The sequence below is a fragment of the Halomonas sp. SpR1 genome (assembly GCF_031010175.1).
Classification (GTDB): domain Bacteria; phylum Pseudomonadota; class Gammaproteobacteria; order Pseudomonadales; family Halomonadaceae; genus Vreelandella.
On record NZ_JAUAMB010000015.1, the window covers coordinates 57,672 to 115,110 of the forward strand.

Genomic DNA, 57,439 nt, shown 5'->3' on the forward strand with positions numbered 1-57,439 from the left:
CAAGGCAATCTGGCGGCAGGTGGTTTCCCGTGGCTGGTCATCGCGTACAAACGACCACTGCAGAATCGTCACCGGCCCGGTCAGCATGCCCTTCATGGGTTTGTCGGTCAGGCTCTGGGCGTACTCGCTCCAGCGTACCGTCATCGGCCTAGGCCGGGAGACATCACCAAAAATCACCGGCGGCTTAACGCAGCGTGAACCGTAGCTCTGCACCCAGCCAAAACGGGTAAAGGCAAACCCGTCTAGCTGCTCGCCAAAGTACTCCACCATATCGTTGCGCTCGGCTTCGCCGTGTACCGGCACATCGATAGCCAAGGCTTGCTGGCGCGCGACGGCGTAGGCAATTTCGGCCTGCATACGAGCCTCGTAGTCGGCTAGCGACAGCTCACCGGCCTTAAAGGCGCGTCGGGCGGCACGAATGTCGTCGGTTTGTGGGAAAGAGCCTATCGTCGTGGTGGGAAATAGCGGCAGCTTGAGCGCACGGCGCTGTGCCTCGGCACGCACGGTGTAGGGCGCCTGGCGCTGACTATCGGCGGGGTTAATCGCTGCCAAACGCTGGCTAACCACAGCCTGGTGAATGCGAGTTGACTCGCGCCGGGCATCCAGCGCCCGAGTGGCCTGATCCAGGCGCTCCTCATCGGCAGGGGTAACGCGGTTATCGATCAAGCGGGCCAGGGTCACCACCTCGTCTAGCTTCTGCCGCGCAAAGGCCAGCCAACTGATGAGCTCGTCATCAAGCTCGCTTTCCTGCGCCAAATCCACCGGTACGTGGAGTAGCGAGCAGCTCGGCGCCAGCCAAAGCCGCTTTCCCAAACGTACTTTTAACGGCAGCAGGCGTTCGCGCAAGGCAGCCAAATCGGCCCGCCAGATATTGCGGCCATCAACATAACCCACCGATAGCACCTGATGGGGGCCGAGACGATCAATCACACTATCGACTTGCTGTGGTGCCCGTACGGCATCAATGTGCAAACCCGCTACGGGTAGGCGGGTAGCCAGGGAAAGATTATCGCCCAAGCCGCCGAAGTAAGTGGCTAGCAATAGCTTTAGTGGCGCAGACTGAAGGCGATGATAGGCACGCTCATAGGCCTGCTGCCACGCCAGCGGCAGATCCTGCACCAAAGCAGGTTCATCCAGTTGAACCCACTCAATGCCTTGGGTGGCGAGCCGCGCTAATATTTCGCCATACACATTAAGTACGCTATCGAGTAGCGTCAGGCGGTCAAAATCACTGCCCTTGGTTTTGCCCAACCACAACCAGGTCAGCGGGCCCGTCAACGTTACCTTGGGGGTAAAACCCGCGCGTAACGCTTCATCCACTTCATCAAACAGACGATTAGAAGCCAGGGTAAAGGTTTGCCCTGCGTGCAGTTCGGGCACGAGGTAGTGGTAATTGGTATCGAAGTACTTGGTCATTTCACAGGCCGCGGCGGGCTCACCGCTGGGCGCCCGTCCGCGGGCCATGCGAAAGGTGGTATCAAGGTCGACCTCCCCGCCAGCCACCTCAGCTGTGGCGCTAAAGCGGCCTGGCACCGCCCCCAGTGCCACTGAGACGTTAAGCACCTGATCATAAAAGGCGAAATCACCCACGCTAACGAAATCCAAACCTGCGTCTTGCTGCGCCTGCCAGTGGCGCAAACGCAGCTCGCGACCGGTGCTTTCAAGCTCGTTACGCGTGCACTCACCTTTCCAGTACGCTTCCGTGGCTTTTTTGAGCTCGCGCTGGGCGCCAATGCGGGGATAGCCGAGAATATGAGAAACTGTCATGATAAAGCCTACCAACGTGAATGATTTCACATAGTCTGAGCACCACGCCTTAGTGAATCAAACTAAAGTTTCTAATAGTAAAAATGAAAAATACTCACGATGATTGAGCAATTACATGATTGAGCTACGACACCTACGCACCCTGCTGGCACTGCGCGAAACCGGCTCTCTGGTCGATGCTGCCGATCGCGTGCATTTAACCCAATCGGCGCTATCGCACCAGCTTAAAGATCTAGAGAGCCGCGTGGACAGCGCGCTGTTTGTGCGCAAAACCCGCCCAGTGGAGTTCACCCGCGCGGGGCTACGCCTGCTCGCCCTGGCCGACCAGGTACTGCCCGAAGTGCGCAAGGCGGAGCGTGATCTAGCGCGCCTGGCAGGCACCGAGCAGGGGCGTTTGCATATGGCCATTGAGTGCCACAGCTGCTTCCAGTGGTTGATGCCTACAGTGGATTACTTTCGTGATCACTGGCCGGAGGTGGAAATCGACATTCCCAGTGGCCATCACTTCGACCCGCTCCCAGCGCTTGCCCGGGAGCAGCTGGATCTGGTGATTACCGCCGACCCCCAGCCCCTTGAAGGTATTCACTACGCTCCGCTGTTTCGCTATGAAGGGCTATTGGCCGTGGCCCGACAACACCCTTTTGCAGGTCGGGGCTTCATTGAGCCCCAGGCGCTGGCCGAAGAGACGTTGATTACCTACCCCGTCGAGCAGTCGCGGCTGGATATTTTCACCCAGTTCTTGGAACCAGCGAATGTGCGCCCCAAGGAGATCCGCACTGCCGAATTAACCATAATGATGATGCAGCTGGTGGCCAGCGGGCGCGGCGTCTGCGCGCTGCCCAACTGGGCGCTAACCGAGTATTTAGAGCGCGATTACGTGAGCGCGGTAAAACTAGGTGAGCATGGGGTATGGAGCACGCTATATGCCGCGATTCGCGAAGAGACCCATGAAGCGCCGTGGATGCAGGATTTCTTACGCACTGCGCGGGAAACCTCCTTTGCAGTGCTAACGGGGGTTAAGCCGGCGGATCGCGACGGGGAACCAGCAGCGTAAAGCGCGCGCCGCCCAAGGTGGGGCTGGTATCGATGGTCACGCTACCGCCGTGCCCGGCCATGATTTTCTGCACAATCGAAAGCCCTAACCCGTAGCCGCCGGAGCTGCGGGCACGGCTGTCGTCCAATCGGGCAAAAGGCTTGAAGATATCCGCCCGCGCCTCAGGGGGAATGCCGGGGCCGTCGTCTTCAACATCGATACGCACCAGATTGGGCTCATCCCAGAGTTGAATCACCACCTGGGACTTGGCGTGACGGCAGGCATTACCGACTAAATTCTGCACCGCGCGCTGAAGATAGCGCGGCTCCGCCAGCAGTTCGATTTCAGGCCCTGGGGCAAGCGCCAGCGCCAGGCCTTTATGCAACGGTGACAGCGTATCAATCACCCTTTCTGCCATAGCCCGGCACTCTACCAGCGCCGTTTCAAGCTCGGCGCCGTTCACTGTTTCCCCGCCCAGGCGCGCATAGGTGAGGATTTCATCGACCAGTTCATCGAGCTCGGCAATATCCGCATCGATACCCTGAAGCTGGCGGCGGATGGCGGGCTGGTCGGTCATATCCTCGACCATCTGCACGGCAAAACGAATGCGCGCAACTGGCGTGCGCAACTCGTGGGAAACCGCCCGAATCATCTCTTGCTGGCCACGCAGCAGGCTCTGCACCTGATTGGCCATGCCGTTAAACGCCATGCCCAAACGACCTAAAAAGTCGCCGCTCTCTACCTTTACCCGGGTTTCCAGGCGCCCGCTGGCGATCCTTGTGGCGGCCAGTTCCAGCCGTGCCATGCGGGCTTCAATGCTACGCATAATCAAATAGATGATCAGGCTGAGAACAATCATCAACCCCACCAGGAGAGGTAGATGTAAATTTAGAGGAAGGGTGTCGCCGCGGGAAATAGGCCCTGCTTTCAGCCATTCTGACTCGCCGGGCAGTTGATAGAGCAGCGTAATTGACAGCTTATCGGAAACGAGTTGAGTGATAACGTTGCCGCTGGCCAGCTGAGCCTGTTGCGCCTCCGTTAGCCCTGCAGGCAACGAAGACAACCGCTGCAACGGCCAACTCCCTGAACGCAACTGGGCAATGCGGTCATCACGCTCTTCCGCTGGCACTGCCGCGAGCCACTCGCCAAGCAGCTCCATGCTGCCATGCCACTGATGCTCGCTCCAGTCATTAAGGCGTGCTTGCAGCAGCCAGGTATCTCCAGGCAAACGCTGCTGCAACAGCCAGGGTTTTTCGACGACCAGAATTCTGCCTTGCTCCAACCGTGAGCGCTCAAAATAGCCCAAATCCGCCTCGCTGATGGGCTGCAGAGTCAATTGCAAATCAAGCTGTTCTGAAAAGTGTTCAAGCAAAGCATTTCGCTGCTCTACCGACGCATCGGCTAGCCGATGCGTCATCAGTGACATGGGGAGCGCGGCGAGTTGCTCACGATAGTCTTCGCGGCGCACCTGTTCGATAAAGGAGCGCCCCACCAAGGCGATCACAAACACCACCAGTAGCGCGATGCCCAGCAACAAATAGAAGCGTAAAAACGAGCCGTGACTAAGCACCCGCCGCATGATGCTGTCCCTCTGAATGATCAACTGTCTTTAACGAAGAGATAACCTTTACTGCGCACGGTCTTGATCCGGTGAGGCTGGTTAGGATCATCACCAATTTTGGGTCGAATGCGCGATACGCGGACATCAATAGAGCGGTCTTGGCCGTCGTACTTAATGCCCCGTAGGTCGCTGAATATCTCTTCACGGGTGAGCACACGGCCTGCGTTACGACCCAATAGCCAAAGCAGGTCGAATTCGGCACTGGTTAAGTCGATACGCTCACCCGAGAGCCAGGCTTCGCGAGTCGCGTTATCGATCTCCAGATTTTCAAAACGCAGCCGCATTTCGCCGTCTGGAGCAGGCCCATCGGCGCGGCGCAGCAGCGCGCGCATGCGCGCCAGCAGCACCCGCGGCTGAACTGGCTTCGGCACATAGTCGTCGGCACCCATTTCCAGCCCCAAGACCTGATCAAGGTCGTCAGTGCGCGCGGTCAGCATCATAATCGGGCCGGCAAAATTAGGTCTAACGCGGCGGCAAATCGCTAGACCGTCCTCCCCAGGCAGCATTAAGTCTAAAATCACCAGATCGGGCTGCAGGGTTAAAATGCGGTCGACCCCTTTAGCGCCGTCTGCTTCCAGCGTTACTTGGAAACCGTTAGCTTCCAGGTAATCACGGGTAAGCTCGGCCAGACGCTGGTCATCCTCAATGATCAAAACATGATCTTGATCGGGATAGTCAGGCGTTACAGACTCTCGCGACTCAAGCGCCTGAAATTGCTGTTCCAAATGATCTACCATCCTCTTTATGCACTCCGCTTAGGCTGTTTATTTTCTCACCCGCTCATCCAATACCAACGCAGGCGCCCCATGATTGGCACTCAGGATAACTCAAATCCACCAAAACACCCGCTTCTGTCGCTACAATGGCGCGTATTGATGAGTGGGTGTAGCCAGACACTTGATTCTTCCTCAAGCGAGGACTAATGTGTAAACGCTAACTGTCGACAATTTGACAGGGGGAGCCTGCCATGGGAAGTAGCAAAACGAAAAGTGTTATAAAACGTGTTTACGTTCCAGCCCAAGTGCGCGACCTGCCCAATGGGGAGAAGTTAAAAATCCCAGGGCATTATAAGGCGCCGCCCGGGGAAGGAAACGACACCATTGAGTAATGTTTGATAAGTATATCTATTGCTAAAGCATATTAAAAAGGCAGACCATCAGTGGCCTGCCTTTTTTTTTCCGCTACTTTTTGCACCTACTTTTCTTACACTACACGTTTTGCGCAATTGCAAGAAGCGTGCTTTTCAGCGGCTACCCTTTGGGCCCAAACAGAAACCATGCAATTAAACCAACTAACGGGAAAAACAGCAGCACGAGTATCCATACCAGCTTAGCAAGACCGCCTGCCCCGCTTTTGGCCACTTTAACAATGGCCCAAATCACAATAATGAGCCAAATTAGTCCTAATAATCCACCTACTTCAATGCCCATAGCAACTCCTTAGCGTGTTGGCACTCGTGTTAACTTAGACAATCATATCAATGGCACATTCACAAGCTGAACTCACTGCTCGGGAAGGCTCAACACCATCTCACCCGCCTGTATTTCTATCGACAATAAATTCAGAAAGCTCATGCCGAGTAGAACGGTGTCGCGCTCCATGCCAGGGCTGATTGACCCCTGTACATTCTGCACTTTTAGTCCGCCCAGGGAAACCTCATCAAGCTCCGTTAAAGCACCTTCCACTCGGCCGTTGGCGGTATTGAACCAAGCGCTACGCCCGGGCTCAAGGCCTAACTCGCTTGCCAAATCGGCCGGTATGGCGACATAGGTGGCGCCAGTGTCTAGCAAAAAGGTCACCGGTGTGCCATTGATGCTCCCTGGGGCCTCGAAATGCCCGGCACGGTTACGCTTCAAGGTTACTGGCTCACCCGCAGGCAGAGTCTGCACAATATTGGCGTTGGGGCGCATCATCTTTTCCAGGCCACCGTGAATCCACCAAGTGCCCACTGCCATTAACAGTACCCAAAACAGCAGCATCATAACGATGCCGCCACGCTGAGCCGATTGACTAGCCTTATGCGTTCCCATAAGCCACCTCACTGAGGTAAGGATGCCTCATTAGTGTTATTATTGTTGATATGACGGTTGGTTGCCCAGGCGAGCGCCGCCTCACGACCACGACGCTCGTTGACCCTGGCGCAAATCAGCATCGCGATAACGAACAGGGCAACACATAATAGAATAGACGCTTGCAAGCCAACCAGCGTTTGCAACACCCCTAGCATAACGATGCCCAACACCCCCGCCAACTTATTCGCCAATCCCCAGAAACCGAAAAACTCTGCTGATTTAGCCAAGGGTGAAAACAGCCCCACCAACGCCCTGCTGGCGGATTGACTAGACCCCAGGCTAAGTCCCGCCAGGCAGCCGACCACCAGAAATAAGTGCTGGGCCTGCCACTGCAGCTCAAAATGGCTATTTATCCACTGGGTCACCTCCGGCGTTGCCCAAATGGCAATAATCGCCAGTACCCACAGCGCCAATGTCATTTGGTACGTTCGCTTAGCCCCCAGCTGATCCTGAATCCAGCCGAACCCCAAGGCGCCCGCCGCTGCAGTGATCTGGACAATAATAAACATGATATTGCGTACGCTCTCATCCCAACCGATCACTTGAGCGCCATAAATAAAGGCGAACGCGATAATGATGTAGACACCGGCCATCGAGAACAGCAGTGAAACCAAAAACACTGTCAGATCTTTAAAATAGCGTAACTCGTGAAAAGTACCTGTGACACGATTCAGAGCAATATGCCGATAAGAGACGCCGTGGGGCTGGGGCTTGCCGCGCTCTTTCAACCATAAAAAGGTAGGAATGGCAGTAATCAGGAAAAAGCCTGCCGCAAAGGGCCCCACCCAGCGGATACGCTCAAAGTTGTCCGCGCTGGCTTCGCCGAGCACGACCAAGGTGAAACCCGCCGCAAACAGCCCGCCGATGTAGCCTAACGCCCAGCCAAAACCGGAAATTTTGCCCAGCGACTGCGGCGGCCCAAGTTCGGGTAAAAAAGAGGCTATAAATGATTCGCCCATTGAGTAAGCGTAATTCGATAGCACTATCAGTAACAGTCCGATGATAACGTAGCCCGGTTCAACGAAGTAAAGCATCGCCGTGGTGACGACGGTGGCCAGGTAACTAATCAACAGAAAGCGCTTTTTCTCCGCCCGGTAATCCATCACGGCGCCGCATAGTGGTGCCGTGATCACCACCATCAGATAGCTAACCGCCAAGGCCAAGCTCCATAAGAAGTTGGCAAGCCTAAAGTTATCGCCGCGATCCCCCACAATGACGGTGGTAAACAGCTCACCAAATACCACAGTGATAATCAGTAGCGTGTAGGCTTGGTTGGCAAAATCAAACATTGCCCAGCCGAATATTTCGCGACGCGATGCGTAGCCATCCGTCGCCTTAGCAGAGTTAGCAGACAGCATTGATTTTCTCTCACAGGGGAAGCCGTAAGCCTAGCAGGTGGAACCCGTAAGACGCCACGGCTTGCGTTGGTAGATTAAAGGTGACAGCCGAGCAGCGTTGCTCTAAGTTTGATTGATTGGTAAGTAATATGGACAGACTGCGATGGAGTTAGCCCAGACATCTCCACGGCGATTATATCGACAACTGTTAAACAGGCTGTTGGCCGTGCTATGCCTCTGGCTGGCAAGCATTGCATACGTGCAGGCTGATGCGTCCAATACGTTGGCACCATTAACCTTTATTACTGAAGAGTACCCACCCTACAACTATCTCGACAATCAGCAATTAACCGGGGTATCAATTGATTTACTGGAGGCTATTTTTGCGGCCACCGACACCCCTCTTAGCCGCCATGACGTTCGTTACTACCCTTGGGTTCGCGGCTATGAGCTAGCGCTAAGCCAACCTAACACGGTGCTATTTTCCACTACCCGCACGCCTGCAAGGGAAAACAGTTTTCACTGGGTGGGGCCGATTGCTCAAGACAGGGTCGCGCTGCTTGCCCACCAGGACGCTCCTATTGTGATCGATGCTTTGTCACAGGCAATTGATCGCGACCTGACCGTAGCGGTCATTCGGGAAGATATTGGCGCCCAGGCGCTATTGGAAGCGGGCTACCCTGAACGACTACTGGTACCGGCCATTGATAACCGCAGCGCGCTCAACATGCTTACCCGCGGGCGAGTTGACTTGTGGGCTTACAGTGCAGATGTGGCTACCTGGATAGCTGAATCCGAAGGTTATCCTAGAGATAGCTTAATCCCGATACACACACTCAGCGAATCTTCGCTATACTTTGCCGTTAACCAAGCCACTGATCGACGCTTGGTAACACTGATGCAGCAGGCATTAGACAGGGTGCTAGCGGAACGGCCCCAGAGGTAGTTGACGATGGCTAATCAGGTAACCCACCGATGGCAGTACCGTATGGCCATTGTGCTACTCACCGCTATCGGCAGTTGTTCCCTGGCCCTGCACGCGATGCCACTAGCGGCCATGACAAATGAAGCCCGGCCGCTAACGATCAATACTGAAGAGTACCCGCCGTTCAACTATGCGGACGGGCAGGGGCAAATTATCGGTAGCGCAACGCTGTTGCTACGCAGTGCGCTACGCCAAGCAGACATTGAGGCACACTTTCGGTTACTGCCGTGGGCACGCGCTTACACCGAAGCCCGCTTACGCGAGCATCACTGCGTCTACTCCACGACGCGCACCCCAGAGCGTGAAGCGCTGTTTCACTGGGTAGGGCCGCTGGTGGTTAATGAGTGGGCTGCGTTTAGCTTAGTCGAGCGCGGGCTCAACATTGCTTCACTTTCAGGGCTACACGGTTGGCGAGTGGGTAGTTTTCGCGAAGATGCCGTAGGCGATTATGTTGCCTCTCGTGGCATTAATGTTCTACGTGCTCTCTCGGAGCGAGAAAATATCCTGCGCTTAGAGGCGGGGCTGCTAGATGTGATTGTGACAGGCAAAGCAACCGGTGAATTTATGGCACAGGAACAACACATCGCGCTAGCGCACTTGTTTACCTTTCACCGCGCACCGCTTTATCTCGCCTGCCATCCCAGTGTGCCAGAAGCACTACTGGCGCGGCTGCAAACGCAGCTGGATGCCCTGCACCGCGAAATGCAGGAGGAGAGCCAGTGATCAGCCCTCGCCCGCGTTCTTTGCTCTCGGCCCCAGCCCCTAAAAAAGGCAGCCTGACCACTAAGCAAGCGCTACTCACCCTGTTGGTCGCTATGCTGATTAGTGGTGTAGCGGGCAGCATTGAACTTTTCAGCCACGCCACCAACATCCGCCAGGAAACCGAGCAGCGCATTACCCATCAACTGGCCATTGTCAACGGTGCAGCAGCAGAAGCCGCTTTCCAGCTTAACCCTGACCTCGCCCACCAAATCGCCTATGGGTTATTTAATGATGATGAGGTCGCATGGGTATCGATTCGTGACGATTTTGGGCGCGCTCTGGCTGAATTTGAGAGACCCAAACAGGCTGATTCGACTTGGCTCAGCCGATATTTATTTGGCGATATATTGCACCACCAAACCTCGCTCGCCTACTACATGGGCCGCGATATGCCGGAAGCGGTCGTCGGCGAAATTGAACTGATGCTGTCAGAAAGCTACTTAACCCAGCAGTTCCTGGCACGTATTTATAGGGTGGTCGGGGTAAGTATTTTAGAAGCGTTTATTTTAAGCATCGTGGTGATCGCTTTTTTTCATCTATTTATTACACGTCCCCTGCTCAAGGTACATGCTGCAATTGCCCAAACCGATCCCAGCTGCCCCGGCCAGTGGCCCAAGCCAATGCTGCGGGGCCATCAGGATGATGAACTAGGGCATTTGGTGGATAGCTTGGATCATTTATTAAATGCTTTCCAGCAAGGTTTGGAGCAGCGCGATCAACTCCATCACCTCTCCAATATGGATGGCTTAACGGGTGTGGCAAACCGCCGTCAATTTGATGAGTTTTATCAGCGTCACTGGCACTTGGCACAGCAAACACAGCAGCCACTATCGGTGATTTTTATTGATATCGATAACTTCAAAGAGTTTAACGATCACTATGGTCATGCCATGGGTGACGATACTCTGCGCGCCGTTGCTAAAGCGCTCAACCAGTGTATTGACCCCGCCAGAGATTTACTCGCCCGCTACGGTGGTGAAGAGTTTGTTTGTGTACTGCCAGGTCAGGATCATGACGATGCTGTGGGCGTTGCCAACTGCTTGCGCAAAGCGGTGCTGTCGTTGGCCATTCCCCACGCTTTTTCCAGCACCCACTCAGATCTCACCGTTAGCATGGGCGTTGCCAGCATGTCGCCCGGCTATTTAATAAGCGCTGAAGCGCTGATTGAACGCGCCGACCAGCACCTGTACAACGCCAAACGGCTTGGCCGCAACCGCGTAGAGACACGCAAACGCCCGGCATGAAAGCCAGGCGTTAAGCACTTCTATTGCCCAGAGCAGGTACGTTAGAGCAACCAGTGAGCGGCCACAGCAGCGAGACCAATGATCATCGCCGTAAGCACAGCCACTGTCACCACCCGATCAAGCCAGCGATCAAAACCAATCCCTTTAGCCTGTCTTCGTGTCGCCCCATGGCGCCCTTGCCGCGCCATTAGCATCTTCGCTTCATTCGTCGCTGCTCCCGAATTACCTTGCCCGGCAATAGAAGGCCTGGTTACTTTTTATGAGTGCTGATGAGTGATGCTAACTATTAATGCGCCGATTGACCACACTCGGCGCACGGCGCAGACGCTCTTCCTCACCTAATAGCTCGGCTTCAAAAGCGTCCGCCCCCACCGGCGTTTCGCCATGGCGACGATAAAGCTGCGTTAGCATGGCTTTGCGATCTGCGCGTAGCTCCTGGAGTAATACAAACACCATCATATAGAGGATAAAGGTGAACGGCAGAGCCGACAGCACCGCGGCCGACTGAAGACCGGTTAAACCACCCGAGGCAATCAGCGTTAGGCAGATAGCAGCGATCAGCACCCCCCAAATGACGCGCTTGTAGAGCGGCGGGTTGATCGAACCATTATCGGTCATTTGCGCCACGATATACGAGGCAGAGTCAGCGGAGGTAACCAGGAAAATAAAGATCAGCATCATTGCCACGACTGACAGCACGCCGGTAAAGGGCATCAACTCAAACATCTCAAACAGCGCAACCGTTATATTATCCTGGGTCGCGGCCGCAAGGCCCACATCGGTACCATTCAACTCCATATGCAGCGCCGCGCCACCGAATACACCTATCCACAAACAGGCCAGCAGCGGTGGCACAAACAGCACCCCAAACACATACTCTTTGATGGTACGGCCACGGGAAACCCGGGCAATGAAGGTACCCACAAAGGGCGACCAGGCAATTACCCAGGCCCAGTAGAAAATCGTCCAACTGCTCGCCCACTCGTTATCGCTGTAAGGGGAAATTCGCAGGCTCATACCGATAAAGTTCTGCAGATAGTCGCCAATACCCACCGTGATCGTTTCTAATATCGCCACAGTTGGGCCAGTGAATAGCACATACAGCATCAGCCCGATACATAGAATCATATTGAGGTTAGAGAGCCGTTTAATGCCTTTATCCAGGCCCGACCAAGTGGATGCCATGTAAGCGCAGAACATCACGAAAAGAATCACAAACTGCCAAAAACCGCTCTCCGGCAGACCAAACACAGCGTTTAAACCGCCGTTCATCTGCAGCACGCCCAGCCCAAGCGAGGTAGCGACGCCCATGACAGTGGCGACCACGGCAAACACATCCAACCAGGAAGCATAGGGACGAATTTTAGGATTCTTAGCCGTTATCGATGACAGTACGGATGAGACCAACCCCGCCTGCCCCTTGCGAAACTGAAAGTAGGCGATGATCAAACCTACGATCGAAAAAGCCGCCCACTGGTGTATCCCCCAGTTAAAGTAGCTGTATTGAATCGCGTAGCGAGCCGCCGCTTCAGTTTCAGCGGTTCTGTCACCATAAGGCGGCTCGATGAAGTGAAACATGGGCTCCGCCATGCCGTAGAACACCAGCCCGACACCAAAGCCTGCAGCCAGCAGCATGCTGATCCACGAGAAAAAAGTGTAGTTGGGCCGGCTGTCCTGGGGGCCTAAGCGCACTTTTCCATACTTGCTCAGCGCTAGACCAAACAGAAAAATCACAAAACCGAAAACTGAAAATAGATAAAACCACCCAAATAGCCCGGTAATGGTGGATAGCGCTCCCTCTGCCGCGTCGGCAAATCCTTCTGGAAATGACGCTCCAACAATTACCAAGCCAAAGATAATCACCACCGATGCGATGAATACCGACTTGCCTCCATGATTAGCCATATAACCTTCCTGTTAGATGAGCTCTATTTAGGTAAGCGCAGCGTATTAAGCGCATGCTTGTACAACAAAACTTGCCTTGTACAGCTTAATGGTAACAGTTGAAAAACCTCATCGCACTGCACGTCGAGACGGTTCGTAGAAACTGGCACCTAAAGAGTGACTACTCTAGCCCGTTACTGCCAGGCAGTGAACTTGCTAGAGCAACTGTGTTCCAATGGGGGCGAATAACCGATGGAGGCTCTTATGCCACAGATGAATCGCGACCAACGCAATGCTGCATGGCAAGCGGCTAACCAATGGCGCGCCCGTGCTGCACAAACCCAACCCTCTGGCTTGGCGGGTAGCTTAAAGCTGCTATTCACATGGCTGGCGTTTGGCGCGTTAATGATAGTCGGTGTTGTACTCGGCCTGTTTTTCTTATTGATTGGCTGGGCAATGATGCCGTTTGTACGGCATAAAATGAAGAAACGTATGGAGCAGATGCGTGCTCAACAGGCGCAAGATATCGGTGGCGGCTACGCAAACGGGTCTACATCGGCACATAAGCGTCCAGGTCATCGGGACGTGCTGGAAGGTAGTTACGAAGTTAAAGATGAGCTTAATTGAGCAGTTAGTTACTTTTTTGCGCCGCCGATAAAAGTTAAAGGGGCGCATACACCCAGGTAAATGCCGCCGCCAAGGTGAGCGGCATAACGACCAGACTCCCCAGGTTACCAATCAGCACCAACGAAGCCACTTTCTGTGGCGCAAGCTTATACTGCTCAGCGACCAAGTAGTTCAACACCGCAGGCGGCAGTGCCGCAAACACCAGCAGCACCGCTGCCTGCAGCGCGTTTAGTGGCAGTAGCCACATCAACGGCAAGGCAATCACTAGCCCGGACAGCGGGCAGAGTAGCGCCCCCAGTAGCCCTGTACGCCAATCGCTAAAGTCGATCTCCAGCAGCCGCACCCCCAATGCAAACAGCATTAACGGAATACATACCCCGCCCAGCATATGCATCGCCTCCAGCAGCCAGCCAGGCAGTGGCATCCCACTGATATTCACCGCTAAACCCGCCAGGCTCGCTAGCACAATCGGCATGCGCAGCATTCGCCATAGCGAGGTGCGCGGGTTAAGCATGTAAAGCCCCACCGAAAAGTGCAGCAGCATTTCAACGATAAACACCACTACCGCTGCAGGCAGCGCTTCGGCACCAAATGCCAGCACCAGCAGCGGCACGCCCATATTGCCCGCGTTGTTGAACATCATCGGCGGAAGGAAAATTTTGCTATCCAGCTTTAGCCACTCGGCCAACGGCCACAGCACGATCCCCGACCCCAACACCACCGCTATCGCTGCCGTGGCCAGCCAAGCATATTCGGCCAACGGCGCTTGACGGTCGGCCAGCACGGCAAACACCAATAGGGGAACGAACAGCTCCATATTGAGCGTATTGAGGCTGCGAATATCCGGTGTACGGAAGCGTCCATAAGCAGCGCCACAGCCGGCAATTAAAAATACCGGCAATAGCGTGGCCAGAATGTGTCCAATCATACGGGCCGCCCAGCCCTACTCCTTGTTATCACTGTTTCTTCCTGGTTAGTCTGCAAAAACCGTCTATCTAGCTATTATCGGCGCTGGAAGGCTCAAGAAAGCGCTGCCATAACGCGGTGACGATATCGCGATGGGCACGGAACTCCTCCCCATCGCTGAGCGCTTTTTGACCGGTAAGCGCCGCACGGTGCGTAGCGCTACGATAAGCCAAATAAGCCTCGCGAAGGCGCTCTGCTTCTTCAGCGGGTAAGTGCCCACTCTCCGTCAGGCTCTCCAAAATACGGATATTATCGCTGTAGGTAAGTAACTCAGGCGTTTGGTGAGCAAGTGCTAACACCGCGTATTGGCAGAGAAACTCGATATCCACCATCCCGCCGGCATCATGTTTGACATTAAACGTGTTACTGGCGGCTTTACTGCCCAGATGGTCGCGCATTTTGTGGCGCATTTTGACCACCTCTTCCCGCAGCACAGTTTCATCTCGCTCAGCGCCTAAGATATCGCCTCGCAACTGGCTGAACTTCTCAGCCAGCGCGTCGCTACCCGCCACCACCCGCGCACGCACCAAGGCCTGATGCTCCCAGGTCCAGGCATTCTGACGCTGATATTCGGCAAAGGCTTTAAGCGATGTCACCAACAGCCCTGAATTCCCCGAAGGCCGCAGCCGCATATCTACTTCATAAAGTGAACCGGTGGGCGTTACCGCGGTAAGCAGGTGAATAATGCGTTGCCCCAGGCGGGTAAAAAACACAGGTGTATCAATGGGCCGTGGGCCATCGGTCGAACCTTGACCATCGCTATCGTGTAGGAAAACCAGGTCTAAATCAGAGCTATAACCCAGCTCAATCCCCCCCAGCTTGCCGTAACCCACGATTAGAAACGCCGCCTCCCCTGGGTTCAGCCCCTCAGGAACGCCGTGCTTGCGGGTGATATGTTTCCAGGCCATGGCCAACACGGCATCGAGAACTACTTCGGCTATAAAGGTTAAGTAATCGCTTACTTTCATGAGATGTCGCGTACCAGCGATATCAGACGCTGCTACGTGTAGCGTTTGCGCGTGTTTAAAAACGCGCAACGCCTCTAGCTGGGCCTCTTCATCGTCCTCGGGCAGGCGATTCAACGTTTGGCGCAACTCATCGGCCAAACGCGCTTTATCGGCAGGGGTATACAGCGTTTCCGGGGTCAGCAGCTCGTCGAGCAGAATGGGATAACGCGACAGCTGTTCGGCAATCCAGGGGCTGTCGGCGCATAGGCGCATCAAATGTTCAAGCGCCTGGGGGTTTTCGCGCAGCAGCGCGAGGTAAGCCGTACGCCGCAGCACGGCCTCAATCAGCGGCTGCACCCGTTCAAGGGCGGTATCCGGTGCCTCATTGTCCGCCACGGCATCCAGCAGCAATGGCATTAACGCATCCAGGCGTTCAAAGCCAATCCGCTGCATACTTTGCACTTGCCGGGAGTGATAAAGACTCTGCAGCCGTTTCAAGGCTTTTTCAGGCGCTTTAAAGCCCGCTTCAGCAAGGTGCGCGGTTGCCTCCTCTGTTTCTAACTCACCGCGCCAAATAAGCCGCCACTGGGCCAAGCCAAGCTGGCTATCATCATTGGCCTCGTCGATGTCCTCTTCAGGGTCGGCAATCACTGCGTCAAAGTGCTGGCGCACCCGCTCGCGTACTTCGTCAAGCTGGGCGACCAGTCCCGGCCAGTCTTCATGGTCCATGGCAAAGGCTACCCGTTCACGATCGCTATCATCACTGGGCAGGGTTTGTGTCTGGCGGTCTTCCAACGCTTGGAGGGCATGCTCGACATCGCGCAGAAAGGCGTAATCGGGCAGCAGCTCATCGACCACTTCCTGGGGCAACAGGCCTAGCTCGGGCAAGCGATTAAGCGCCGTTTTCAGCGATGTCACCTGCAGTTCCGTATCGCGGCCGCCGCGGATCAGTTGGAACGCCTGTACCACGAACTCAACCTCACGAATGCCGCCGGGGCCAAGCTTAATATTGTTCTGCATGCCTTTGCGCTTCACTTCGCGATTGATCATCGCTTTCAGCTCACGCAGTGACTCAATGGCGCCAAAATCGAGGTATTTGCGATATACAAAGGGGCGCAGCCCGGCCAGCAGTTCATCTCCCGCGTCTTTATCCCCTGCGACCGGCCGGGCTTTGAGCATGGCGTAACGCTCCCACTCGCGGCCTTGATCCTGGTAGTAGCTGGAGAGCATGGAAAAGCTGCCCACCAACGGGCCGCCGTCGCCCAAAGGGCGCAAACGCATATCAACGCGGAAGGCAAAGCCGTCAGCGGTCATGGCGTCCAGTGCGGCAATCAGCTTTTGGCCCAACTTGGTAAAGTACTCCTGATGCTCTAATGACTTACGACCGCCTTGGGTTTCGCCTTTTTCGGCAAAGGCAAAGATCAAATCGATATCAGAGGAGAGATTCAACTCCCCCGCGCCCAGCTTGCCCATGCCCAGGATCACCAGACGCTGGGGGGTGCCGTCTTTGCGGGGTGCAGGAGATCCCCAACGCGGTGCGTAAAACTGCTCGAGCCAAGTTAACGCAGCTTCCAGACATATTTCAGCTAGCTCAGAGACCGCCGTGGCGGTATCCCACATGCTATAGCCGGGGGCACGGTTAAGGTCTCGCCAAATAATTCCCAGCATGCGCTTGCGGCGAAAACGGCGAATCACCCGCTGCATCGCTTCTTCGTCTTCAGTACTCTCAAGCGACTCATTCAGCCAACTGGCCAGCTCGTCCCGCCCTGGGTTGGCGTCCAACTCGCCGACAATATCCAACTCGGCCAACCACTGGGGATAGCGGGCCAGGGTATCCAGTGCAAAGGTCGAAATGGCCAAGACTCTAGCAAGCGCCTCGCGACGCTGCTCAGAAAGCCCCTGCCAGTTACTGGAAGGTAGCTCCTGCTTGGTCATCTCGGCGACATTATCGGCTTGAGCAAGCGCCTCGGTTAGCCGCTTCCAGGCGGACTGGGTGGCGGTATGTAACGACGCTGGCAGCGTCGACAACGGTAAAAAATCGTCGTTCCTAAGTCCTTTAAATGCTTGCATAACGACCTCGCTGACAGCGTGTTAAAAAAGGTGCAGCTTTTAAATCAGCTTAGCCAAAGAATTTTTCCCAGCCCAATAGCCCCCAGGTAAGCCCAGCCATAATCAGCGAGAGCATTACCGCCGCCGAACCAATATCCTTGGCCCGCCCGGAAAGTTCATGGTGCTCCGTGCCGATCCGGTCAACCACGTTTTCAATCGCACTATTAAGCAGCTCCACTATCAGCACGAAAAACAGGCTACTCACCAGCAGCAGCCAACTGATAGGGCCTTCGCCAATCCACCAGGCGAAGGGAAGCAGCACTACCGTAATAGCTACCTCTTGGCGGAAAGCCGCTTCGTTTCTAAACGCCGCTTTCAAGCCTTTCCACGAATAGCGCGTGGAGTGAACTAAATGTGTTAAACCGGTATGCCCAGGTTTCATGCAGGTCGCCTCACCTTGCGAGCGTGGAGTTTGTTCAATTCGCCAATATCATTGCTTCTAGATCCAGTGACAACGGATCCAGCACCTCAGACCAACTTAAATAGGGTGTGCTGCTGTTCCCATTAACCATGATGCTAAACACCCCCCAGCGCCCTTGGGCGGTGCGAAAATAGCCCGCCGCAGCACGCACTGCAAAGGGTTGGTTAAGGGTGCCCGTTTTGATCATGACATTGTTTTGAAACGTGGATGAACCTCGCCGAATAAAGCGCATTACCCCGTTCGCAGGCGACTGAAAGGCCGCCACAAAGCTTGGAAACAGGCTACTTTGTCGAAACATATCCTCCAGCATCACGTTGACGCCCTGAGCCGACGTGCGGTTTTCAGTGGTCAGCCCGCTACCACTATACAGGGTTAACGGCCCGTGCCCGGGTAGGCTCTGAGCGTAATTTTCAATGGTTTGCCCTGCCTGGCGTAGCTGCGCCTGGGGCGTTTCGACGAGATCCAGCGCCAGTACATCGGCCATGTAGTTATTGGAGTAGTTCATGATGCGCAGCAATAGCTCTTGCAGTGGCTGGCTATCCACTGCTGCCAGCCGCCGGGCACTGCTGGGCGGCTGTGACGAGCTGACGCGCCACGGCTCACGCACCTGAATGCCCGCCTGATTCAACATGCCCATCAACACTTGTGCGGTGGTTTCGGCGGCATCGCCCACGCCACGGTAGACATCGCGCGCAGCAGCGTTGGTGGAAATCTGGCCGGTCAGGCGCATTACGTCGCCACGCTCATCGGTGATGCGCTCAGCGCTAATCTCAGTACCACTATTGGCGGGACGGGTGATCACCTGGTTATCAATGGTGATCAGCGACGTCTGGCTATCGCACAGCCCCACCTTGGCAGGCTCACCCGGGCTAGAAGCTGGCGCCACGTTAACGCACCAGCTACCAAAGTTAACCCCAGCAGAGGAGAGCGGCGCGCTATACGCATTGGCTACCCGCGTCAGGGCATCACAGCGGTCAGTAGTAATGCACTCCACCGGCCCAAAGCGCCACTGACTGACCACCAATGCACCCTCTACCTCCCGCACTCCGGCTAATTGCAAGCGCTGCACCAAACGCCATAGATTTTCAGTGGTAAGACCTGGATCCCCACCACCCTCAAACACCAAATCGCCACGCAGCACACCATTATCGATACTAGCGGAACTGACCAACTGGCTGGTAAAGCGGTGCTGGGGGCCGAAACGGTTGAGCGCCGCCGCGGATAGGTAGGCTTTAGTGACCGAGGCTGGCGATAGCTGGCGATCCGGAGAGATACTGCCTAACAGCGCATTGGGGCCCGAGTCGGCATCCAAAAGGCGTGCCTCGGCACTAATTGAAAAGCCTTTATTCTGCAGTTGGCCCAGACGGTTGAAATCAGCCAACGCGCTAGCACTGACACACAGCGCCAGCGTCGCAACACTTGCCACCAACGACCAGCGCTGGAGACGCTTACTAGCAAAAAAACACCCCATTACAGTCCCTCAATGCACATTCATTTTAGAAAACACTTGCAGCATGACGACGCCCGCCACTATCAAGCTAATACCTACCACCGCCGGCAAATCGGGCTTTTCACCGAATGCCACTATGCCGACCAAGGTAACCAACACAATGCCCAGGCCCGCCCAAATCGCATAGGCGACCCCCACCGGCAGCGTTCGCAGCACTAGGCTGAGCAAATAAAAAGCCACCCCGTAGCCCACTACCACCACCACGCTGGGTAGCGGGCGGGTAAACCCCACAGAGGCTTTTAGGGCGCTAGTGGCGATCACTTCGGCCACAATCGCCAGCACCAAATAGACAAACGTCATGTTCGCTCCAAATCAACACATAACCGCCACAATGCCTGACCACTTCGAGCATACTTAGCCTCGAACGGCGTTAAATAGTCGTCTTTAGGCGCAATTTCAGTCACCGCTGCCTGTTTACCGGTTACCTGCGCTACCGCCAAGGCAAACTCTTCAACGTAGAGTGACCAGTTTGAGCGCAGCTCAAGGCGCCCCCCAAGGGCCAACAGTGTGGGTAAAACCGCATGGCCATGCCAGCGCATTTTTAGATGTCCCGCCTTGGGGTAAGGATTTGGATAAAGCAGAAAGTGATGCTCTGGCGCCCAGCCAGCCTGGTAGGCCAAACGCCAAAAATCGACAAGGTCGGCTCTTACCAGCAGCGCATTGCCAGGCAACTTACCGTGGTCACGCCCCAAACGATCCTCGCTGCGATCCACGCCGATTACCGCATGGGCAGGGAACTGCGCCGCCAGTTGGCGTGTCGATATACCCACCCCACAGCCTGAGTCGAGTATTAACGGTGCCTGACGTCCCGCGAGCCACTCCGCCGCCAGAGTAAAATTATACTGCGTATGCGCGGCGATCGGTTTCCGCAGGGGATGCGCCAGCGCTCGGCTAACCCGGCGTGCCAAATCCTGATGCGGGCCTGGCTGATTTGAAATTACGGGTCGAGAATTATGCTGCATGCCATTACTCGGCTGAAAAGCGTGATTCTATCAGTCTCGAACGCTTGCGGCATGACGCCGTTGCACAGCCGGTGCTATGATCACACCTGACATACTTATTAGTGTACTTATTAAGCGCATGGTACTGGGCGAAATTTGCTCTTTAGACATGCCAATAATTGTTATTACCACCACTGCACCACGAGGAACCCGGCTTGTCACACTTACCGGTGATTGTCGGCATGGGCGGCATCAATCCCGCTGGCAGAACCTCTGGCCATCAGGCCTTCCGCCGCACTGTGCTTGATGCCCTGCATGCTGACCAGCAACGCCAGACACTGGAAGGCTTGGCGGCGCTTATGCGCCTAGTAGAGCACTCTGAAAAGGGGTGGCAGGACAGCCAAGGCCAGCCCATAGACGACCCGGCGCAGTCGCTGCGTGATCAGGTGCTCAACCATACCCTGATTCGGCGCAATGAAGACCCGCGCTTTCTCGACCCAGGCATGCCAGCTAACCGGCAAGCCAGCATGCAACTCGCCGAGCCGCTGCGCTTTACTTTACGCCGCCGCCAATTGCCCGAACACTTGCCAGAGGATTGGCAGGTGCGCGACATAGATGCCCGCGAGGTTGAGATCAGTGTGCCTGCGGGGGCGCTGGAGGTACTGCTACCCGACGCCCATTTGCCCAAAGTACGCGCGGCGGCTCAGTTACCCAGCGGTTTTGACCCTGCGAGCCTCTACCGCAGCGTGCACCACCCCCGCGGCCTCTCGCTGGCGGTATTTGGCGCTAGCGACTGCCTGGGCGCCAGCGGACTCTCCTGGGAGACGCTGCGTCAGCAGCTGAACCCGGATCATATTGCCGTATACGCCGGTAACTCCATTGGTCAACTCGATGATCAGGGCTGGGGCGGCTTACTGAAAAGCCTGGTGAGCGGCCAGCGCGCCACCTCCAAGCAAATGCCCCTGGGCTACGGCCAGATGCCCGCCGACTTTTTAAATGCCTATGTATTGGGCAGTGTGGGCGGCACTGGCGCGGCACTAGGTGCCTGCGCCAGCTTTCTGTATAACCTGCGCCTGGGCATTGATGACATTCGCGCCGGACGCCGCCGTGTAGTAATGGTCGGTACCGCAGACGCCCCCATTACGCCGGAGATTATTGAGGGCTTCAGGGCCATGGGCGCTCTGGCCGACGACGCAGGTCTGAAAGCCCTGGATGCGCTTGAACTGCTCACCGACAGCGACTATCAGCGCGCCTGCCGTCCGTTTGCGCGCAACTGCGGCTTTACCATGGCGGAAGCCAGCCAGTTCGTGCTGCTGATGGACGATGCCCTGGCGCTGGAAGTCGGTGCGGATATTCTCGGCGCGGTGCCTGATGTGTTCGTCAATGCCGATGGGTACAAGCGCTCGATCTCAGCGCCGGGCATCGGTAATTACATCACCCTGGGCAAAGCAACTGCGCTGGTGCGCGATATGCTGGGTGAAAAATCTCTCAAAGAGCGCAGTTTTTTGCACGCCCACGGCACCAGCACTCCCAAAAACCGTATCACCGAATCCCACGTATTCGACGAAATCGCCCGCGCCAACGGCATTAACAACTGGCCGGTGGTGGCCGTCAAAGCCTTTATCGGCCACTCCCAGGGCTCCGCAGCGGGTGACCAGTTGGCAAGTGCCTTGGGCAGCTTTGCCCACGATCTGCTGCCGGGGATTCCCACCCTGGATGCCGTCGCCGACGATGTCTACGCCGAGCGGCTACGCTTCTCGCAAACCGCGCAAGTATTCCGTGCGGACGCTGCCTTTATTAACGCCAAGGGCTTCGGCGGTAACAATGCCACCGGCGTGGTGTTGTCACCTGCGGTAACCGAGCGCCTGCTGACCCAACGCCACGGCGCAGCCGCAGTGAGCGCCTGGAAGACCCGCCGCGAAACTACCCGCGAAGCGGCAGCGGCCTACCTTGCCCAGGCAGACCATGGCCACTACGCGCCACGCTATCAGTTTGGTGAAGCGGTACTCGAAGGCCCAGAACTGGACATTTATGCTGACCGGATTCATATCCCCGGCTACGATCATGCCGTCTCATTAACCAGCGAAAATCCGTTTGGCCGCCTGGACGAGGAGAGCGAGCAATGAACACCCGCAAGCTAAATATCGCCGTCTACCCCGGCACCTTCGACCCCATCACCAACGGCCATTTTGACCTGATTGAGCGCGGTGCGCGGATGTTCGACAAAGTGGTCATCGCGGTCGCGGCAAGTCCCGGCAAGAGCCCCCACCTCGACCTGGAAACACGCATGACGCTGGCGAAAACGGTCTGTGCGCCGCTGCCCAACGTTGAGGTGATCGGCTTCGCCAACCTGCTGACGACCATGATGCACGAGCAGGGGGCGACGATCATTCTGCGCGGCCTTCGCGCGGTCTCCGACTTTGAGTACGAGCTGCAGCTAGCCAATATGAACCGGGCGCAAAACCCGGAGCTGGAGAGCGTGTTTTTAACCCCTGCGGTGGAAAACTCGTATATCTCATCAACCATCGTGCGTGAAATTGCCAAGCTGGGTGGCGATATTTCTCCTCTGGTGCATCCTCAGGTCGCCGAAGCGCTGCGTAACCACTACACTAGCTAACCAACACCATTGTTGAGTAAAACACTCAGGTATTTGATAGCCTGGGTGCGAACGCCATCTGCGAGGTATGCCCATGGCCCTGATGATTACCGACGAGTGCATTAACTGCGACGTCTGCGAGCCCGAATGCCCCAACGATGCTATCTCCCCCGGTGAGGAGATCTACGTCATCGACCCTAATCTATGCACCGAGTGTGTCGGTCACTATGACGAACCCCAGTGCCAGCAGGTCTGCCCGGTAGACTGCATTCCGCTTGATCCAGAGCGCCACGAAAGTCATGAGCAGTTGATGAAGAAGTACCGAATCATCACTGCCGCCTAAGCCTAATGCGGATTTGGGCCCTCGCCTGGCCAATCATTCTTTCCAATATCACCGTCCCGCTACTTGGTTTGGTGGACACCGCTGTGGTCGGGCACCTGCCCGACTCCCGCTACCTCGCGGGGGTTACCCTGGGTGCTACGCTGTTTAGCTTTCTTTACTGGGGGTTTGGCTTCTTGCGCATGGGCACCACGGGGCTGGTCGCCCAGGCCATGGGACGCGAGAGCGGCACTGATGTGCGCAACCTACTGGGGCAGTCACTGATCATCGCGCTGGTGATCGGCAGCCTGTTGATTGTGTTTGCCTCGCCACTGATTACGCTGGGTTTGTGGCTATTGGATGGCAGCGAGGTGGCCACCCACTTAGCCCGGGAGTACGCCCATATCCGCCTCTGGTCTGCACCAGCGGTGCTCGCCAACTATGCCATTTTGGGCTGGTTTTTGGGCCAACAGAACTCCCGCGTCACACTGATGATTTTGCTGCTTACCAACAGCGTCAATATCGTGCTGGATTTATGGTTTGTGGTCGGACTAGGCATGACCAGCAACGGCGTGGCCTGGGCCAGCGTGATCGCTGACTACAGCGCGCTGGCGTTCGGCAGCTACTTAGTGATGCGCCAGTTAGTGCGATTAGAGGGCCATTTTTTGCGCGAGCGTCTGTTGGCGATAACGGCCTACAAAGCGCTGTTTAACGTTAATGCCAACCTATTTGTGCGCACCCTCGGGCTGCTGTTTGCCATGGCGTTCTTTACCGCCCAAGGCGCTCGCCAGGGCGATACCGTACTTGCTGCCAACGCCGTACTATTGCAATTTATCATGCTCACCAGCTACGCCTTGGACGGCTTTGCCCACGCTGCCGAGTCACTGATTGGACGCGCTTTTGGCCGCAGTGATTGGCGAGACTTCGCCGCCACTGTGCGAGCCGCAGCACGTTTTTCATTCTGGACGGCAGGCGCTGCCGCCGTGTTGTTTGCGTTGGGCGGGAATGGCCTTATTGCACTACTCACCGGGCTTGAGGAGGTGCGCACAGTCGCAGCGCAGTACCTGCCCTGGATGGTGGTTATGCCGCTGATCGCCGTATGGAGCTATCTACTTGATGGGGTATTCATTGGCACCACCGCCGTGCGCGAAATGCGCAACAGTATTTTTATCGGCCTAGCCGCCTATCTGCCCGCCTGGTGGTTTAGCCAGGGACTGGGCAATCATGGGCTCTGGCTGGCATTTACGCTGTTTACCCTGGTTCGTTCGGCGGTACTGATTGTCTACTACTATTTTCTCTACCATCGCCGTTACCGCCTTACTCGCTAGCGTTAAAACCACCACGCTTAGTAATAATGGCACTACCGTAAAATTAAGCGGCTAGCTTCAACGTGTAAATTTCCGCTCTCACCCGTATATTAGCTATGTCGTTGCACTTCTTAGATATTTCCAAGACCTTGCTTAGCCACTTCCTAATAATGAATAAAGAGAGCACCCCATGCTTAAAATGATCTCAAAACCGGCGGTAAAGCTGGTGGAGCGCTATCTCCCAGACCCGTATATTTTCGTTCTGCTGCTGACGTTAATTGCCTCGGTCGCTGCGATTGCCATTGAGCGCCAAACACCGCTGGCGGTGTTGCGTTTCTGGGGCGATGGCTTCTGGGGCTTGCTGACCTTCTCGATGCAGATGCTGCTGGTACTGGTTACCGGTTTTATGCTGGCAAGCTCACCGCCGGTAAAACGCATTCTGCAGAAAATCGCCAGCACCGCTAAATCCCCCGGGGGCGCTATCATCCTAGTGACGCTTGTCTCATTAGCAGCCAGCTGGATTAACTGGGGGTTTGGCCTTGTGGTCGGCGCGCTATTTGCCAAAGAGCTGGCCCGCCTGATCCGCGTTGACTACCGTCTATTAGTGGCCAGTGCTTACTCCGGCTTTGTGGTATGGCACGGCGGCTTGGCAGGCTCGATCCCGCTCACCATCGCTACCGAAGGGCACTTTTCTGCCGACCAGATTGGTGTCATTGGCACCGGCTCTACGATTTTTGCCTTCTTTAACCTCGCCATTGTGGCCTGCCTGTTTATCGCCATCCCGCTGGTAAACCGTATGATGCTGCCGGATGAGAAGGATAGCGTCTACGTTGACCCCAACGTGCTGAATGATGAGCCAGAACCCGTTGGCCGCATTACGCGCCCGGCGGAGCGCCTGGAAAACAGTTTCACCCTCGCCCTACTGGTCGGTGTACCGGGGTTGCTGTTCTTGCTTGATCACTTTCTGCTAAGGGGTGGCGGCTTAAACCTTAACGTCGTTAACTTTATGTTCCTATTCCTGGCCATTGTGCTGCACCGCACGCCGCGTAATCTGCTCAATAGCCTGCAAGAAGCGATTAAAGGCGGCGCGGGGATTGTCATCCAATTCCCCTTTTACGCTGGCATCATGGCGATCATGGTTCAGTCTGGGCTAGCAGAGAGCATGTCCGAGTGGCTGGTCTCCTTTGCCACCGCCTCGACACTGCCCTTCTGGTCGTTTATCAGCGCCGGGATTGTTAATCTGTTCGTTCCCTCCGGCGGTGGCCAGTGGGCGGTTCAGGCACCGGTAATGCTGCCAGCCGCAGAGGCGCTAGGCGCTGACATTTCGCGGGTAGCCATGGCGGTAGCCTGGGGCGATGCATGGACGAACCTGCTGCAGCCCTTCTGGGCGCTCCCGGTGCTCGCCATCGCAGGCCTAAAGGCGAAAGATATTATGGGCTTCTGCCTGATTCAGCTGTTTATCACCGGTATTATTATCTCCGTGGGCCTATTGTGGTTTTAATAACCGCGTAGTGCTAAATCAATAGCCAACGGCTGCCCTGCGGGAGGGGAGCCGTTAACCGGTTGCAAATAATCGCAGGAGCACCGTATGACAGACGCCGAAATCAGCGCCAACGCTGCCCTGCCTGGGCAGCACGAACTCTCCATGACCGTACTGATGACGCCCGATATGGCGAATTTCAGCGGTAAAGTGCATGGTGGAGCGATTCTTAAAAAGCTCGATGAGGTCGCTTTTGCCTGCGCCAGCCGTTATTCAGGCCACTATGTGGTGACCCTGTCGGTAGATCAGGTACTGTTTAAACAGCCGATTCATGTCGGCGAGCTAGTCACCTTTTTAGCCAGCGTCAATCATGTTGGCCGCTCGTCAATGGAAGTGGGCATCAAGGTCGTGGCTGAAGATATTCGCAATAAGCTGATTCGCCATACCAACAGTTGTTACCTGACCATGGTAGCGGTAGATACTGACGGCAAACCCGCCAGTGTACCGCCGCTCAATCTGGCAACACCGCTGCAAAAACTGCGTTTTGAAAAGGCGGCACTGCGCAAAAAGTTACGCAAACAAGCAGAGAAAGAGGAGCTGCTAACCCAACAGCATCACCAGTCCCAGACCCATTAAAAGCCCCCACCATAAGGAGTTCGTATGCCCGCCAGGGAACGCTACCCGCACCTGCCGAGAGCGGTTGAATACGCCCATATTGGTTGGGATTTTTTCATTCTGACGCTGGTGGTGATAAACCTCACGCTGCTGCTGTTTGACTCACTGTTTCTGCTCGGCCCTATTAACCAGGGCATCGCCAACCTGGCGCCCGGTTTTCACACTTTCTACGCTGAGGTGGTTCATAGCCGTTTCATCACTATTGACTTGGTATTCGTCAGCTTTTTTATCGCCGATGTAATACTGGGCTGGACAATCGCCATTGCCGAACGGCGTTACCACCGCTGGTTTTTCTACCCCTTCATACACTGGTATGACGTGCTGGGCTGCATTCCTCTATCAGGCTTCCGCCTGCTGCGTATTTTACGCGTCGTATCGCTGCTCAACCGTCTCCATCGCCTGGGTCTTATTGATGTTACCCACTGGTACATCTACCAATTTGCAGCCAAGTATTACGACATTCTGCTTGAGGAACTTTCTGACCGTATCGCGCTTCGGCTACTGGGCAATGTGCAGCAGCAGATACGCGCCAGCGATTCGCTGACCGAGCGCGTGATTGAACGTGTGATCATGCCGCGCAAAGCACAGCTGATTAATGAGATCGCTCAGCGGCTGGAGAGCACTATTGGCAAAGCCTACCAGCACAACCGCCAATCGATTATGGCAGCGATCAGTGAGTTAGTTAGTCGTACGCTACGGGAAAGCCCCGAGATTCAGCGCCTTAACCGCCTGCCCATGGGGCAGCAGGCCACCAGTGCGATGAAAGCATCACTCAGCGGTGTTGCCCAGCGACTAGTCGATGAACTACTGCTAGGCATTCATTCAGATGAGTTTAGGCAACTGGTGGAGCGCACTGCCGACAGCGGTTTCGACACCTGGCTGAAGGTGGACGAAGGCAGCAACCGGGTCACCGAACAGGTGCTCTATGACGTTCTCGAAATGCTTAAAGATCAAGTGCGCCACCAGGACTGGAAAGACCGCTATAAGTAATTCACAAAGTGGCAGGGGCTAAAGGCCGCTCGGTTAGGCAGGCGGCAACGATACTCAATGCTTGAACGAGCTCGCTGCGATCCGCTGCGGCCCCAATACAGAGGCGAATGGCTTGGGGCGCCGGCGTGCTGCCCACACAGAAGGGCTCTGCACTGCTTACCTTAACGCCCCGCTGCAGTAGCCGCTCACACAGCTCTCCGGCCCGGCAATCCTCTGGTAGCGTCAACCAGACATTACTGCTGTGGGAACGCCCACTCAAGGTAAACCCTCGCAGCCATTCGGCAGCCAACTTCTGACGCTCCACCAGCTCCTGGGTCTGCCAGGTGAGTAGCTTTTCAGCCGCAGCCTGGTTAACCCAGTGGCAGACCACATCGACCATTAACGGCGGCACCATCCAACTCTGGGCGCGTAGGCCTGTCGCCAGCCGCTCGTGTAAGCTTTTAGGCGCGCGCAGCACGCCTATCCGCAGCCCGCCCGCGAGTACTTTAGCGGTACTAAACACAAACAGCGTGCGTTCCGGCGCAAGTTTATAAAGAGGCGTACCACGCTGCTCAGCGGGCAGATATTGCACGCCATCTTCAATCAGCCAAATATCGTAGCGCCTCGCCAGCGCCACCAACCGTTCGCGCCGCGATTCGCTTAAACATGCACCGGTGGGGTTGTTCTGCTCGGGGGTCAGGTATATAGCCCGAGGCGGCTGCCGGGCACACTGCGCCTCAAGCAGATCCATACGCATCCCCTCGCTGTCTTGGCCAATGCCTACCAACTTGAGATGGCCCTGCTGCGCTGCGCTGATGGCACCAGGATAGGTTAAGGCATCGGCAACCAGCAGCTCGCCTGGCCGCAGCAGGGTGCTAAGCGCCAGGCTAATGCCGTGCTGGCCTCCCTGGGTGATGAGCACTTCATCAGCCATCAGAGGCATGCCTAAGGTATTTAACCAGCTAGCCAGCACCTCGCGATGCTCACGACGGCCCTGGGCCCCTTGGTAGGTGACACCGCGCGCTAATGCTGCCCCGGATTGGCTTAAGGCGTGCAGCGCTTCGCTCAATAGCGTCTGCCGCAGCGGATGAGGCGGCGGCAGGCTAAGACTCAAATCAATTACCCCATCGGTGTCGTCGGCGGGAAACGTCAGGCTAACAGCGTTGTCTTGGCCTTGGCTCTTCACATAGGTACCACTACCCACCCGTGCCGACACCCAGCCATTGCGCTCCGCCTCAGCGTAACCTCGGGTTACCGTGCCAATGGTCACACCCAATGCATCCGCCAAGCGGCGCTGGGGTGGCAATCGCTCCCCAGGGAGTAGTTCTCCTGCCTGGATGGCAGCTTCAATGGCACTGGCAATAGCGCGGTAGCGTGAACCAGAAAACTCGGCTAGCGAAGGCACCCACATTGTCATGGTGACAATAAAACCTTTGACGTCAATTTAATCCCCATTATGCTAACAACAATCGCCTTAAAGCAATCCTCAAACCAAAATTGTATGGATACAATAAAATGAATAGCGAATGGGTAATTCTCGGTCCGGCCGCGCTCTATATGATGTCGATGACGCTTACCCCTGGCCCCAATAACGTTATGCTCACCGCCTCTGGTGCCAACTTCGGCTTTAAGCGCACGCTGCCGCATATGTGGGGGATTTTGGGTGGCTGCTTTTTGCTGTTTGCGGGCATAGCACTGGGGCTGGGGGTGCTGTTCGAACGCTACCCGGCGATTCAAACCGCACTGCGCTGGGTCGGCAGCGCTTATTTACTCTACTTGGCATGGAAAATCGCCAGCGCCCCGCCACCCAATCTTAAGGCGCAGGCCCATAGCGTACCCTTTACGTTCTGGCAGGCAGCGGCGTTTCAGTTCGCCAATCCGAAAGCGTGGGTAATGGGGCTAGCGTTAATGGCGGGCTTCCTGCCCGAAAGCGGCCAACCGATAGTCAACGCGCTGGTGCTTGCAGGCTTTGCGGAGCTGGTGGGGCTACCGTGCATCGCTTTGTGGGCCGCTTTTGGCAGTGCGATTGGGCAATGGATCAAAAGCGACGGCGCATGGCGGGCGTTCAATATTACGATGGGGATATTGACCGCCGCCTGCGTCGTTCTGATTTTAGGATGACAAAACGTTAGCCGCAGCGCAGGTCTTCAATCATATCCTGATCATCAAGATGCACATTCAAACGATCCGGGCGATGATCCATAGTGGCCATATCGCCAGGGCGCAGTACGCGCACTTGTCGCGCACCGCTATCGTTTTGTAACTGCGCGACGTTAGCCTCATCGAAGGGCTCGCCGATAGCTAATTGGATAGCGTCTAGATCACAGCTGGCAGCGAGCTCATTACTGGAGCCGTTCGCCCCTACCGTTGGCGGCGGTGGCGCTGCGTCTACGTCGTCGTTGGCAGGAGAAATCGGCATTTGCGAGTTAACACAGGCCGTTAACAGCAACGCACAGGCGCTAACAGCGGCAAACTTAACCAAAGACGTACAGGGCTCCATCCTTGAATCTCCAAAAGGTAGGTTATGAGAGTAGTCTTTAAAACCCCACGGGCCAGGCGTTAGCCTAGCCCGTGGGATATTTCTTACAGTAAAACGCTGTCTTGCCTATTTATTCAGCTGCATCTTGAACGGCTTTACCACCCTCTTGCACATCTTGGCCAGCGCCAGAGATGGTATTACAACCCGTTAGAACACCCGCCGTCATCAGCAGCATAAAACTCATGGCCAATAATTTTTTCATTTTCCGTTCTCCTTAACGAATCATTCAACATCGGGAAACTCCACTGGCAACGTAATTTGCCACTCGGGAGTTTTTTTAGGGTAACAGCGTTTTGGCAATTACGCTCACTTTCCCTACTTCACTTCGCGGCGACTATACTAGCAATTACTGAAACCACTGTCTGGAGCCTAACATTTGATCAATTTCGAGCTGGATGAACGTCTTGCCGCCGACACCTTACCCATCGCAGACTTGCCGCTAAGCCGCGTGCTGTTAATGAATGACGCGCGCTATCCGTGGGTGATTCTAGTACCGCGCCACGCTTCTATTAGCGAAGTATTCGAGCTTTCTGCCGACGACCAGCAGCAGCTTTGGCGTGAAGCCACTCAGCTAGGCGATGCAATGAAAACAGCCCTGGGGGGAGACAAAGTCAATATTGCGTCGCTAGGCAATGTAGTTAGCCAACTGCATGTGCACGTGGTGCTTAGGCGCCACAGCGATGCCACCTGGCCTGCCCCCGTATGGGGCAATGGCTCACCCGAACCCTACGATTTGGATGGCCAAGCGCAGTTACGGGATCAGCTGCTGGCACTTATCCATGGCCTGGATGTTTAGCCTACCGCTACCCCGTTAATGGGTGACCTTGCCGAGCAGGCGGCTCGTTGAGCAGGGGCCCACTCGCAGGCTGGGTAACCCCCGCAATGCTAAGGGAGATGCCTAACACCACGATCAACGCACCGCCGGCTAAGGCTACCCAGCCGGTGGCTTTTTGCACGCTACGCTGGCTGTGCTGCTGCTTGGATAAGCGCCGCTGCGCCCAACCACGGGCAAAAATGCTCGCCAGCGCGAGCGCTGACACCGTTATCCCAGTGCCGATCGACATGGCCACTACCGATGCCACGCCCACCTCAAACTGCCCCAGCAAGCTGGCCGCTCCTACCATCAGCACGGCACCGCTGCAGGGACGCATACCAATAGCGCCGACCGTCATCACCGCTGTTCGCCAATCCAACACCTGCTGCGGCTCAATATGGTGAGCACCACCGCAACAGTGGCTGTGGTCATGAGCGTGGCTGTGTACGTGACCGTGGTCTTGATACTGTTTATCGCCTGGGCCGTGCGAATGGATAATTCGCTCTGGCTGGTAGGCTCGCCGCAGTTGCTTTACAGCTCGCCAACATAGCCACGCACCTAAGGCCGCCACCAGCAAAAAACTGGCCTGCTCCACCCAGGCAACGCTGCCCATGGCTTGCCGAGTCACCCAGCCCAAGCCATACACCAACACCACGACTAGCACTATGGCGGTCACCCCTTGCAGTAACGAGGCGGCAAACGACAGCCCCAGAGCACGCTTGACCGCACCGCCATGGGTGGCTAAGTAGGTCGCCAATACGGCTTTGCCGTGCCCCGGCCCGGCGGCATGAAAAATACCATAAGCGAAGCTAAGGCCCAGCAGGCTCACCCATGTCATCATGGTAGGGGTACGTGACAATTCGGTAATTGCCAGCGTCAGAGAACGGTGCAGATCCCGCTGCCAACCGAGTAGCTGATAACTCACGCTCTGAAATCCGCCTTGCCAAACAATGATCAGTACTACTGCGACGAACAGCAGACCCAGCATTAACCCCAAATGTCGTTTAAAGGGCCGTATTAGTGACATCTTACCGCTCCACCGCGAAATTGTTACAAAGTAACATAAAAACATTTATAGTCGATAGGTTGGGCATGACAAGCACGCTTTAAATAACGGCTAGCGGCAATCGACTTGGCCAGTTTCAGCAAAGTAGCGCCCCAGGCCTGGCTCCCCACTCTCATCCTTATCGAGTAGCGCCGCTTGCATCACCATTTCAGGGTCTGGATCAGCAGGCAGGATAGACAACTCACAGGCAGGCTCACCGTGGAGTATCAGCGCGTCATCCTGGGGTTGGCCGTCCTCTTCCTCGTGTACCACCTCGATATAGTAAGTGGGGTCAAACACTTGGTAGCTAAGCAGGGCGTCTTTCAACTGATGAGGCGTTTCCAGTGGCAGGATAAACATAAAGGTTAGCCGCCCATCGCGTTCCATAGCGGTATATTCGCTAACGTCCCCCAGCGCCTGGGGCTCGCCGTTGATTTTCACTTCGGTTAAATAGTGCTGTGCGGCGAGATTATCGCGAATCTCTCTGCCAAGCTGATCCAGGCCCTCCTCCAAACTGGCGTTTTCCACCTGTTGCAGCTCTTCAAAAACAACCAGGCTGTAGAAAGGATCCATCCGCCAGGTTTGATGCAGGCCACTCACCACGCCCTGATCATCAGTGATAACCCGTACACTCAAATCGATCCAGCCATGAGGATGGGCACGAGCAACGGGGCTGATCACAAAGCTGCTCATGGCCAAGCAAACAGCGACTGCGGTACCTGCCCACTTCATGGCGCAACACCCAGTTTATGCTGCAAGGCAACAAGCCAAGGGTCGAGCAACTGGGGCGGCAGTGGTTGGCTCCCCCTCAGCGCCGACACGCGCACGCGGCTGCCACTACCCTCTTCGCTCACCTGCAGTTGCAAACGGTACTCCGGCCAGCGAGCAAGCGATGCTTCCGCTCGTCCCAACGACAGATCCGCATGGCGTACCACATAACCCTGCTCCACCATCAGCTCGACCGCATCGCGAAACGTCTCTTCTGGAGGGGTGGCATAAACCAGTTCACGGGGTTCCAAGGGCTTTGTCGTTGCGCAGCCGACCAATCCTCCCAAGAGCCCGATTAATAACCAGTGGCGAATTTTCATAATGGCCTCCCGGTCGCAGGCAGGGTTTGTGCAAAGCGGGTTTGAAAACGCTGACAGAAATCGTCATTGCTAGCACTGTAGGATTCGCGCAGGTCACCCCAATGATCGAAGCGGCGAATATCGCGGGATATACGTATATGCGCATCGTCCACCAGTAGCGACACACGCTCCACCTCCACCGGCTGCTGGCCTACGCCTCCGCCAAAACCGCCAGCTATACCGAACCCTACCCCGGAACCCCGGCCTACGCCCAAACCACCAAACAGGCGCATCCCATGCCCATAGCCGAAGGCATCATCGTAAGGGTCATAATAGCCGTGTAGCGGGCGTTCGCGGCTGGCGCTAATCAACCCCAAGGGGGTATCGGTAGAGTTCAGGGTAAATCCCCACTCGGTGAGCACCTCGACGCTGGTTTCCAGCGCCTGCTCTTGGGCTGCGGGGAAGTAGCACGAAGCCGCAGGCGCGGGTTCTGCTTGGGGCAGGCGATCAGGGACTACTTGGCAGCCAGCAAGTGCTAGCAGACAGGTTAAGCTTATGGGTATCGACTTCATGTTAGATCCTCTAACGGACGAGGCCGCTGGTTTGGCGCAGGTTAGCGCGCTAAGCTCGCCAAAGGTGGTCATACTTAACTGACACTGTAATGAAGACACCGTATTGAAGACACTGTTTTGCGGAGATCGTGCTAATGAATGTGTTGCTTTGCCCCGACAGCTTCAAAGATGCACTGAGCGCCCAAGATGCCGCTGCCGCCATGGCGCGGGGCGTACAGCGCGCCATGCCTGAAGCGCAGGTTCTGGTTTGCCCGTTGGCTGACGGCGGCGAAGGCAGCTTGGAAGCGCTAATCGCCGCCACCGGCGCCGAGCGTCGCCAGCTAAAGGTTCAAGACGCCCTGGGGCGCCCTCGCCAGGCAGCCTGGGGCTGGCTGAGCGACCAGCGTACCGCGTTTATTGAGCTGGCAGAAGCCAGTGGTTTACAGCACCTTGAGGCCGCTGAGCGCACTGCGCTGCACACCTCTACCTTTGGGGTGGGCGAACTGCTGCTGGCGGCGCTGGATCAAGGCGCAGAGAAAGCGCTGCTACTGCTCGGCGGAAGTGCTACCAATGACGCCGGGGCAGGCATGCTACAGGCGCTGGGCGCGCGCTTGTTAGATCAAAACGGCAAACTGCTACCTCCCGGCGGTGCAGCGCTTAGCCAGTTGGCTAGCCTGGAGCTTGACGGGCTAGACCCGCGGTTAGCCAAGCTCACCCTGGAGGCCGCCGTTGATGTAGACAATCCGCTGTTGGGCGAGCGCGGCGCCAGCGCGGTATTTGGCCCTCAAAAAGGCGCATCCCCTGAGGAAGTGGAACAGCTGGATCGTGCGCTTGGCCACTTCGCCGATATCAGCGCCCATGCACTAGGCAATGATTACCGTACGCTGCCGGGCGCTGGCGCCGCAGGCGGCATGGGGTTTGCGGCCAAGGCGTTTTTAAATGCCACCTTAAAGCCCGGCATCGAGATGATTATGCAGCAAGCGGATATGGCCACGCTTTTGGCCCGCGCCGACCTGGTGATCACCGGCGAAGGGCGGCTGGATGGCCAAAGCTTGTCTGGCAAAACCCCGATTGGCGTCTCCCGCGCGGCGAAGCGCCTTAACAAACCCGTTATCGTGCTAGCAGGCAGCCTAGGCGACGGCTGGCAGGCCTGCTTTGACGAAGGTGTCACGGCAGCGTTTGCGCTGGCCGATGGCCCCATGACTTTATCTGATGCGCTACCGCGCACCGCTGAACTGCTGGAAGCGCGCTGTGAAAGCCTGCTGCGGCTGTGGGTGCATAGATCTTGAAAATGCCCTTGAAACACGACTTGAAACAAGCCCTTAAAACCAGACCTTGAAAAAAGCCCTCATCGCCAGCATCTAATAAAGTAGCCAAAGGGTGCTGGCAACGATGTAGTGTCGAAGCGCTAATATGGAAGCGCTGATGTCGCAGAGCCAATACCAAAGGGCCTATACCAAAGGTCTATGGTAGCGATGCAAAAAACTTGTTATGCAGCGTCGCTAAAACACCCTATTCTGGTCACACGCATTAACCGCCGCCCATTGCGACATCAATACTGTTGCATGAGTACTGTTGCATAAACACTGCGGCATAAAGAGGAAGCAGGATATGACGGATACCAATAGCATTGGCCTACACGAAGGTAGCGCTAGCCAGCTCGCCGAAAAACTTAACCACCTGCTGGCCAACTACCAAATTTTCTACATGAACGTGCGCGGCTACCACTGGAATGTTCGTGGCAGCGATTTTTTCGAGCTGCACGCCAAGTTTGAAGAGTTCTACACCGACCTGCTGACCAAAGTAGACGAGGTTGCCGAACGTATCCTGACGCTGGGTCACAAGCCGGTACACGCTTACAGCGACTACGTAAAACTCTCACGTATTCAGGAAGATAAAGACGTTCACGACGGCACCACCTGTGTCAAAGGCGTACTCAAAGGGTACCAAACGATTATTGAGCTGCAGCGTGAACTGCTGGCACTCGCCTCTGATGCCGACGATGAAGGCACCGCGGCACAAGCTGGCGACTATATCCGCGAGCAGGAAAAAACCATCTGGATGCTCAACGCCTACTTGAGTAAATAAGCGTTTAAAAGGTTTTGAGAAATCCTGACGTCAAACGGCACCCTTTCGGGTGCCGTTTTCGTTGCGCTTATCGATCGCAGACACGGATTTAACGTTGCGTCGCAAGATCCTCGATCAACGCCCGCAGCAGCGACCAGAACTCTTCCACCGAGGCTAACTCCACCCGCTCATCCGGCGAGTGGGCACCGCGAATCAGCGGCCCAAAAGAGATCATATCCAAATGCGGGTACTTGCTGCCAAGAATGCCGCACTCAAGCCCCGCGTGGATAACCTTGACCTCCGGCTCCCGGCCCAGCAGCGCCGCATGGCGAGCTTTAAAGGTCGCCAACAGTGCACCATCAGGCTTAGGCGCCCAGCCTGGGTAGCCGTTCTCCACTTTTACCCGTGCGCCAATCAAGCCAAACAGCGCTTGGAAGCGATCCGCCATGGCGACCACCGCACTATCGTGTAGCGAACGCACCAACGCGCAGAGGTGCAGCCGCCCATTCTCCAGGCTTAGCACGCCCAGGTTATTAGAGGTTTCTACCACGCCTGGCACATCGGCGCTCATCCGCTCTACCCCACAGGGGGCTGCGTGCAGTGCTGCCAGCAACATAACGCTGGCGTCCAAGGTTAGCGGCTCTGCTTGGGGGGCCTCGGTTAGGCGTTGAACGCTGATGCTAAGGCCACTATCACCACTGCCCAACTCTCTTAGCAGAATCGTTTCCAGCCCTGCAATAGCGACCATGGCGGCGTCAACTTCATCAGCAGGCAGCGCCACATGGGCAAAGGCTTCCCGAGGGATTGCATTGCGCAAAGTGCCGCCATGATAGCTAATCAAGCGCGCATCAAACGCCTCCAAGGAGCGCAGCACTCTAACCAATAACCGGTTGGCGTTCGCCAGCGGTTTATGGATATCCGCGCCGGAGTGGCCACCCTTTAGGCCGGTCAAGGCGATCTCAATAACCCGCTCGTGATCGCCAGCGGCGGCACTGGGCAGTTGGGCATCCACTTCAACGTCAGCCCCACCCGCGCAGCCAATATAGACCAGCCCTCGATCCTCGCTATCCAGGTTGAGCAGTAGCGAGCCTTCCAGCCAGTTCTCCGCCAGGTTAAGCGCGCCGCCCATGGAGGTCTCTTCTTCCAGGGTGAACAGCGCTTCCAGCGGGCCGTGGCGAAGGTCAGGGTCTTCCAACACGGCGAGAATTGCAGCCACGCCCAAACCGTTATCGGCGCCCAGGGTAGTGCCATCGGCGTGTAGCCAGCCGTCAGCCACATAAGTGCTGATTGGATCGCGGGTAAAATCGTGGGCATGACCGCTATTGGCCTGGGCGACCATATCCAGATGGCCCTGGAGCACCACTCCGGGCGCCTGTTCGCAGCCCGGGGATGCCGGTTTACGTAGGCGTAAATTACCGAAGGTATCGCGGTCGTGGGCAAGGCCTTGGGCATCGGCCCAGCTTTCGAGGGTAGCAACGAGTGCCGCCTCATGCCCAGACGGGCGCGGCGTATTACACAGCGTTCGAAAGTGGCGCCAAACCAATGAGGGCTCAAGCGCGTCAAGATGTGCGTTCATAAAGACTCTTCATTATCGGTAACCGATCTACTTTACCTCAATGAGGCTATCCACAGCGAGGCGTAGGCCTTTCAAGGCATCACTGTGGGCATCCGCCAGGGCACTATTTTGAAACGCCCAGGCAGCTAGCTGTTGATGTGCCTGCTGCTGTGGCTCGGTTAAACTGCGGTGACTGGCTTCCCTCGCCAAGGCTTGCAGCGCCGGGCGGGCAAGGGCGGGGTTGCGATGGGCGGTCGCCACATCCTCAACATCCTGCCACTCACGGTCACTCAGCGGAATGCTCGGCAGTTGGCCGAGCAGCAGTACCAGCACTGCAGCGGGCAACGTGTTGAGCTCAAAGGCCAGCAGGCCTGGCAGTGCCGCTTGAAAACGCTCACTAAGATCAGCCTGCACCGCCTCGCCCTCTGAGTTCAGCGCTTTGGCCACCATAACAGCAAACTCACCGGTGGAGGTCTCCCGGCTAATACCCAGGCGTACCGGCCTAAACCCCAGCGCCAGCCAAAAGCGTAGCAGCGATGCCTCTGCCCCGAAGGTCGCGCCATAAAGTGCAATCCCCTGCTGCCTGGCGGCGACCATATCCTCTTGCAGCAGCATTTGCCCCAAGCCTTGGCGACGCCGCTCGGGGTGCGTCGCGATACGCGCTACCCTTCTCCAGCGGGCGGTTAGCGCTTCTCGGCTTCCCGCATGGGTCGCCAGCGACTGCGCCAACAGATGCCCCTGTGGGCGGCGTTCACCACGGGCGACCTGCTCGGTAAGGGCGGCCTCAAAACCGCCCTCTTCGCGGGTAACCAATACCGCTTGAGGCTCGCCTGCATGCGCAATGAAGCGCAGTTGAGTACCTGGGCCGTCAAGCAGTTGGCGCAGGTCGTTGGGAGAGGTTCGGTAGTGGGACTGCACCAGCAGCCCAAACAGTTTCTCCAAGACGGCATCTTGTTGGGCAAGCCAGGCGCGATCAACCATCTGCGTTGCCACAGCGCTGCCATCCCGCTGCGCTTTGGGCAACGGTGCTTTTAACAACAGTAGTTGATTAACCAGTGCCTCCAACGGGTCGCCGCTGCGCCAGCGAATGGGCGCTTCAAGCTTAAGTGCTCTCCACTGGGGCGTTAACCGGTCAAGGGTCGCGCGAAAGCGCAAGGCGAACCCCCTTCCCGAGCCCTCATAGCCGTGCACCGTGGTGGCGAAAGCAACACGCGGAAAGGCGGTGAGCCACTGGCCCAGCAGCGCTGCGGGAATCGCCGCCGCCTCATCGACCATCAAATAGCTGCCATCACCGCCCTGCTGCTGAGTGTTAATCTGCTCGGTGAGCACATCCGGGGGTAAAAAAACCAGCTCGCTGCCCTGGGCCAGCACAAAGTGGCCTGGCGCGACGCGTCGGCCGTCCGGGCATAGCGCTACTACCCGCTCGAACACGCTCTCCACCGCACTTAGTCGTGGCGCGGTGAGCACTACTCGTTGGGCTTTACTGGTTAGCAGCCGAGCGCAGGCGATACCCAGCGCGGCACTTTTACCGCGCCCACGGTCTGCGGTGATTACCAGCGGGCGGCGGCGTTTTAAGCCAATCAGCTGTTTCACTGCGTAGGCCTGGTCGGAGGTTAGGCAGTCGCTATCAGCCGTTTCAGTGTCGTCTACTACGGGCGAAGGCAGAGGAGGAAGATGCAATGACTGATCAACGCCCCAGCGCACTACCTGAGGTGAGGCCTGCAACTGATGCGCCAAGCGCGCTAAGTAGTGACAGCTCAGATCTGGCCAGTGCCAGGGATGATCAGCAAAGCGCGCGTAGTCCAGATCCGGCGCTGCTCCCCAGGGCTGTGGGGTGAGTAATACCAGTAAGCCACCGGCGGTGAGCGTTCCTGACAAGGCCCCCAACGCCTCGGGATCAAATCCCGTGCCGTGGGTATCGAGCACTACCAACTGATGCTCTGCGCCCAATCGCGTGCGCGCCTTGCGAGGCGAGAGATGCCCATCCCCCACCCACAGCGGCGCCTGCCAGGGGTGGGCTTGCCATAAAGCCTGTGCAAGGGTTTGGCACTGCTGAGCATCGCCGCTTAGCCACACTAACTGGCGCCAGCGACGGCGAGCTAAACGCTGAGCATGATGAACTAGCGCCGCCACCCTCCGTGTTTGCTGCTTATTCTCTGATACCTGGTTATTTAACAAATGCGTTCCTTCTCCAGCACGACTGCTTCCCATTACGTTACCTTTTTAAGTGTGCCAGTGTGCCGCTGAGCGCCTTATTGAGGGCCTTATCCTTACAACTTTGGTTGAACGATTTAACTCCTTTCAACGTTTTCGAGTTACTTAGCCACTCCTTTTGGCGCTCAAAAAAATATGTAACCACATGTTTTAATTAATTTTTCAAAGCACGTGCATAAAACCCACCAGGCGACATCTCTTACATTACTGATATTGCACCGCAGCGGGGTTGATGTGCTAATTTAGCCCTGAAGCGCTAAAACCCTTGTTTACGTAAACGTAACCTAGTGGCGCTGCACTTTCCTGACTCCAGGTAACCAACACTAATAACGCCACACGCCAAACCAGGAAATACATCATGAAAAAAATGACCAAATTCGCTCTCACCGGCCTCACTGCCGGTATTGCCTTCGCTGCTTTATCGACCACCGCCCAAGCACAAGAACAGTGGACAATGACCACCACCTGGCCGGAAAACCTTGATCTGATCAAGATTGACCAACACTGGGTAGAACTGGTCAATAAACTCGCCGACGAAGAGCTACAAATCAATTTCCGCGCAGGTGGCACGCTAATGCCCGGCACCGAAGTGTTTGACGCCACTGAAACGGGCAGCATTGAAGCCGCAGGCGACTGGCCGGGCTACTGGGCAGGCTTGAATCCCGCCTTCTCGCCACTGGCGACCACCACCAGCCTGTTTAATGGCGTTGACTACCTCAACTGGATCCAGCAGTGGGGTGGCCGCGAGCTGTACGAAGAGATTTATGGCCAGTTCAACATGGTTTATCTCCCCTACGGCATTACCAACAATGAGTCGGGCTTTATGGGCCGCACTCCGATTGAGAGCATTGCCGATTTAGACGGCAAGCGTCTACGTCTGTCGGGTCGCGACCAGGGCCGCGTACTCGAAGAACTGGGCGGCTCGCAAGTCACCCTGGCAGGTGGTGAAGTCTACCAAGCCATTGAGCGCGGCGTTATCGATGCCGGTGAGTTCTCCACCCCGGGTGTTGATTTTAACGCCGGTTTTGCCGAAGTGGCCGACTACTGGGCAACGCCCGGCTGGCACCAGTCGGCCAGCGTATTTGGCGTAATGATCAATAAAGACGCCTGGGATGCGCTCTCCGAAGAGACCCAGGAAAAACTGCGCATTGCGGCGGATGCCACTATGGCTTGGTCATTGGCCTGGTCAGAGCGCCAGTCTACCGAAGCCACCCAGAAGTTTATTGACGCGGGGGTAACGATTAACCAGTTCTCAGAAGAGGACTTGGCACGCATCCAGGAAGTCACCAACGAGGTTATTCTGCGCGGCGCTTGCGAAGACCCTGACCACGCCAAGGTCTATCAATCGATGATTGCCTACCTTGAGCACTACGCAACCTGGCGCGATGTTACCGCTCCCTTCAATATGAGCCGCGTGATGGACAATCTACCCTCACTGGAAGAGATCGAAGCCTGCCTGTAAGGCGCTTCTCTGCCGCCTCGGTTTCCGGGGCGGTTTTTTGTGCTGACCGCGGAGATCTTCCATGAATGCGATTGCCAAGGCGATCGATGCCATCAATGAAGCCTTCGGGCGCATCATCGCTCCATTGATTGCCATCATTACCCTAATTGTTCTTTTCGACATTGCGTCACGGTTTCTGTTTGGGCGCCCCAGCGACTGGGCCTTTGACGTCACCAAAATGCTGTTTGGCGCCCACTTCATGCTGATGGCCGCCTATGGGCTAAAACATCACGCCCACGTGGAAGTCGACGTACTGAAGCGCCTGTTATCGCGCAGGAAGCAAGCCGTGCTCGACGTACTCGGCTATCTCATTTTCTTTGTTCCCTTTATCTGGATGCTGATCACTCTGGGCTGGAGCTTCTTCGAACGCGCGTGGAGCCGCGGTGAAACCACCTATGGCATGGTCTCGATCCCGGTCTACCCGATTAAAGGGGTGATTGTGGTCGCTGCTATTCTGATCTTGCTGCAGGCCATTGCCATTGTGCTGCGTGCCATCATGCAGCTTCGCGAGGAGACATCAGCATGAACCTTAGTCCTGAATTACTCACGCTGGTGATGTTTGGTGGCCTGATGATCGGGCTGTTTATGGGCCACCCGCTGGCGTTTGTGCTCGGCGGTGTAGCGGTTATCGGTGCCTTTCTTGGCCCCGGCGAGCGCATTCTCGGCACCCTGATCAACAATATTTTCGGTAACGCCATGGACAACTATGTATTGGTGGCGATACCGCTGTTTATCCTTATGGCGCGATTCTTGAACGACTCCGGCGTGACCGAGAAGATGTTTGACGCCATGCGCTTGCTACTGGCGAACCTGCGCGGTGGCCTGGCGCTTACCGTGGTGATCGTTTCGGTGCTGCTAGCGGCCACCACCGGCATCGTTGGCGCCTCGATTGCGGTGATGGGCATGATTGCCCTGGTACCGATGCTCAAGTATGGCTACAACAAAGAGCTTAGCGCCGGGGTCATTATGGCCAGCGGCTGTTTGGGGATTTTGATTCCGCCCAGCATTATGCTGATCCTTATGGCCAGCTACTCACCGGTTTCCGTAGGCGCACTGTTCGCAGGCGCGCTGATTCCCGGCCTACTGCTAGGGGTCATGTATGCGCTTTATGTGTTGATCATCTGCTATATCAAACCCAGCTACGGCCCCAAAGTACCGCCAGAAGAGCGTGCAGAAGTCAGTACGAAACAGCTGCTGATTATGCTGGCGAAGTATGTGCTCCCGCCTATGGCGTTGATTCTGGGCGTGCTGGGCGCGCTATTTACCGGTGTGGCCACGGCCACCGAGGCGTCGGCCATCGGCGTGTTTATCGCCTTCATTCTGTTTTTGATTTTCGGCGACCGTAAAGCCTCCACCTGCTTCTGGACAATGATCGAAGCGGGTAAAACCACCACCATGGTAATGCTCGTGCTAGTGGGCGCCACGGCCTTTACCGGCGTATTCTCCCGCGGTGGCGGTATGACCGTGATCAGCGAGTTGGTACTGGCCATGCCTGGTGGCACCATTGGGGCACTGATCCTGATGCTGTTCCTGGTGTTTATCCTGGGTATGTTCCTGGATTGGACCGGCATTGTACTGCTGAGCTTCCCGATCATGCTGCCCATCGTCGAAACCATGGGCGTGGATATGCTGTGGTTCGTGGTGATGGTGGCGGTGGTACTGCAAACATCGTTCCTGACCCCACCCTTTGGCTACGCGCTGTTCTACTTAAAAGGCGTCGCACCGCCTGGGGTCGAAATTGTCCACCTCTACAAAGCGGTCGTGCCCTTCGTCGCGCTGATTCTACTGGCGTGTACGCTGATGGCCTTCTTCCCGTGGCTGATTACCGGCCTACCTAGCATGCTGTTAGGTGGTTACTAGGTCGCCACACCTCACAGGCTTAACGACCAACCATTATGGCCCGCCTCGGCGGGCTTTTTTTGCACTGTTGTCGGGTCTGCAAAGCTGCACCAGTGCAGCGCCAATGCTACTATTCACGCCCGTCACTATTTCGCATTCAGTGTGCTGCGCTACTTTCCGGCTTTCCACGACTGCTTTCCGTCAATGCAAGGAGTGTTCGCTTGTTCAGATCCGGCTATCGCGGGCTTTTCGCTTTCCCCTCTTCGCTTAGCCGTCGCGCTACCCCCTGGTCGATTGCCCTGATCGCGGTAGCGTTCGTGGTTGCGCTGCCCGTACTGGTGGTATTTGCCCATATTGCGATGCCCACCGATGGCGTTTGGCAACACCTGACCAGCACCGTACTTGGCCGCTATTTGAACAACACCTTCTGGCTCGTTGTGACTGTCGGACTTGGCACGCTGATCATCGGTACCGGTACTGCCTGGCTGGTGGTGATGTGCCGCTTTCCCGGTAAACGGCTCTTCGAGTGGGCGCTACTGCTGCCATTGGCGGTGCCCACTTACGTGATCGCCTACGCCTATACTGACTTTTTGCAGTTCGCCGGGCCGTTACAAAGCCTGCTGCGCGAGACATTTGGCTGGGGCTATGGCGACTACTACTTTCCCAATATTCGCTCCCTCGGCGGCGCCGCAACGGTGATTACCCTGGTGCTCTACCCCTATGTTTACCTGCTGGCCCGCGCCTCGTTTCTTGAGCAATCGGTATGCGTGCTGGATGTAGGCCGTACGCTAGGGCGCGGCCCCTGGAAACTGTTTGCCAGCGTCGCCGTGCCGCTGGCGCGCCCGGCACTGGTAGGTGGTGTATCGCTGGTATTAATGGAGACACTCAACGAGTTCGGCGCCGTGCAGTTCTTTGGCGTGGATACCTTTACCACCGGTATCTACCGCACCTGGTTTGGCATGGGCGAGCAGGTAGCGGCGGCGCAGCTGGCGGCGTGCCTGCTCACCTTCGTGATTGTATTAGTGCTACTGGAGCGCTGGTCGCGGGGTAAGCGCCGCTACTTCCATACCACCAATCGCTATCAGCAACTGCCCGAATACGCGCTGCACGGCTGGCGCGCTGCAGCAGCAACGCTGGCCTGTCTGGTGCCGGTGCTGGTGGGTTTTTTACTGCCCAGCGGCATTCTGCTCAATTTAGCGCTGCAGGGAGGCGATTCGCTGTGGGGCTCGCGCTTTATCGGCTACGCCTGGAACAGCCTGGGGCTGGCAACCGTGGCCGCGCTGATCGCCGTAGGCTTGGCGGTGGTGCTGAGCTACGGCGTACGCATGCACGATACGACCTTTGCGCGGGTGGCTTCCCGGGTCGCCTCCATGGGCTACGCGATTCCGGGCTCGGTAGTCGCAGTGGGGATTCTGATTCCGTTTGCCTGGCTGGATAACGCCCTTAACACGTGGCTCAACAATCACTATGGCTACATTATCGGTCTAGTCTTCAGCGGGTCGGCGTTTATCTTGCTATACGCCTACGTGGTGCGCTTTTTAGCCGTTTCGTTCAATGCCGTTGAGGCCAGTCTGGGCAAAGTCACCCCCAGCATGGATGCCGCGTCGCGCACCCTGGGGCAAACCGCGGGGGGCACGCTGCGCCATATTCATACGCCAATGATGCGCAGTAGCCTGCTGGCGGCAGGGATTTTAGTCTTCGTTGACGTTATGAAGGAGCTGCCCGCAACGATTATTCTGCGCCCCTTCAACTTCGATACCCTGGCGGTGCGGGCGCATAACCTGGCCTCTGACGAGCGTCTGGCCGAAGCCTCCACCTCATCGCTAGCGATTGTAGTGGTGGGTATCCTGCCGGTTATTCTGCTTAGCATGGCCATGCGCCGTTCACGCCCCGGCGCTCAGTCCTGATGAAGCGTTAAGCCGTGAGCGGGAAAACAAACACTTGGGAAAGGTCGAGGTGAATATCCACCGGCTGGCCTTCTGCGGGTAAGAATACCCCCGGTACGCGGGCATGCAGGTGGGCCTCAAGGCCGTTTTCGCCATGGGCACACAGGTGTAGCAGGCTGGTGCGCCCCAGCAGCTTCGCCATTACCACATGGCTATGGCGATGGGCATCAGCAGGCAAGTCGCGCTCAACAATGCGCAGCGCCTCTGGGCGGATCATAATTTGCGCGTCGCTGCCCTCGGCTAACCCGGGGGCAGGCACCCGCCCCACTGGCGTATTCACAGCGCCATTATGTACTTTGCCCTGTAGCTCATTGACGTCGCCAAAAAAAGTCACTACGAAAGGGTCTTGAGGCGCGCAGTAAAGCCCGCGGGGTGTCCCGGTCTGCACGATCCGCCCGTCGCGCATCAGCGCGATGCGATCGGCCATAAACATGGCTTCTTCAGGGTCGTGGGTCACCAGTAGCGTCGCCGCGCCGACCTTTTTCAGCACGTGGAGAGTATCGTCGCGAATGCGGTCGCGCAGGCGCGCATCCAGGCTTGAGAACGGTTCATCCAACAGCATTAAGCGCGGCGATGGCGCCAGCGCCCGCGCCAGTGCCACCCGCTGCTGCTGGCCCCCGGACAGCATATGCGGGTAAACATCGGCATAGGCGGCCATACCCAACTGCTCAAGCAGCTGTGACGCCCGCTCGCGACGCTCGCGAGAGGCTAAATGTTTAAGCCCAAAGGTGACATTTTCCAACACGGTTAGGTGGGGGAAAAGCGCCGAGTCCTGGAACGCCAGCCCAACATTGCGCTTCTCCGGCGGCACATGGCGCTGGCCTGGGCCGGCAATATAAATATCTTCCAAGGCAACGCTGCCCTCTTGCAGCACTTCAAGGCCTGCAGCGATTCGCAGCAGCGTTGTCTTTCCACATCCCGACGGGCCCAGCAGGCAAACTACTTCACCTGGGGCAACGCTTAAGTCCACGCCTTTCACTACCGTATCGCCATCATAGGCATGACGTACATTATGCAGGGTTAACGCCGATGAGCCAGGCACCGCCGAGGCGACCTTCAGGGTTGCTGTCATAAATCCCCACTTTGCAGCTGGGCAAACCGCCCGACAAACGACTAAACGCGGATTGGGTACATTTGAAAGTTATTTGCATTGTATTTTTTATTGCAATGAGATGCACGTCCAGTACCTTTCGTTGAATGCGGTTGGTTAGCATTTACCTTGACCTCAACGGGGATAAAAGCTTGAATACTCACCGCTGATAATGCAACTTATTATCAAAACTGAAGGGAGATATTCATGATGACAAAAGCACGCCTAACGCTATCGGTCGCCGCTATTCTAGCGGGCTCCGCCGTTGCTAGCAGCGCTCTAGCAAACGAACTTAACCTCTATTCTGCTCGCCACTACGACTCTGACGAGCACCTCTACGATGCTTTCACCGAAGAGACAGGCATCGAAGTCAACATCCTTGAAGGCGACTCCGACCAGCTGATCGAGCGTATTCAGCGCGAAGGCGTGGCCAGCCCGGCGGATGTCATGATGACCGTCGATGCAGGCCGTCTCTGGCGCGCGGAAGATGAAGGTATCTTCCAAAGCGTTGAGTCGGACGTTCTCAACGAACGCCTGCCCGAAGCGATGCGCCACCCTGACGGCCTGTGGTTTGGCTTTAGTCAGCGCGCCCGGGCGATTTACTATAACCGTGAAAACTTCGACCCAAGCCAGATCGAAAGCTACGAAGATCTGGCCGACCCGCAGTTTGAAGGCAAAGTGTGCATTCGCTCTTCCAACAACATTTACAACCAGTCACTGCTGGCCTCAATGATTGAGCATCACGGCGAAGAGGGTGCCGAAGAGTGGGCCCAGGGCGTGGTTAACAACATGGCGCGGGATCCGGAAGGTGGTGACACCGACCAGATTCTGGGCGTTGCCAGCGGCGAGTGCGACATCGCAGTGGCCAACCACTACTACTATGTGCGGCTGCTGAAATCTGACGATGATGCCGAGCGTGAAGCAGCTCGCAAAGTGGGCATTATTTTCCCCAACCAAAATGACCGCGGCACCCACGTCAACGTTGGCGGCGCCGGTGTGGTAGAAGGTGCGCCTAATCGCGACAACGCCATCCGCTTCCTGGAGTACCTGGCTTCAGACACCGCCCAGGAAATCTTTGCCTCCGGCAACAACGAGTTCCCGGTGGTCGAAGGCATCAAGAAAGATCCGGTGCTGGAATCCTGGGGCAACTTCAAAACGGATGACGTGAATATCAGCGTATTGGGTGAAAACAACCCTGAAGCGATCCGCATTTTTGATCGCGTCGGCTGGCGTTAAGCCTCTGCCCAAATCATCGCAACGCAGCATCGCGATGCACCATCGCGGTTAGCCCACCCCCGCAGCCATTGGCTGCGGGGGTTTCGTTTGTAACAATGATTAGGCTAGGGAGTTAGTGCGCTTCATCCCAGTTGGCGCCGCTCTCCGCCTCGACGATTAGCGGTACTTTTAGCTCTGCCGCGCCCTGCATGCGTTGCTGCACCTGTTCGATAAACGCCTCGACCTGTTTCTCGGCGACTTCAAACACCAGTTCATCGTGTACCTGCATGACCATTAGCGCGTCGAACTTGCCTTCCGCCAGCCACGCATCCACGTCGATCATCGCCTGCTTGATGATATCCGCCGCGGTACCCTGCATCGGCGCATTGATTGCAGTGCGCTCGGCGCCTTGACGGCGGTTACGGTTTTGCGACTGAATCTCCGGCAGGTAGAGCCGCCGACCCAGCACGGTTTCGACAAAGCCATCTTCCGCCGCCTGGGAACGGATGCGCTCCATATAGCGGGCAACGCCAGGGTAGCGGTCAAAGTAGCGGTCAATGTAGGTTTGTGCTTGGTTGCGCTCAATATGTAGCTGACGCGACAGCCCCCAGGCGCTCATGCCGTAGATCAAGCCGAAGTTAATCGCTTTGGCGCTGCGCCGCTGATCGCCAGAGACCTTCTCAAGGGAGGTGCCGAAGACTTCCGCTGCGGTGGCAGTGTGGATATCGCGCCCTTCGGCAAAGGCTTCCAGCAAGCCTTTATCTTCGGAAAGGTGCGCCATAATGCGCAGTTCGATCTGCGAGTAGTCGGCGGCGACAATGCGATAGCCAGGGCGGGCAATAAACGCCTGGCGAATCTTGCGCCCCTCTTCGGTACGAATGGGGATGTTCTGTAAGTTGGGGTCTGATGACGACAGCCGCCCGGTGGCGGTGACTGCCTGGTGGTAGCTGGTATGCACTCGGCCGGTAGCTTTATTGAGCAGCCGCGGCAACTTGTCGGTGTAGGTGGACTTCAGCTTGGCCAACCCCCGGTGCTGCATAATCACTTTCGGTAGCGGGTAATCCAGCGCCAGCTCTTCCAGCACGCCTTCCGCGGTAGAGGGGGCGCCTTTAGGGGTTTTCTTGAGCACTGGAATTTTCTGCTCTTCAAACAGAATTTGCCCCAACTGCTTGGGAGAGCCCAGGTTAAATTCCCGTCCGGCGAGTTCAAACGCCTCGCGCTCTAACTCGCCAATACGCTTTTCTAACTGCTGGCTCTGCTTGTGCAGTAGATCCGCATCCACCGCCACCCCGTTGCGCTCAATGCGCGATAGCACTTTAATCAGCGGCAGTTCGATATTATCCAGCACCTCCGCCAGGCGCCCTTCGTTCTCAACCTGGGGGCGTAGCGTTTGCTGCAGCCGCAGGGTGATATCGACATCTTCACAGGCGTAAGGCGCCGCCTGCTCCAGGGCAATTTGGTTAAAGGTCAGCTGCTTGGCGCCTTTACCGGCAATCTCTTCAAAGGAGATGGTTTTTTCGCCCAGATATTTTAGCGCCAGGGAATCCATATCGTGGCGCGTAGCGGTGGAGTTGAGCACATAGGAAGCAAGCATGGTGTCGGCAAACGGCCCCGCCACAGAAATCGCATAGTTGGCCAGTACCGAAATATCGTACTTAAGGTTCTGGCCAATTTTGGTTTTTTTAGGATCTTCCAGCAGCGGTTTTAGCGCGGCGAGTACGGTTTTACGGTCAAGCTGTTGGGGGGCATCCAGATAGTCGTGGGCCACGGGTATATAGGCCGCCTCACCCGCCTCCAGCGCCAGACCAACGCCGACGATTTCTGCGTCCATATAGTCGAGGCTGGTGGTTTCCAGATCAAAACAGAAGCGCTCGGCGTTTTGTAGCCGCGCAAGCCAAGCCTCAAGGTCTGCCTGTTCGAGAATAACGTGATCTTCACGCACAGACGTTTTTGCAGAAGCGCTCGAATCCTCGGACTTGGTCTCTACATCATCAGCGCTCGCGGGTGCAGGCTCGCCACCCTTAACGTCATCCACGCCTTCGTCTTTGCCTTCCAGTAGCTCGCCGAGCCACTGGCGGAACTCCATCTTTTTATACAGCGTGACCAGGGCCTCGCGATCCGGGTGGGCGATATCCAGATCATCCAGACCCACCGGCAAATCACAGTCGACCTTGATGGTGGCTAACTGATAGGAGAGAAACGCCTGTTCACGATGCTCTTCCAGCTTCTTGGGCAGCGTTTTGGCGCCCCGGAAGGTGAGTGTTTTGACCCGCTCTAAATCGCCATAAATGGTCTCCAAACCGCCGCCCATGCCTTGCAGCAAGCCAATCGCGGTCTTTTCCCCCACGCCGGGTACGCCGGGGATGTTATCGACCTTGTCCCCCATCAGGGCGAGAAAATCGATGATCAGCGCGGGCGGCAGGCCAAACTTCTCTTCCACGCCCCCCTCATCCAGAGTTTCATCCTTCATGGTGTTAACCAGGGTGATATGGGCATTGACCAACTGCGCCATATCCTTATCGCCGGTGGAGATCACCGCGTCGCGGCCCGCCTGGGTGGCGCGGTGGGCCAGAGTGCCAATTACATCGTCGGCTTCCACCCCTTCAATACACAGCAGCGGCAGACCCAACGCTTTTACGCAGGCGTGCAGCGGCGCAATCTGGCTGCGCAGATCGTCGGGCATGGGCGGGCGGTGCGCTTTGTAGTCACTGTACATATCATCGCGGAAGGTTTTGCCCGGCGCGTCGAATACCACCGCCATGGGGCTGTCGGGGTAATCCTTAATCAGCCGTTTGAGCATGTTCAACACACCTTTCACGGCACCCGTCGGCTGACCATTGGAGGTCGTTAGCGGCGGCAGCGCGTGGAAGGCACGGTAAAGGTAGGAGGAGCCATCTACGAGGACGATCGGAGCGCGAGCCATAACCAAGTTCCATTATTGAAAAATTGCTAAAATGAGTTGCTACCATGATACCCGCTGCGCAGGCTGCCTGCAGAGTCAAACTCTCCTCTCTTTAACACAACAACGCTGCCAACTAAGCGGCCAAGCCGCTACAATAATGGGCTTAGCAACCTGGGCGAGACTCTCATGGCTGTATTTACCCCGCTTAGCGACGCACAGGTCGCCGCGTTTTTAGAAAAATTTGATGTTGGCAGTTTCGTTTCCCTACAGGGCGTCGCGAACGGCACCGAGAATTCAACATTTTTTGTGACCACCGACCGCCGTGAACTTGTTCTGACCCTTTTTGAGCAGGGCGAGCACGAGGAGCTGCCGTTCTTTGTTGAGCTGCTGGACTACTTGGATGAGCACCGCTTACCCGTGCCTGGCACAGTGCATGACCGTGAAGGTGTTGCATTGCATAGCTTGGAAGGTAAGCCAGCTTTGCTGTTCCCACGCTTGCCTGGGCGGCACCCCGAAGCACCCAATTTAGCTCAATGCCGTACTTTGGGGGATACCCTGGGCCGCCTGCACGTGGTGTCGAAACGCTTCCCCGGCCATCGCCCGAACCCACGGGATCTGAACTGGCTACAGGTGATGCACCATAAGGTGTTGAGCTACCTGAGCCCCGCAGATCAAACGCTGATGAAGGATGAAGTCGACGATTTCGAAAGTGCCTTTACGCAGCACGATGAGCTTCCCCAAGGTGCCCTGCACGGTGATCTGTTTCGCGACAACACCCTGTTTGAGGGTGACCAGCTTGGCGGTATTATCGACTTTTACAATGGCTGCACCGGCGACCTGCTGTTTGATTTGGCCATTGTGATCAACGACTGGGCCTCTAACGACGATGGCACGCTCAATCCTGAGCGTTACAACACGCTGTTGAGTGCCTACCAAGCGCGCCGCCCATTAACCGCGACTGAGCGGGAACTGTGGCCCACCATGCTACGCATGACGGCGCTGCGCTACTGGCTGTCACGCCTGCTGGTGGTCTATGTTGATCCACCTGCCCACGACTTGACGCCCCACGACCCGGAGCGTTTCCGTACCATTTTAACCGCGCGCATCGCCCACGGTGCACTGCCGCTACCTGAGGTTTCTGCATGAGTGTGATGGCAACGACTAGCCCTGCCCTTCGCGCACGGCGCACCTGGAATATCGACCAATGGGGCAGCGGCTACTTCGATGTGGATGACCACGGCCAGGCCCTGGTTCGGCCGTTGGGTAGTGATGCGGAAGGTCCGGTGCTACCGCTAAGCGGCCTGGTTCGCCAACTGCAAGCAGCCGGGCTGCGCCTACCGGTGCTGGTGCGCTTTAGCGATATTCTTCATGACCGGGTGGAGCAGTTGTGCGGTGCTTTTGATGCCGCCATGAGCGACTGCGACTACCAGGGCGGCTACACTGCGGTTTACCCGATTAAAGTCAACCAGCAGCGACGAGTAGTCGAAGAAATTCTGGCCACCGCCGAGCGCGGCAACGGCCGCGTGGGGCTGGAAGCGGGCAGCAAGCCGGAACTACTGGCGGTACTGGCGCTCTCCGACGGCGGCTCCTCGCTAATTGTGTGTAACGGCTACAAAGACCGCGAATACGTGCGTCTGGCCCTGCTGGGTGAAAAACTCGGCCACAAGGTCTACTTGGTGGTCGAAAAACTCTCCGAGCTGCAGTTGATCTTGGAAGAGGCTCGCGAACTGGAAGTCACGCCCCGCATTGGCCTGCGCGCCCGCCTGGCCTCGGTGGGTAAAGGCAAGTGGCAGAATACCGGCGGCGAAAAATCCAAGTTTGGGCTCACCGCCAGCCAGATACTTGAAGTCGTCGATACGCTGCGTCGCGAGGATGCGCTGGAAAGTCTGCAGCTGGTGCACTTCCACTTGGGCTCCCAGATCGCCAATATTCGCGATATTCAGCGCGGCCTGCGCGAATGCGCACGCTTCTACCAGAACCTGATGCAGTTGGGTGCGCCCATCGACACCGTCGACGTGGGCGGCGGCCTGGGCATCGACTATGAAGGCACCCGCTCACGCAGCTTTTGCTCGGCCAACTACTCCATGCGTGAATACGCCCGTAATGTAGTGAGCGCCTTTGCCCAGCTCTGCCAAGAAGCGAACCTGCCGCAGCCCCATCTCATCAGCGAGTCGGGGCGTGCACTCACCGCTCACCATGCGGTACTGATCACCAATGTGATTGGCGAGGAGCGTATCGACGACACCCCACCTGAGCAGCACTCTCAAGAAGACACTCAAGTTGAGTTACTGTGGCGGGTATTTGAGCAGTTAGCGACAGCCCAAGAGCCGCGCATGCTGGTTGAGGCGTGGCACGACCTGCTGCAAGCAGTAAGCGAGCTGCAGGAGCGTTTTGTAATGGGGTTAAGCGACATTACCGCCCGGGCCGAAGGCGAGCGGGTGTATATGGCTGCCTGCGCCCGGCTGCGTACCCAGCTTGATACCCGCAACCGAGCCCATCGTGAAATCATGGATGAGCTAGCGGAGAAGCTTGCCGATAAACTGTTCGTCAACTTCTCACTGTTCCAGTCAGTGCCTGACGTTTGGGGTATCGAGCAGATATTCCCGGTGCTGCCGTTGAGCGGGCTCGATCAGGCCCCCACCCGACGGGCGGTGATTCAGGATATCACCTGCGATTCCGACGGCCGCATCGACAGCTACGTCGACGGCCAGGGGGTAGAGAGCACCCTGCCACTGCCCGAATGGCCATCAGACGACGAGCGCTGGTTAGGCTTCTTCCTGGTGGGCGCCTATCAAGAAATTCTTGGCGATTTGCATAACCTGTTCGGCGATACTGATTCCGTGGACGCCGCACTCAATGCCGACGGCGAGTGGACGCTCTCCAACCCACTGGCCGGGGACTCGGTGGCCCAGGTGCTGGCCTACGTCAACTTCAATGCCAACGTGCTCAAGCAGAAGCTCACCGACCAGCTAGCCGCAAGCGGCTTCTCTGCCGACGAGCAGGCCCGCTTTGCGGCCAGCTTAAGCGAAGGGCTGGAAGGCTATACCTATCTTGAGTGAGCTGTTTTGAATGGTCTATCTTGAACAGCTTGGCTTAAATGGCCTGCCTAGATAGGTTGGCTTAAGCGGCCCAAAAAAAGAAACGCCACCTGTGGTTAACGGGTGGCGTTTCTATTGATAACGATAGCGAATGCTTGTGGCAGGCTATCTGCTTCACTGTTTGTGGGTCAACTATTTAGTTTAATTACTCGACGACGCTGGTTTCGACTTCCAAACCACCGGTCAAGGTTAAGCGCAGCGATGAACCACGAACCAGCTCCCCAACGCCAGAAGGCGTGCCGGTTAAGATTACATCGCCCGGCTCCAGGGTGAAGTGGCGGCTCATTTCAGCCACCAGCGTGGGGACAGCAAAGATCATATCGGAACCTTCGCCGTGCTGGCGCTCTTCCCCATCAATCTCAAGGGTAAAAGCGAGCGCGTTCCAGTTGGGCACTCGGCTTAGCGGCAGAAACGACGAAAGCGGGCAAGCGCCATCAAAGGCTTTGGCGATTTCCCAAGGGTGCCCCTTCTCTTTTAGCTTGGTCTGTACATCACGCAGGGTTAAATCCATCGCCAACCCAATACCGACAATCGCGCGCTCGGCTTCATCCAGGGTGGCATGGGTTAAGGTTTCACCCACTAACAGCGCAAGCTCAACTTCATAATGCACGTCGCCGCGCGAAAACGGTGGATCCAACGGCTTGGTCAGATCCACAACGCTGGTCGACGGCTTAATGAACAGCAACGGCTCAGTGGGAACCGGATTATCCAGCTCTTTCGCATGGTCGGCATAATTACGGCCGATGCAGACAACCTTGCCCAGCGGGTGGGGAAACTCCTGGCCATCGGTAAACTGTGGAACAAAACGCATGGCGGGTATTCTCCTTCTCATTATGCGTGCCGCATTCGCAACGACAGGCGCAACAGTTTACCCCACCTATACTAAGGTTCCACAACCTTCGGCCATGAATTTGTTTCCCCACTGCTGGCTAGCGATATTGCTGAGCCGGTTGATCAGGGTTATGAGCCAGGAAGTCTGGCCGTGGTTTAGCCGCCGCATAGGGCTCCCGGCACTGATTATCCTGGCGATTAAACACAAAGAACACGTTGCTACGCGGGTCGGGCGAAAGATTGGCGTTCGAAGCATGCAGGGTATTGCAATCGAACAGCAGCAAGCCGCCGGCCTTGCCTTTCGGCGCTTCAATACCGTGTTCAGCCACTAGCTCGGTCAGCGCTTCTGGGCTGGGTACACCCACTTCCTGCGCCTTCAGCGAACTTTTATGGTTATCCTCCGGCGTTTCACCCAGGCAGGGCACAAACTTTTTGTGCGAGCCGGGGATCAACATTAACGGGCCGTTGAACTCGTGGTTATCGGTTAAGATCAGCGATGCGCTAACTGCGTGCATTGCGGGCATGCCATCTTCGGCGTGCCACGTTTCAAAATCGGAGTGCCAGTTAAAGCCCTTACCGGCAAACCCAGGCTTGTAGTTAATCCGCGATTGATGCACATAAGGATCACCGCCAATAATTTGACGAGCAGCGCCCGCGACACGCTCATCGCTGGCCAGCTTGCCCAAGCGCTCGGAGAGAAAGTGCACTGCAAATAGCGAGCGGATTTCCTGACTCTCTGGCTCAGTGACGCTGAAATCTTGGTTGAGATACTCCTCGTTACTCATCAGCGCCTTCATTTCCTGACGCAGCTCATCAAGCTCTTCGCCTGCAATGAGGTTGGGAATAAACAGAAACCCCTTACGCTCAAATTCATCAAGCTGCGCCTGGCTTAACGGGCCGGAAAGCTCGCGCCCTTTGACCACCGCATCTTGGCGCGGGAGCCAAGTTTGTGCAGGGGGTGTGGCTAAGCGCGACGGGTAGACATCCTGTACCTGTGCACGCGTAGCCTGTGTGTCGTGAACATTCGGCGTATCGGCCATTTCGCTATACTGCTTATGGGCGGTGACTGTATGTAGTGGTGTACTTTTAACTGTCATCTAATCCACTCCTTGTATGATTAGGTTTCAGATCGAACGATGTTACAGGAAATATCTTAGACAAAACAAAACAGCATGCAAGGATCATCAACCGTTTTCATAACTTGTGTTACGTAAAAAATTAAAGCTTTTTCACACTAATAAAACCCAGGGTAGTCTTTTTTCTCTAGCTTTAATGCCTTCATAAGCTTTTTCCGCTCGTAAGTGATTGACCAAGAGGCAGTATTCCAACTTAAGGGGGTTATAAAATCGCCATTTAAAGGTTGAAAAAACCTGTAGCGCCTAGAAGCCCCTATCAATCTCTTATCCCCGCCATGAAAAAACACAACAAATATATTAACGATATCGTCCCGTTCAACGCTAATGGGATGCTGAGGTGCCTCCTTTCCCCTATTGAAATAACATGAGTTAAATAACCGGCCTATATTTAATTCAGCACAGCCACCTGAAAGAACTGTGCCTTGATACTCCCATTTATTTTCTTCTTCTCCATACGTCTCTTTTTTAACAGTCTCTTTCTCGTGAAAATCATCAAGATTATAAACTTCCCGATAATGCTCTCGCTCAACAGTGATAAATATATTTCTTACATAAACAGGATCAGCCGACATGTTAGTCCATACCAGCTTCACACTACAAAGGTCATAGCCCTCCAAATGAATAATAAAGCGAGGCTTTCGTTGGCGCTTTATTTGAAAAAACAGCTGAGCAAAAAAAACCCATATCAAAAAGGTGCCTATTTCAAAAAAAAATCCATTATTATTTCATAATAGACATCAGCCATGATTCCACATAAGCCTTAAAAAGCAATAAAATCAATACTTCAGAAAAGCTAAGCCAAGCTAACATGGCTATAGATTAAATCAAGGTCAAAACCTGTAATTTCTGCTAACAACTCTGGCTCAAGCAAATTAACAGTATTGCGGCTTTTTCTTATCAATTTTTTCTGTTCAAGTGCTGTCATACAACGACTAACGTGCACATTAGTGATACCCAACAACTCTCCAACAATTTCTTGGGTAACTGGAAAAGAGAACACTGTAGAATCAATCATTTTATTGAATCTATATCTTGCATAAACTTCTAGCAAAAAATGCGCCACCCGCGCCTCTGCTTTATGATGAGTGCAACTTCTTAATCTTTCAATTGTTATATTATCATTAACCATGATATAAGAAACAACAGCTTTTTTAATATCAGCACATTCGGTGAATAGAGTATGTATCTCCTCAGCCGTTATTTTATCAAGTTCGCAGTTCTGCAAAGCCAATATGGAAATTTCATGATTATCAAAAAAGCTTTCTCGAATACCGACAATATCACCAGGCATATACACATTACATATATCTTGACCTCGAGCTTTAATAGAGTGACACAAGCTAACCCAACCTTTTCTTACTACAAATATCTCGGCTTTCTCCGCACATGAAGAATATATTTTTTGATTTCTACTCAGCGCTAAACTTTTTATTTTAACGCTAGACAATCTATTCAAAGACTCAGGAATAATATCTCCGTAGCGGCTTAAAATATCCCCAAGAGTTATTTGCCTGGGTGAAACCTTCATGTCCGATACTTCAACATCATTATTTTTTTCTTTAACAGCTTTACTATGTACATCAATCGCAGTAACAGTCATCGCCACACTCCATTGCAGTTAGACAAAAAGCATACAGAACAAAAAGACTGTACAGCTAGCGCACATCTTAAAATCCGAATAAGCGGAGAAACTATAGGCAATTCTTTTGTTTTTAACAAGATTAAAATTACGAGAAAACACAAAACAATTAACAATTGTTAAAAAACAATCGAACCTTTTCTTAAGTTAACAAAAGCATAGAAAGATAATTTTTTACCTTCAATTAAACCAATGATCCACCTCTTAAAAATATAACATATGTTATTTACGGGCGGCGATCACAAAATAAAAATGAATAGAATAACTTTGCTTTAACGACAGAAAATTATTTTAAAAAAATCAATCAATTACCGCTAGATTTTAAATTTTCAAGAAAAGCACCATGGAAGGAATATCCTCAAGGTAGCACTGAAAAAAAGCAGTTCTCCTTTTACGATATTTAAGCAACTGCTAGAGACTCATTCGCCAGTTTTCCAGACACTAACGACGCAATTATTGCTCAATGGGACTATCCTACTAATGTTTTAATACCCATACTATGTAAAGAGCATGATATACCCTCACCTTCAGTGACTAGTGTTTTAAAGTGTGAACACAAGCTATGGAGCAGATTAGAATAGCAAGAAGTGATTCCGGATGGCATGTCCAATCATGAAGTCGCTGTTTATATTGCGTTTGGCCGACGCCCTTCTCTAGCTAATCGTCAAGTAGTAGCCACTGCTGCCCCTAACCCGAATTTCTCACGGGGCATAAAAGGAAGCGGCTGAAAGTGTTAACGTTTCAGGGCCTTACACCAAAAACCAACACCAACAACCGCTTCCAAAATGGTACCTGAAAAACTGTCCTTCTCGCCACTC

At 55.7% G+C, this 57,439-nt stretch carries 52 protein-coding genes (1 of these 52 running past the window's edge); 23 read left to right on the forward strand and 29 right to left on the reverse strand.

Annotation, left to right across the window (positions count from 1 at the left end; genetic code table 11):
• Positions 1-1,767, reverse strand: partial view of a 5-methyltetrahydropteroyltriglutamate--homocysteine S-methyltransferase gene (gene metE / locus QT231_RS12360; protein WP_308337158.1) — the 5' portion only. 531 nt of this gene lie to the left of the window's left edge; 1,767 of the gene's 2,298 nt are visible here — the first part of the coding sequence; it begins with the start codon at positions 1,765-1,767; its stop codon lies beyond the left edge, outside the window.
• 115 nt (positions 1,768-1,882) lie between these two features.
• Between metE and QT231_RS12365 the strand changes: the two genes are divergently transcribed.
• Positions 1,883-2,821, forward strand: coding sequence for a LysR family transcriptional regulator (locus QT231_RS12365; protein ID WP_308337159.1), 939 nt, complete (start codon positions 1,883-1,885; stop codon positions 2,819-2,821).
• On the opposite strand, the gene QT231_RS12370 is transcribed toward QT231_RS12365, so the two are convergent.
• The 5 genes from QT231_RS12370 to QT231_RS12390 all read right to left on the reverse strand — a co-directional run bounded on the left by QT231_RS12370 (position 2,784) and on the right by QT231_RS12390 (position 7,851).
• Positions 2,784-4,379 (reverse strand): ATP-binding protein, encoded by a 1,596-nt coding sequence (locus QT231_RS12370; RefSeq protein ID WP_308337160.1) that lies wholly within the window; start codon positions 4,377-4,379, stop codon positions 2,784-2,786. The two genes, QT231_RS12365 and QT231_RS12370, sit on opposite strands and share 38 nt — an antisense overlap.
• Positions 4,380-4,399: 20 nt before the next feature.
• Positions 4,400-5,158: a response regulator gene (locus tag QT231_RS12375; protein ID WP_308337161.1), complete on the reverse strand. Its 759-nt coding sequence runs from the start codon at positions 5,156-5,158 to the stop codon at positions 4,400-4,402.
• Positions 5,159-5,671: 513 nt separating this feature from the next.
• Positions 5,672-5,851 (reverse strand): PLDc N-terminal domain-containing protein, encoded by a 180-nt coding sequence (locus QT231_RS12380; protein WP_308337162.1) that lies wholly within the window; start codon positions 5,849-5,851, stop codon positions 5,672-5,674.
• Positions 5,852-5,923: 72 nt separating this feature from the next.
• The gene (locus tag QT231_RS12385; protein ID WP_308337163.1) at positions 5,924-6,451 is read right to left on the reverse strand and encodes a TIGR02281 family clan AA aspartic protease; all 528 of its coding nucleotides are present in this window, start codon (positions 6,449-6,451) and stop codon (positions 5,924-5,926) included.
• 8 nt (positions 6,452-6,459) lie between these two features.
• A complete protein-coding gene (locus tag QT231_RS12390) occupies positions 6,460-7,851 on the reverse strand; it encodes an MFS transporter (protein WP_308337164.1) in 1,392 nt (463 codons plus the stop codon).
• Between the two features lie 238 nt (positions 7,852-8,089).
• On the opposite strand from QT231_RS12390, the gene QT231_RS12395 reads away from it, so the two are divergent.
• From QT231_RS12395 to QT231_RS12405, 3 genes are read left to right on the forward strand one after another with little or no spacing between them, the layout of a single operon-like run.
• Complete coding sequence (locus QT231_RS12395) at positions 8,090-8,776, forward strand: transporter substrate-binding domain-containing protein (protein ID WP_308337165.1); 687 nt, start codon at positions 8,090-8,092, stop codon at positions 8,774-8,776.
• A gap of 6 nt (positions 8,777-8,782) precedes the next feature.
• Positions 8,783-9,538 (forward strand): transporter substrate-binding domain-containing protein, encoded by a 756-nt coding sequence (locus QT231_RS12400; protein WP_308337166.1) that lies wholly within the window; start codon positions 8,783-8,785, stop codon positions 9,536-9,538.
• Complete coding sequence (locus QT231_RS12405) at positions 9,535-10,821, forward strand: diguanylate cyclase (protein WP_308337167.1); 1,287 nt, start codon at positions 9,535-9,537, stop codon at positions 10,819-10,821. The genes QT231_RS12400 and QT231_RS12405 overlap by 4 nt, the downstream gene beginning before the upstream one ends.
• Before the next feature lie 41 nt (positions 10,822-10,862).
• Here the strand turns inward: QT231_RS12405 and QT231_RS12410 are convergent, their stop codons facing one another.
• Both QT231_RS12410 and QT231_RS12415 read right to left on the reverse strand, forming a co-directional pair.
• Positions 10,863-11,009, reverse strand: coding sequence for a hypothetical protein (locus QT231_RS12410; RefSeq protein ID WP_308337168.1), 147 nt, complete (start codon positions 11,007-11,009; stop codon positions 10,863-10,865).
• A gap of 91 nt (positions 11,010-11,100) precedes the next feature.
• Entirely contained in the window at positions 11,101-12,726 is a 1,626-nt protein-coding gene (locus tag QT231_RS12415) for a BCCT family transporter (RefSeq protein WP_308337169.1), read from the reverse strand.
• A 243-nt stretch (positions 12,727-12,969) separates the two neighbouring features.
• Between QT231_RS12415 and QT231_RS12420 the strand changes: the two genes are divergently transcribed.
• Positions 12,970-13,332 carry a hypothetical protein gene (locus QT231_RS12420; protein WP_308337170.1) on the forward strand — a complete coding sequence of 121 codons (363 nt, stop codon included), beginning with the start codon at positions 12,970-12,972 and terminating at the stop codon, positions 13,330-13,332.
• Between the two features lie 34 nt (positions 13,333-13,366).
• On the opposite strand, the gene QT231_RS12425 is transcribed toward QT231_RS12420, so the two are convergent.
• From QT231_RS12425 to QT231_RS12450, 6 genes are all read right to left on the reverse strand, one after another.
• Complete coding sequence (locus QT231_RS12425; RefSeq protein WP_308337171.1) at positions 13,367-14,260, reverse strand: AEC family transporter; 894 nt, start codon at positions 14,258-14,260, stop codon at positions 13,367-13,369.
• A 67-nt stretch (positions 14,261-14,327) separates the two neighbouring features.
• Complete coding sequence (gene glnE / locus QT231_RS12430) at positions 14,328-17,315, reverse strand: bifunctional [glutamate--ammonia ligase]-adenylyl-L-tyrosine phosphorylase/[glutamate--ammonia-ligase] adenylyltransferase (protein WP_308337172.1); 2,988 nt, start codon at positions 17,313-17,315, stop codon at positions 14,328-14,330.
• Positions 17,316-17,364: 49 nt separating this feature from the next.
• Positions 17,365-17,736 carry a diacylglycerol kinase gene (locus tag QT231_RS12435; protein ID WP_308337174.1) on the reverse strand — a complete coding sequence of 124 codons (372 nt, stop codon included), beginning with the start codon at positions 17,734-17,736 and terminating at the stop codon, positions 17,365-17,367.
• A 34-nt stretch (positions 17,737-17,770) separates the two neighbouring features.
• The gene (gene dacB, locus QT231_RS12440; protein WP_308337175.1) at positions 17,771-19,246 is read right to left on the reverse strand and encodes a D-alanyl-D-alanine carboxypeptidase/D-alanyl-D-alanine-endopeptidase; all 1,476 of its coding nucleotides are present in this window, start codon (positions 19,244-19,246) and stop codon (positions 17,771-17,773) included.
• Positions 19,247-19,255: 9 nt separating this feature from the next.
• Positions 19,256-19,585, reverse strand: a complete 330-nt coding sequence (locus tag QT231_RS12445; protein WP_308337176.1) for a multidrug efflux SMR transporter — start codon at positions 19,583-19,585, stop codon at positions 19,256-19,258.
• Entirely contained in the window at positions 19,582-20,247 is a 666-nt protein-coding gene (locus QT231_RS12450; protein ID WP_308337177.1) for a methyltransferase domain-containing protein, read from the reverse strand. The genes QT231_RS12445 and QT231_RS12450 overlap by 4 nt, the downstream gene beginning before the upstream one ends.
• A 221-nt stretch (positions 20,248-20,468) precedes the next feature.
• Here QT231_RS12450 and QT231_RS12455 point away from each other — a divergent pair, with 221 nt between their 5' ends.
• From QT231_RS12455 to QT231_RS12485, 7 genes are all read left to right on the forward strand, one after another.
• A complete protein-coding gene (locus tag QT231_RS12455; RefSeq protein ID WP_308337209.1) occupies positions 20,469-22,352 on the forward strand; it encodes a beta-ketoacyl synthase in 1,884 nt (627 codons plus the stop codon).
• A complete protein-coding gene (gene coaD, locus QT231_RS12460; RefSeq protein ID WP_308337178.1) occupies positions 22,349-22,843 on the forward strand; it encodes a pantetheine-phosphate adenylyltransferase in 495 nt (164 codons plus the stop codon). The genes QT231_RS12455 and coaD overlap by 4 nt, the downstream gene beginning before the upstream one ends.
• 73 nt (positions 22,844-22,916) lie before the next feature.
• Positions 22,917-23,165 (forward strand): YfhL family 4Fe-4S dicluster ferredoxin, encoded by a 249-nt coding sequence (locus QT231_RS12465; RefSeq protein ID WP_088699339.1) that lies wholly within the window; start codon positions 22,917-22,919, stop codon positions 23,163-23,165.
• Positions 23,166-23,170: 5 nt separating this feature from the next.
• Positions 23,171-24,469 (forward strand): MATE family efflux transporter, encoded by a 1,299-nt coding sequence (locus QT231_RS12470; RefSeq protein WP_308337179.1) that lies wholly within the window; start codon positions 23,171-23,173, stop codon positions 24,467-24,469.
• A gap of 169 nt (positions 24,470-24,638) precedes the next feature.
• Complete coding sequence (locus tag QT231_RS12475) at positions 24,639-25,949, forward strand: short-chain fatty acid transporter (RefSeq protein ID WP_308337180.1); 1,311 nt, start codon at positions 24,639-24,641, stop codon at positions 25,947-25,949.
• Positions 25,950-26,036: 87 nt separating this feature from the next.
• Positions 26,037-26,564, forward strand: coding sequence for an acyl-CoA thioesterase (locus QT231_RS12480; RefSeq protein ID WP_308337181.1), 528 nt, complete (start codon positions 26,037-26,039; stop codon positions 26,562-26,564).
• Positions 26,565-26,588: 24 nt separating this feature from the next.
• Complete coding sequence (locus QT231_RS12485; protein ID WP_308337182.1) at positions 26,589-27,593, forward strand: ion transporter; 1,005 nt, start codon at positions 26,589-26,591, stop codon at positions 27,591-27,593.
• 1 nt (position 27,594) lies between these two features.
• Here the strand turns inward: QT231_RS12485 and QT231_RS12490 are convergent, their stop codons facing one another.
• Positions 27,595-28,989, reverse strand: coding sequence for a PLP-dependent aminotransferase family protein (locus QT231_RS12490; protein ID WP_308337183.1), 1,395 nt, complete (start codon positions 28,987-28,989; stop codon positions 27,595-27,597).
• 98 nt (positions 28,990-29,087) lie between these two features.
• Between QT231_RS12490 and QT231_RS12495 the strand changes: the two genes are divergently transcribed.
• A complete protein-coding gene (locus QT231_RS12495; RefSeq protein WP_308337184.1) occupies positions 29,088-29,693 on the forward strand; it encodes a LysE family translocator in 606 nt (201 codons plus the stop codon).
• 7 nt (positions 29,694-29,700) lie between these two features.
• Here the strand turns inward: QT231_RS12495 and QT231_RS12500 are convergent, their stop codons facing one another.
• Both QT231_RS12500 and QT231_RS12505 read right to left on the reverse strand, forming a co-directional pair.
• On the reverse strand, positions 29,701-30,072 hold the full coding sequence (locus QT231_RS12500; RefSeq protein ID WP_308337185.1) for an I78 family peptidase inhibitor: 372 nt from the start codon (positions 30,070-30,072) through the stop codon (positions 29,701-29,703).
• Positions 30,073-30,181: 109 nt separating this feature from the next.
• The gene (locus tag QT231_RS12505; RefSeq protein WP_027958626.1) at positions 30,182-30,313 is read right to left on the reverse strand and encodes an entericidin A/B family lipoprotein; all 132 of its coding nucleotides are present in this window, start codon (positions 30,311-30,313) and stop codon (positions 30,182-30,184) included.
• 174 nt (positions 30,314-30,487) lie between these two features.
• Between QT231_RS12505 and QT231_RS12510 the strand changes: the two genes are divergently transcribed.
• Positions 30,488-30,907: an HIT family protein gene (locus tag QT231_RS12510; RefSeq protein WP_308337186.1), complete on the forward strand. Its 420-nt coding sequence runs from the start codon at positions 30,488-30,490 to the stop codon at positions 30,905-30,907.
• A gap of 7 nt (positions 30,908-30,914) precedes the next feature.
• On the opposite strand, the gene QT231_RS12515 is transcribed toward QT231_RS12510, so the two are convergent.
• From QT231_RS12515 to QT231_RS12530, 4 genes are all read right to left on the reverse strand, one after another.
• The gene (locus QT231_RS12515) at positions 30,915-31,952 is read right to left on the reverse strand and encodes a nickel/cobalt transporter (RefSeq protein ID WP_308337187.1); all 1,038 of its coding nucleotides are present in this window, start codon (positions 31,950-31,952) and stop codon (positions 30,915-30,917) included.
• 90 nt (positions 31,953-32,042) lie between these two features.
• The gene (locus QT231_RS12520; RefSeq protein ID WP_308337188.1) at positions 32,043-32,702 is read right to left on the reverse strand and encodes a DUF1007 family protein; all 660 of its coding nucleotides are present in this window, start codon (positions 32,700-32,702) and stop codon (positions 32,043-32,045) included.
• Entirely contained in the window at positions 32,699-33,058 is a 360-nt protein-coding gene (locus tag QT231_RS12525) for a hypothetical protein (RefSeq protein ID WP_308337189.1), read from the reverse strand. Before QT231_RS12525 ends, QT231_RS12520 begins: the two co-directional genes overlap by 4 nt.
• Positions 33,055-33,609 (reverse strand): hypothetical protein, encoded by a 555-nt coding sequence (locus QT231_RS12530; protein WP_308337190.1) that lies wholly within the window; start codon positions 33,607-33,609, stop codon positions 33,055-33,057. The genes QT231_RS12525 and QT231_RS12530 overlap by 4 nt, the downstream gene beginning before the upstream one ends.
• 134 nt (positions 33,610-33,743) lie before the next feature.
• Between QT231_RS12530 and QT231_RS12535 the strand changes: the two genes are divergently transcribed.
• The gene (locus QT231_RS12535; protein ID WP_308337191.1) at positions 33,744-34,877 is read left to right on the forward strand and encodes a glycerate kinase; all 1,134 of its coding nucleotides are present in this window, start codon (positions 33,744-33,746) and stop codon (positions 34,875-34,877) included.
• Between the two features lie 322 nt (positions 34,878-35,199).
• The gene (locus tag QT231_RS12540) at positions 35,200-35,676 is read left to right on the forward strand and encodes a Dps family protein (protein WP_308337192.1); all 477 of its coding nucleotides are present in this window, start codon (positions 35,200-35,202) and stop codon (positions 35,674-35,676) included.
• A gap of 88 nt (positions 35,677-35,764) precedes the next feature.
• Here QT231_RS12540 and QT231_RS12545 read toward each other — a convergent pair whose 3' ends face one another.
• Both QT231_RS12545 and QT231_RS12550 read right to left on the reverse strand, forming a co-directional pair.
• Positions 35,765-37,231 carry an aminoacyl-histidine dipeptidase gene (locus QT231_RS12545; protein ID WP_308337193.1) on the reverse strand — a complete coding sequence of 489 codons (1,467 nt, stop codon included), beginning with the start codon at positions 37,229-37,231 and terminating at the stop codon, positions 35,765-35,767.
• A gap of 27 nt (positions 37,232-37,258) precedes the next feature.
• A complete protein-coding gene (locus tag QT231_RS12550) occupies positions 37,259-39,421 on the reverse strand; it encodes a GNAT family N-acetyltransferase (protein ID WP_308337194.1) in 2,163 nt (720 codons plus the stop codon).
• Between the two features lie 361 nt (positions 39,422-39,782).
• On the opposite strand from QT231_RS12550, the gene dctP reads away from it, so the two are divergent.
• The 4 genes from dctP (at position 39,783) to QT231_RS12570 (ending at position 44,671) form a co-directional block, all read left to right on the forward strand.
• Positions 39,783-40,886, forward strand: a complete 1,104-nt coding sequence (dctP, locus tag QT231_RS12555) for a TRAP transporter substrate-binding protein DctP (RefSeq protein WP_308337195.1) — start codon at positions 39,783-39,785, stop codon at positions 40,884-40,886.
• 61 nt (positions 40,887-40,947) lie between these two features.
• Positions 40,948-41,451 carry a TRAP transporter small permease subunit gene (locus tag QT231_RS12560; protein ID WP_308337196.1) on the forward strand — a complete coding sequence of 168 codons (504 nt, stop codon included), beginning with the start codon at positions 40,948-40,950 and terminating at the stop codon, positions 41,449-41,451.
• Positions 41,448-42,785 carry a TRAP transporter large permease subunit gene (locus tag QT231_RS12565; protein ID WP_308337197.1) on the forward strand — a complete coding sequence of 446 codons (1,338 nt, stop codon included), beginning with the start codon at positions 41,448-41,450 and terminating at the stop codon, positions 42,783-42,785. Before QT231_RS12560 ends, QT231_RS12565 begins: the two co-directional genes overlap by 4 nt.
• A 200-nt stretch (positions 42,786-42,985) precedes the next feature.
• A complete protein-coding gene (locus tag QT231_RS12570) occupies positions 42,986-44,671 on the forward strand; it encodes an iron ABC transporter permease (RefSeq protein ID WP_308337198.1) in 1,686 nt (561 codons plus the stop codon).
• A gap of 7 nt (positions 44,672-44,678) precedes the next feature.
• Here QT231_RS12570 and QT231_RS12575 read toward each other — a convergent pair whose 3' ends face one another.
• Positions 44,679-45,782 (reverse strand): ABC transporter ATP-binding protein, encoded by a 1,104-nt coding sequence (locus tag QT231_RS12575; RefSeq protein ID WP_308337199.1) that lies wholly within the window; start codon positions 45,780-45,782, stop codon positions 44,679-44,681.
• Positions 45,783-46,010: 228 nt separating this feature from the next.
• Between QT231_RS12575 and QT231_RS12580 the strand changes: the two genes are divergently transcribed.
• Positions 46,011-47,036 (forward strand): Fe(3+) ABC transporter substrate-binding protein, encoded by a 1,026-nt coding sequence (locus tag QT231_RS12580; RefSeq protein WP_308337210.1) that lies wholly within the window; start codon positions 46,011-46,013, stop codon positions 47,034-47,036.
• Between the two features lie 112 nt (positions 47,037-47,148).
• Here the strand turns inward: QT231_RS12580 and polA are convergent, their stop codons facing one another.
• On the reverse strand, positions 47,149-49,938 hold the full coding sequence (polA, locus tag QT231_RS12585) for a DNA polymerase I (protein WP_308337200.1): 2,790 nt from the start codon (positions 49,936-49,938) through the stop codon (positions 47,149-47,151).
• A 165-nt stretch (positions 49,939-50,103) separates the two neighbouring features.
• Here polA and QT231_RS12590 point away from each other — a divergent pair, with 165 nt between their 5' ends.
• Both QT231_RS12590 and speA read left to right on the forward strand, forming a co-directional pair.
• Entirely contained in the window at positions 50,104-51,063 is a 960-nt protein-coding gene (locus tag QT231_RS12590; RefSeq protein ID WP_308337201.1) for a homoserine kinase, read from the forward strand.
• Positions 51,060-52,976 carry a biosynthetic arginine decarboxylase gene (speA, locus tag QT231_RS12595; RefSeq protein ID WP_308337202.1) on the forward strand — a complete coding sequence of 639 codons (1,917 nt, stop codon included), beginning with the start codon at positions 51,060-51,062 and terminating at the stop codon, positions 52,974-52,976. The genes QT231_RS12590 and speA overlap by 4 nt, the downstream gene beginning before the upstream one ends.
• A gap of 184 nt (positions 52,977-53,160) precedes the next feature.
• Here speA and QT231_RS12600 read toward each other — a convergent pair whose 3' ends face one another.
• The 4 genes from QT231_RS12600 to QT231_RS12615 all read right to left on the reverse strand — a co-directional run bounded on the left by QT231_RS12600 (position 53,161) and on the right by QT231_RS12615 (position 56,582).
• Entirely contained in the window at positions 53,161-53,826 is a 666-nt protein-coding gene (locus tag QT231_RS12600) for a fumarylacetoacetate hydrolase family protein (RefSeq protein WP_064234094.1), read from the reverse strand.
• Positions 53,827-53,944: 118 nt separating this feature from the next.
• A complete protein-coding gene (gene thpD / locus QT231_RS12605; RefSeq protein WP_308337203.1) occupies positions 53,945-54,943 on the reverse strand; it encodes an ectoine hydroxylase in 999 nt (332 codons plus the stop codon).
• 137 nt (positions 54,944-55,080) lie between these two features.
• Entirely contained in the window at positions 55,081-55,554 is a 474-nt protein-coding gene (locus QT231_RS12610; protein WP_308337204.1) for a hypothetical protein, read from the reverse strand.
• 221 nt (positions 55,555-55,775) lie between these two features.
• Positions 55,776-56,582: a Crp/Fnr family transcriptional regulator gene (locus QT231_RS12615; protein ID WP_308337205.1), complete on the reverse strand. Its 807-nt coding sequence runs from the start codon at positions 56,580-56,582 to the stop codon at positions 55,776-55,778.
• Between the last annotated feature and the right edge of the window lie 857 nt (positions 56,583-57,439).

What these genes read in the sequence shown, in the direction of transcription:
- QT231_RS12365 (WP_308337159.1), top strand. Translation starts at nt 1,883, where the DNA reads ATGATTGAGCTACGACACCTACGCACCCTGCTGGCACTGCGCGAAACC.
- QT231_RS12370 (WP_308337160.1), bottom strand. Translation starts at nt 4,379, where the DNA reads ATGCGGCGGGTGCTTAGTCACGGCTCGTTTTTACGCTTCTATTTGTTG.
- QT231_RS12375 (WP_308337161.1), bottom strand. Translation starts at nt 5,158, where the DNA reads ATGGTAGATCATTTGGAACAGCAATTTCAGGCGCTTGAGTCGCGAGAG.
- QT231_RS12380 (WP_308337162.1), bottom strand. Translation starts at nt 5,851, where the DNA reads ATGGGCATTGAAGTAGGTGGATTATTAGGACTAATTTGGCTCATTATT.
- QT231_RS12385 (WP_308337163.1), bottom strand. Translation starts at nt 6,451, where the DNA reads ATGGGAACGCATAAGGCTAGTCAATCGGCTCAGCGTGGCGGCATCGTT.
- QT231_RS12390 (WP_308337164.1), bottom strand. Translation starts at nt 7,851, where the DNA reads ATGCTGTCTGCTAACTCTGCTAAGGCGACGGATGGCTACGCATCGCGT.
- QT231_RS12400 (WP_308337166.1), top strand. Translation starts at nt 8,783, where the DNA reads ATGGCTAATCAGGTAACCCACCGATGGCAGTACCGTATGGCCATTGTG.
- QT231_RS12410 (WP_308337168.1), bottom strand. Translation starts at nt 11,009, where the DNA reads ATGGCGCGGCAAGGGCGCCATGGGGCGACACGAAGACAGGCTAAAGGG.
- QT231_RS12415 (WP_308337169.1), bottom strand. Translation starts at nt 12,726, where the DNA reads ATGGCTAATCATGGAGGCAAGTCGGTATTCATCGCATCGGTGGTGATT.
- QT231_RS12420 (WP_308337170.1), top strand. Translation starts at nt 12,970, where the DNA reads ATGCCACAGATGAATCGCGACCAACGCAATGCTGCATGGCAAGCGGCT.
- QT231_RS12425 (WP_308337171.1), bottom strand. Translation starts at nt 14,260, where the DNA reads ATGATTGGACACATTCTGGCCACGCTATTGCCGGTATTTTTAATTGCC.
- glnE (WP_308337172.1), bottom strand. Translation starts at nt 17,315, where the DNA reads ATGCAAGCATTTAAAGGACTTAGGAACGACGATTTTTTACCGTTGTCG.
- QT231_RS12435 (WP_308337174.1), bottom strand. Translation starts at nt 17,736, where the DNA reads ATGAAACCTGGGCATACCGGTTTAACACATTTAGTTCACTCCACGCGC.
- dacB (WP_308337175.1), bottom strand. Translation starts at nt 19,246, where the DNA reads ATGGGGTGTTTTTTTGCTAGTAAGCGTCTCCAGCGCTGGTCGTTGGTG.
- QT231_RS12445 (WP_308337176.1), bottom strand. Translation starts at nt 19,585, where the DNA reads ATGACGTTTGTCTATTTGGTGCTGGCGATTGTGGCCGAAGTGATCGCC.
- QT231_RS12450 (WP_308337177.1), bottom strand. Translation starts at nt 20,247, where the DNA reads ATGCAGCATAATTCTCGACCCGTAATTTCAAATCAGCCAGGCCCGCAT.
- QT231_RS12455 (WP_308337209.1), top strand. Translation starts at nt 20,469, where the DNA reads ATGGGCGGCATCAATCCCGCTGGCAGAACCTCTGGCCATCAGGCCTTC.
- coaD (WP_308337178.1), top strand. Translation starts at nt 22,349, where the DNA reads ATGAACACCCGCAAGCTAAATATCGCCGTCTACCCCGGCACCTTCGAC.
- QT231_RS12465 (WP_088699339.1), top strand. Translation starts at nt 22,917, where the DNA reads ATGGCCCTGATGATTACCGACGAGTGCATTAACTGCGACGTCTGCGAG.
- QT231_RS12470 (WP_308337179.1), top strand. Translation starts at nt 23,171, where the DNA reads ATGCGGATTTGGGCCCTCGCCTGGCCAATCATTCTTTCCAATATCACC.
- QT231_RS12475 (WP_308337180.1), top strand. Translation starts at nt 24,639, where the DNA reads ATGCTTAAAATGATCTCAAAACCGGCGGTAAAGCTGGTGGAGCGCTAT.
- QT231_RS12480 (WP_308337181.1), top strand. Translation starts at nt 26,037, where the DNA reads ATGACAGACGCCGAAATCAGCGCCAACGCTGCCCTGCCTGGGCAGCAC.
- QT231_RS12485 (WP_308337182.1), top strand. Translation starts at nt 26,589, where the DNA reads ATGCCCGCCAGGGAACGCTACCCGCACCTGCCGAGAGCGGTTGAATAC.
- QT231_RS12490 (WP_308337183.1), bottom strand. Translation starts at nt 28,989, where the DNA reads ATGACAATGTGGGTGCCTTCGCTAGCCGAGTTTTCTGGTTCACGCTAC.
- QT231_RS12495 (WP_308337184.1), top strand. Translation starts at nt 29,088, where the DNA reads ATGAATAGCGAATGGGTAATTCTCGGTCCGGCCGCGCTCTATATGATG.
- QT231_RS12500 (WP_308337185.1), bottom strand. Translation starts at nt 30,072, where the DNA reads ATGGAGCCCTGTACGTCTTTGGTTAAGTTTGCCGCTGTTAGCGCCTGT.
- QT231_RS12505 (WP_027958626.1), bottom strand. Translation starts at nt 30,313, where the DNA reads ATGAAAAAATTATTGGCCATGAGTTTTATGCTGCTGATGACGGCGGGT.
- QT231_RS12515 (WP_308337187.1), bottom strand. Translation starts at nt 31,952, where the DNA reads ATGTCACTAATACGGCCCTTTAAACGACATTTGGGGTTAATGCTGGGT.
- QT231_RS12520 (WP_308337188.1), bottom strand. Translation starts at nt 32,702, where the DNA reads ATGAAGTGGGCAGGTACCGCAGTCGCTGTTTGCTTGGCCATGAGCAGC.
- QT231_RS12525 (WP_308337189.1), bottom strand. Translation starts at nt 33,058, where the DNA reads ATGAAAATTCGCCACTGGTTATTAATCGGGCTCTTGGGAGGATTGGTC.
- QT231_RS12530 (WP_308337190.1), bottom strand. Translation starts at nt 33,609, where the DNA reads ATGAAGTCGATACCCATAAGCTTAACCTGTCTGCTAGCACTTGCTGGC.
- QT231_RS12535 (WP_308337191.1), top strand. Translation starts at nt 33,744, where the DNA reads ATGAATGTGTTGCTTTGCCCCGACAGCTTCAAAGATGCACTGAGCGCC.
- QT231_RS12540 (WP_308337192.1), top strand. Translation starts at nt 35,200, where the DNA reads ATGACGGATACCAATAGCATTGGCCTACACGAAGGTAGCGCTAGCCAG.
- QT231_RS12545 (WP_308337193.1), bottom strand. Translation starts at nt 37,231, where the DNA reads ATGAACGCACATCTTGACGCGCTTGAGCCCTCATTGGTTTGGCGCCAC.
- QT231_RS12550 (WP_308337194.1), bottom strand. Translation starts at nt 39,421, where the DNA reads ATGGGAAGCAGTCGTGCTGGAGAAGGAACGCATTTGTTAAATAACCAG.
- dctP (WP_308337195.1), top strand. Translation starts at nt 39,783, where the DNA reads ATGAAAAAAATGACCAAATTCGCTCTCACCGGCCTCACTGCCGGTATT.
- QT231_RS12560 (WP_308337196.1), top strand. Translation starts at nt 40,948, where the DNA reads ATGAATGCGATTGCCAAGGCGATCGATGCCATCAATGAAGCCTTCGGG.
- QT231_RS12565 (WP_308337197.1), top strand. Translation starts at nt 41,448, where the DNA reads ATGAACCTTAGTCCTGAATTACTCACGCTGGTGATGTTTGGTGGCCTG.
- QT231_RS12575 (WP_308337199.1), bottom strand. Translation starts at nt 45,782, where the DNA reads ATGACAGCAACCCTGAAGGTCGCCTCGGCGGTGCCTGGCTCATCGGCG.
- QT231_RS12580 (WP_308337210.1), top strand. Translation starts at nt 46,011, where the DNA reads ATGACAAAAGCACGCCTAACGCTATCGGTCGCCGCTATTCTAGCGGGC.
- polA (WP_308337200.1), bottom strand. Translation starts at nt 49,938, where the DNA reads ATGGCTCGCGCTCCGATCGTCCTCGTAGATGGCTCCTCCTACCTTTAC.
- QT231_RS12590 (WP_308337201.1), top strand. Translation starts at nt 50,104, where the DNA reads ATGGCTGTATTTACCCCGCTTAGCGACGCACAGGTCGCCGCGTTTTTA.
- speA (WP_308337202.1), top strand. Translation starts at nt 51,060, where the DNA reads ATGAGTGTGATGGCAACGACTAGCCCTGCCCTTCGCGCACGGCGCACC.
- QT231_RS12600 (WP_064234094.1), bottom strand. Translation starts at nt 53,826, where the DNA reads ATGCGTTTTGTTCCACAGTTTACCGATGGCCAGGAGTTTCCCCACCCG.
- thpD (WP_308337203.1), bottom strand. Translation starts at nt 54,943, where the DNA reads ATGACAGTTAAAAGTACACCACTACATACAGTCACCGCCCATAAGCAG.
- QT231_RS12610 (WP_308337204.1), bottom strand. Translation starts at nt 55,554, where the DNA reads ATGTCGGCTGATCCTGTTTATGTAAGAAATATATTTATCACTGTTGAG.
- QT231_RS12615 (WP_308337205.1), bottom strand. Translation starts at nt 56,582, where the DNA reads ATGACTGTTACTGCGATTGATGTACATAGTAAAGCTGTTAAAGAAAAA.